Genomic DNA, 57,250 nt, shown 5'->3' with positions numbered 1-57,250 from the left:
GCAGGTAGTCGGCGCCGCTGATCAGCGTCAGCACGTCACTGCCGTCCATGCGGGCGAGCTGCTGCGACGGGTCGGCCGCGAACTTGTAGCCTCGGGCCCGGCACTCCTGCGAGTGGCGCATCATCGCCGCCGGGTCGTTCGCACTGATCAGCACCAGGTCGAGGCCGCCGGCCCGCTCGTGCACCGGGGACAGCTCGATGTTGCGAGCCTCGGACATGGCGCCGGCGTAGAACGAGGCGATCTGGTTGAGGTCGTCGTCGGTCGTGCAGACGAAGCGCGCGGTGTGCGCGACCTCGCTGACGTGCACCGAGTCGCAGTCGACGCCGTGCCGCTCGAGCCACGAGCGGTAGTCGGCGAAGTCGGCGCCGACCGCGCCCACCAGGATCGGCCGCAGCCCGAGCTTGCCCATCCCGAACGCGATGTTGGGAGCCACGCCGCCACGCCGGACCACCAGGTCGTCGACGAGGAACGACAGCGAGACCTTGTGCAGCTGGTCGGCGATGAGCTGGTCGGTGAACCGCCCGGGGAAGTGCATCAGGTGGTCGGTGGCGATCGAGCCGGTGACGGCGATCTTCATGAGGGCCCTTTGGGTCTTCGGTTACGGGGGGCTTACGTACGCAGCCTACCGGGCACGTTACGCGCAGCAGGCCGCCCCGTTAACGGAGCGGCCTGCTGCCGAGCTGTTTTTGGAAAAGATCAGTGGAACGAGTCACCACAGGCGCAGGAGTTCTGCGCGTTGGGGTTGTCGATCGTGAAGCCCTGGGCGTCGATCCGGTCGGCGAAGTCGATCGTGGCGCCGGCCAGGTAGGGCGAGCTCATCCGGTCGACGACGACCTCGACACCGCCGAAGTCGCTGACCACGTCACCGTCGAGCGAGCGCTCGTCGAAGAAGAGCTGGTAACGCAGGCCGGAGCAGCCACCGGGCTGAACGGCGATGCGCAGGCGCAGGTCGTCGCGCCCTTCCTGCTCGATCAGGGCCTTGACCTTGACCGCGGCGACGTCGGTCAGAATGATGCCGGAGGGCGCGGTGGCCTCGACCGACTCGGTGTGCGCTTCAGTGGTCACTAGGTATCTCCCTGCAGGGTGCGGACATACTGCCGTACTGGCCAACGCTAGCCCGGATCCCCATGATTCCCAATCCGGGTGGCTTACTTCACCGGTTCCTCACCGGCTCCACTGCTCCGAGATGCGGCCGGCCAGCTCGCGCAGCCCCCGGGCGGGTTCGGCCATCGCGATCTCGGTGCTGCCGAAGTGCTCGGTCAGGGAATACGTCTCGGTGACCCCGGCCGCGGCGGCCTCGCGGTAGCCGGTCTCGTTGCGCCCGGCCAGCACGATGCAGGGCAACCCGCGGTCACGGGCGGCGTTCGCGATGCCGGCCACGACCTTGCCGCGCAGCGACTGGTGGTCGAAGGATCCCTCTCCGGTGATCACCAGGTCGGCCGCGTCCAGCTCCTTGTCGAGCCCGATGGCCGTGCTGACCAGTCCGATGCCCGAGACGACCCGGCCACCCAGGGCGATCAGGGCCGCACCGATCCCGCCCGCGGCTCCCCCACCCGGTGCCTGCTGGAGGTTCTCGATGTCAAAAGCCTTTTCCAGTACGCCGGCGAACTGCTCCAGAGCGGCGTCGAGACGATAGACGTCCTCGCGGCTCGCACCCTTCTGCGGCCCGAAGACGTTGCTGGCCCCGTGCAGGCCGGTCAGCGGGTTGTCGACGTCGGTCGCGGCGATCAGGCTCACCTGCCGCAACCGGGGCGCGCCACCGAGCGCGGCCGCGGCGTTCAGATAGGCGCCGCCGTACGGCAGGGCGTAGCCGGCGATGTCGACCGGTGGGGCACCGAGCGCGGCCAGCATGCCCGCCCCGGCGTCGTTGACCGCCGAACCGCCCAGCCCGACCACCACCTCGGCCGCCCCCGCCTCGACCGCCGCCGTCAGCAGCAGGCCCAGCCCGTAGGAGCTGGCCGCGTTGGGGTCGCGTTCCTCGGGGGTCAGCAGGTGCAGGCCGCAGGCATGCGCACTCTCCACGTACGCCGTGGGGCCGACCAGCAGGATCTCGCCCTCGACCGGCCGGCCGAGCGGATCGACCGTGGGCACCGGGACGCGCCGGCCCCCGCTCGCCCCGGCCAGCACCTCGATGAACCCGGGCCCGCCGTCGGACAACGGCCGCCGGATCAGCTCATCGGGCCGCGACCACCCGGCCACGACGGCCTCGGTCACCTCGGGGGCCGACAGGGTGCCGGCGAACTTGTCCGGACAGATCAATACGCGCACGCGTATGAGTGTGGCACCCCACTGTCTCGACCTCCGATCTCGTTCCCGGCCTGTGCGACGATTGCGGGCGTGACGTCGACCTGGACCGAACCCTCGAACACCGCGACCGCGCTGCTCCTGCTGGGCCGGGGCAGCGACCCCGCCTCCGAGCGGGGCGTCGACTGCCCGGGCGATCTGCCCACCCCCAGCGACCCCGATCTGGTCGCCCGCGCCACCGCCGCCAAGGCCGCGCTCGGCGACCGGGTCTTCGTGCTCGGCCATCACTACCAGCGCGACGAGGTCATCCAGTTCGCCGATGTCACCGGCGACTCGTTCAAGCTCGCCCAGCAGGCCGCGGCCCGGCCGGAGGCCGAGTTCATCGTCTTCTGCGGCGTGCACTTCATGGCCGAGAGCGCCGACATCCTGACCAAGCCCGAGCAGCAGGTCATCCTGCCCGACCTGGCGGCCGGCTGCTCGATGGCCGACATGGCCGTGCTGGGCCAGGTGCAGACCGCCTGGGAGCACTTCGAGGACCTGGGCATCGCCGGCGACATCGTCCCGGTGACCTACATGAACTCGTCGGCCGACATCAAGGGCTTCGTCGGCCGGGAGAAGGGCGTGGTCTGCACGTCGTCCAACGCCAAGCGCGCCCTGGACTGGGCGTTCGAGCACGGCAGCAAGGTGTTCTTCCTGCCCGACCAGCACCTGGGCCGCAACACCGCGGTGCTCGAGATGGGCTTCGACCTCGATGACTGTGTGCTCTACGACCCGCACAAGCCGCAGGGCGGGCTGACCGACGAGCAGCTGCGCGACGCCCGGATGATTCTGTGGCGGGGGCACTGCTCGGTGCACGGGCGTTTCACGCTCGACAGCGTCAACGACGTGCGCGAGCGGGTGCCGGGGGTCAACGTGCTGGTCCACCCCGAGTGCCGGCACGAGGTCGTCCAGGCCGCCGACTACGTGGGCTCGACGGAATACATCATCAAGGCGCTCGACGCGGCGCCGGCCGGGTCGGCCTGGGCGGTCGGCACCGAGCTCAATCTCGTACGGCGAATGGCCCTGGCCCACCCCGACAAGCAGATCATGTTCCTCGACAAGGCGGTCTGCTACTGCTCGACGATGAACCGCATCGACCTTCCGCACCTCGTGTGGACGCTCGAGGAACTCGTCGCCGGCCGGGTGCCCAACGTCATCACGGTCGACCCGGAAACCGCGGACAACGCGCGTGTCGCGCTGGACCAGATGCTCGCCCTGCCGTAACGGCGAGTAATCAACAAGTCCCGTTCAGCGGCTCCTTTTCTTTCAGCCGTCTTAACTGTGGGCTGTTGGGCGTTGTGTGACTGGCGTCCTTGTCACTCAGCGCTATGCTCACCCGGTTGCCGAAACGGGGTACCCCCACCCGTGCGGCCCCCTCGATCATCTTCGGGCGCTCCCCTCGCGCCCACCGGCTGGAGGTTACGTTGACCGACGACGTCTTGGTCGTGCACGGCGGAGCGCCGTTGCAGGGCCAGATCCGGGTCCGTGGCGCCAAGAACCTGGTTTCCAAGGCGATGGTGGCCGCCCTGCTGGGCGAGTCGCCGAGCCACCTGTACGACGTGCCGCGCATCCGCGACGTCGAGGTCGTCCGCGGCCTGCTCGGCCTGCACGGCGTCAAGGTCAGCGACGGGCTCGACGACGGCGAGATCGTCATGGACCCGACCAACGTCGAGAGCGCGAGCACCGACGAGATCAACGTGCACGCCGGCTCGAGCCGGATCCCGATCCTGCTCTGCGGCCCGCTGCTGCACCGCCTCGGGCACGCGTTCATCCCGGACCTCGGCGGCTGCCACATCGGCCCGCGCCCGATCGACTTCCACATCCAGGCGCTGCGCGAGTTCGGCGCGGTCGTCGAGAAGACGCCCGAGGGCATGCACCTGAGCGCGCCGAACGGTCTCAAGGGCGCCAAGCTCGAGCTGCCCTACCCGAGCGTCGGCGCCACCGAGCAGATCCTGCTCACCGCCGTCCGCGCCGAGGGCGTCACCGAGCTGCGCAACGCGGCCATCGAGCCCGAGATCATGGACCTCATCTGCGTCCTGCAGAAGATGGGCTCGATCATCACGGTGCACACCGACCGGGTCATCGAGATCCTGGGCGTGCCCCGCCTGCACGGCTACAAGCACAAGCCGATCCCGGACCGGATCGAGGCGGCCAGCTGGGGCGCCGCCGCGCTCGCGACCAAGGGCGAGATCGAGGTGCTCGGCGCCCGGCAGGCCGACATGATGACGTTCCTCAACGTCTTCCGGTCCATCGGCGGCGAGTTCGAGATCACCGACGACCGGGTGGCCCGTCCGGGCGTCACCCCGGTCGAGGGCGGCATCAAGTTCTGGCACCCGGGCCACGAGCTGCAGGCCGTCGCGCTCGAGACCGACGTGCACCCCGGCTTCATGACCGACTGGCAGCAGCCGCTGGTGGTCGCGCTGACCCAGGCCCGCGGTCTGTCGATCATGCACGAGACCGTCTACGAGCAGCGGCTGGGCTACACCGATGCGCTGAACCAGATGGGCGCCACCATCCAGGTCTACCGCGACTGTCTCGGCGGCACGCCGTGCCGCTTCGGCCGCCGCAACTTCAAGCACTCCGCGGTCATCGCCGGCCCGTCCAAGCTGCACGCGGCCGACCTGGTCATCCCGGACCTGCGGGCGGGCTTCGCCCACCTGATCGCGGCGCTGGCCGCCGAGGGCACCTCGCGGGTGTACGGGGTCAACCTGATCAACCGCGGCTACGAGGACTTCGAAGGCAAGCTGGCCGCCCTGGGCGCGCACGTCGAGCGGCTCTAGAAGCCTCTCTTTCATCACTATCAGCGGCGCGGTGTGAAACACACCGCGCCGCTTGGCTACTCTCTGAGCGTGCCCTCGCTTTTTCGCCGCAATAAGTCCGACGTCGCCACTCCCGAGGTCGAGGAGGTGACGCCGGTCGAGTCGCGCCCCAAGGGCTACACACCCAGCAAGAAAGAGCTCGGTCAGGTCACGCCCAAGCGGGTCACCACCGGCCGCCGCGTCGGCGCCGAGACCGCGGCCCCGGCCAACCGTCGCGAGCAGGTCAAGCAGATGCGCGAGCGGCAGCGCCAGGAGCGGGCCGAGGCCACCGCGGGCATGAAGGCCGGCGACGAGCGCTACCTGCTGGCCCGTGACCGCGGCCCCGAGCGCGCGCTGGTCCGCGACATCATCGACAGCCGCCGCACGGTGGGCACCTACTTCTTCGGCGGCGCGCTGATCGTGCTGATCGGCTCGACGGTGCAGATCCCCGCCGTACAGCTCGCCAGCAACGTGCTGTGGCTGCTCCTCGCGATCGGCGTGGTGATCGACAGTGTCCTCATCACGCGCAAGGTGAAGCGTCTGGTCAAGGAGCGCTTCCCCAAGACCACGACTCGCATCGGCTCGCTGCAGATCTACGGCGTGATGCGCGGTCTGACCTTCCGCCGGATGCGCGTCCCCAAGCCCCGCGTCGAGCTCGGCCAGGCCGTCTAGCCGGCCCTCACCGGCCCGCTCGGCTCGTCCCTGTCTTCTTCGGGGCCTTCGCTGTCTCGCCCGGGGCCCAAGTGGCTGCGCTCGCCCTCGTGGTCGAGGATGCAGAGCACCTCGGCCGGACCACCGTGGGCGCCGAACGCGTGCGGGACCATCGTGGAGAACTCGGCCGCCTCATTGGTGCCGACCAGGATCGTACGGTCGCCGAGACGCAGCTCGATGGTGCCGGACAGCACGGTGAACCAGTCTCGGCCCGGATGCACCCGCAGCACCTGCGGAACCTTGCGGGTGATGCGCATCTTGGCCACCGTCTGACCGCTGTCGCGCGACAGCAACCAGGTCGTGACGCCGCGCTCCGGGTGCTGGTGGGGGCGGATCACGACATCGTCGTCGTCCGGCGACTCGACCAGCTGATCGATGGTGCTCCCGAGCGCGCGGGCGATCGCGGCCATCTGGTCGAGGGCGATCCGCCGGTGGCCGGTCTCGATCCGGCTGAGCGTCGACGGGCTCAGCAGTGAGCGGGTGGCCAGCTCGTCCAGCGACCAGCCCCTGGCGACCCGCAACCCGCGGATCCGCTGCCGGACCACCGACTCCAAATCGCGGTCTTGCTTCATACGCAAGATGCTATGCGATTTCGGCAAGCCAAGGCTAGCGTCGAGGCATGGCTCACGACCACTTCATCGAACTGCTCGACCTGGACGCCGAGGTCCTGCACGACTATCACCACGACCTGATCACCTGGGTCGGCCGCGAGGCCGCCGACCACCCCCGGGTGGTCGACCTGGGCGCCGGCAGCGGCACCGGCTCCCTCGCCCTGGCCCGGGAGCTGCCCGGTGCCCGCGTCACCGCGGTCGACGTCTCCCCCGAGATGCTGGCTCACGTACGGTCCGGGGCCGAATCCGCCGGCCTGACCGACCGCATCGGCACCGTCGAAGCCGATCTCGACCAGCCGTGGCCCGACTTCGGCCCGGTCGACGTGATCTGGGCCGCCGCCTCGATGCACCACATGGCCGACCCGGCCCGCGCGCTTGCCTCGGCCCACGCCGCCCTGAGCCCCGGCGGCCTGCTGGTGATCGCCGAGCTCGACTCGTTCCCCCGCTTCCTGACCGGCACCGCCGACGAGGCCGTCGAGCAACTGGTCCACGAGGAGGCGGCCAAGCGCCGTCATGAGGCCGGCCTCCACATGCATGAGAACTGGGGCGACCGCATCACCCAGGCCGGTTTCACGGCCGTCACCGAGCGGCGCTTCGACATCGACCTGCAGCCGCCGTTGCCGCCGGCCGCTAACCGCTACGCCGAGGTCTCCCTGTTCCGCAGCCGGCACATGCTCGAGGACCGTCTGTCGCCGTCGGATCTGGCCGCCGTGGAGAAGGTTGTGGCTGAGCTCCCCGCCCGCACCGACCTGAGCATCCGGACCGAGCGCACTGTCTGGCTGGCCCGTCGCTGACCTGTTCCCGCTCACCTCGGCTCGTTGTCCACAGCAGATTGTGCACGCGGCGGCTTTGTCCACAGGCGAAAATCGGTTCTCGCTGGAAGTCGGTAGTCTGCTCCCGCTCTTCGAGGAACACGGGGGTACGGCCATGATTCGCAGAAAAGTAATGCTGGTCGGGGTGCTGCTGGTGGCGGCGGTCGCGGTGGCGGGCTGCGACCCGGGTGGTGATGCCAAATCGGAGCCGCCCGCCGCCGCCGACCCGCTTGCTCAGGTCCGGGCGGCAGCGGTCAAGACCGCCGGAGCGCCCTCGCATGTGACCCTGGGTGCATCCGGCGTGAAGGTGATCGGGGACGTCGACCCGGCCGGTCGGGCGCTGGCTCTGACCACCACGACGAGCGTCGACGGAGAGACCACGAAGGCATTGGTGCGGGTGGTCGGCGACGACGCGTGGATGACACTCGGCAAGACTTATCTGCCCAATCTGGACCCGACGAAATACATCCGGTTCCCGGTCTCGGAGTTCGCCTCGGCGTCCCTGGTGCATCTGGGCGACCCGTTCGACCCGGCCGGGCTCAAGGGCCTCTCCGCGGCGATGACTGCCGCGACGCGTACGGCTGAGGGCACGTACACCGGGAAGCTCGACCTCACCGAGGCGCCGGCCGGGGAGTCGCGGGGTCTGCTGCCGGCGACGGCCGAGCAGCTCGAGGGTACCGGCGGCGTGATCCAGTCCGTGCCCTATGAGGCGTCGGTGGACGGGCAGGGCTATCTGACGTCGTTGACGGTCACGTTGCCGACCTATGCGAGCACGGCCGAGTTCTCCGGCTTCGGCCAAGCCGTCAAGGTGGCCCAGCCCGCCGCGGCCGAGGTCGCCGAGGTGCCGGACAGCATGCGCCGGCTGTTGGCCGGGTAGCCGACGCCGGCCAGGCGAAGCGGGCCGGGCTGTTGGCCGGGCTGTCGACGCCGGCCAGGCGAGCAGGCGGGCTGCTCGCCGGGCCGGTCAGTCGGCACCGGCCAGGCGGAGCAAGGCGGGCTGCCGGGCGGGCCGGTCAGTCGACGCCGGCCAGGCGGAGCAGGGCGGCCACTGCGGCGGCGGCGATGACCACGACGACGAAGGGAGCGCGGCGCCAGGCCAGCAGGGCTCCGACAGCTACGCCGGCGGGTCGGGCAATGCCGGCGAAGCCGCTGCCGGCCATCAGGGTGGCGGTGCCGGCCAGCGCGGCCAGCAGGGCGGCGGCGGCCATCGGGAGCAGACGCTGCAGGGCGGGCGACAGTGTGAGGCGCTCGCGCAGCAGGACGCCGCCGAGGCGCATCGTGTAGGTGCCGATGCCCAGGACGAGGATCGCGGCGAACAGCATCAGGCCTCCTGACGATGGCCGGAGTGGGTCGGGGTGAGCAGCATCAGGCCTCCCGGCCACGGCCGGGAATGGGTCCGGGTGAGCAGCATCAGGCCTCCCGGTAACGGCCGGAGTGAGTCCGGGTGAGCAGCATCAGGCCTCCCGGCCACGGCCGAAGCGGATCAGGGTGAGCAGGCCGAGCAGTGCGCACAGGACGGGGAGGCCGGCGGGCAGTACGGGGGTGACGGCTACCGCGATGGCGGTGCCGGTGAGCGCGACGACGCGGGTCGCCTTGTCGCGCAGCGAGGGCAGGATCAGGGCGATCAGCGCGGCCGGGAACGCCGCGTCCAGCCCGAGCGCCTCGTAGTCGCCGACCGCTGAGCCCAGCAGCACGCCGAGCAGGGTGCCGGCGTTCCACGACGTGAACAGGGTGATGCCCATCAGCCAGTAGGTTCGCCGGCGCCGGACGGGGTCGTCCTCGGCCAGCGTGAACGCCACCACCTCGTCGGTCATCACGTGGCTGCCGAGCAGGCGGCGCCAGCCGGTGCCCATCGTGCTGCCGATCGCCATGCCGAACGGGATGTGGCGGGCGTTGAGCAGCAGGCCGGCGAAGACGGCGGCGAACGGGTTGCCCGCCGCGAACAGGCCGATGGCCAGGAACTGCGCTCCCCCGGCGAAGACGACCGTGGACATCATGAACGGCACCCAGGCCGGCAGCCCGTAGGCGATCGCGATGGCACCGAACGAGGCGCCGACCGCGATCATGGCCGCGGCGATGGCGGCGGCGTCGCGGAGCTGCGACCGGTCGAAGCCATGCGTTCGCTGTATCGTACGCATGGTTTGAAATACTGAACGATGCCCCTCGCGTTCGTCAAACCGAACAATCTGATCGATGGAGCGAACATGCAGCAACCGGCGCCCCCGCTCGCCACGATCGCCGCCGCCCTGCGCCGCGAGCGCGAGCGGGCCGGGATCTCGCTGGCCGAGCTGGCCCGCCGAGCCGGTCTGGCCAAGTCGACGCTGTCGCAGCTGGAAGCGGGCACCGGCAACCCGAGCATCGAGACGCTCTGGTCGCTCGGTGTGGCGCTGGGGGTGCCGTTCAGCCGGCTGGTCGAGCCGCTCGAGACCCAGGTGCGGGTGATCCGAGCCGGTGAAGGCCCCCGCCTGCGGGCCGACGAGGCCGATTTTGTGGCGACGCTGCTGGCCGCCGGCTCCTCGCACACCCGGCGCGACATCTATGTGATGGAGCTCGAGCCCGGCCAGGCCCGCGACGCCGCCGCCCACATCCCCGGCAGTGTCGAGCACATCATCGTCGGCGCCGGTCGCCTCCGCACCGGCCCCGACGGCGACACCATCGAACTCGGCCCGGGCGACTACATCACGTTCCCCGGCGACGTCCCGCACCACTACGAGGCGCTCGAGCCCGCCTGGGCCGTCCTCGTCATGGAACACCGCTGACCCGAGCGGCGGCGAAAGCCGTCACCCGTCGGTGTAGAGGCGGGCCACCACGTCCTCGATGTCGGGCTCGACGACCGACAGATCACGCACCTGAGCCGCGCTGACCAAGGCGGCGACCGCGGCCCCGGCGGTGATCGACTCCAGGGTGAAGGTGACGCGGTGGCCGTCGGCCTCGGTGGCGGCCATGGTCGTCCCGGGCAGGGTGAAGCCGGGTGGGAGCGGGGTGTCCAGGTCGGCCACCAGCCGGCGGCGCGAACCGTAGCGGGAGTGCAACTGCTCGATCGTGCCGTCGTGCACGACCCGGCCGTGGTCGATCACCACCAGGCGGTGGCAGAGCCGTTCGATGTCGGCCAGGTCGTGCGTGGTCAGCACCAGCGTCACGTCGCCGGTGCGCCCCAGCTCGCCCAGGAACGAGCGCACCGCCTGCTTGCTGACCACGTCGAGCCCGATCGTCGGCTCGTCCAGGAACAGCACCTCGGGCCCGTGCAGCAGCGCCGCCGTCAGCTCGCCACGCATCCGCTGGCCGAGCGACAACTGCCGTACCGGAATGTCGAGGAACCCGTCGAGGTCAAGCAGGTCGCGGCAGCGGCGCAACCGGGCCTCGTGCTCGCCCGCGGGCACCCGGTAGACCGCCCGGAGCAGCCGGAACGACTCGCGCAGGGGCAGGTCCCACCACAGTTGCGAGCGCTGCCCGAAGACGACACCGATCCGCAGGGCCAGCCGGGTGCGTTGCGGCACCGGCTGCAGGCCACAGACCGACACCTCGCCGCTGGTCGGTGTCAGCACACCGGTCAGCATCTTCAGCGTGGTCGACTTGCCGGCCCCGTTCGGCCCGATGTAGCCGACCATCTCGCCCCGGCCGATCGACAGGCTGATCCCGTCGACCGCTTCGACCAGGCGTTTCTCCCGGCGGAGGCGGCCTGCTTTGACCCGTACGGTGAAGGTCTTGCGCAGCTGACGCATCTCGATCATGAGCCGGTGCTCCGGTAGTGCCGCACGCCCAACCTCCAGACGACCGCCGCGACGCCCACGGCGACCAGCGCCACCAGCGGCGACAGATAGCCCGACCAGTCCGGCAGCCCGAGCGGGTCGGCCCGGCCGAGCAGGGTGAGCGCCGGTTGATAGCTGACAAATCCAAAACCCAGCGCGTACGCGAACAGGGTGCGGAACCACGAGCCGTAGACCGTGATGGGGTACGAGGTGAAGTCGCGACCGCCGTACGTGAAGCCGTGCCCGAGCTTGCCGGAATCGACCCACCAGAACGCGGTGGCGGCACTCATCACGAAGATCGCCCCGAAGAAGACGGCCCCGCTGATCGGCGCCGTGACCAGCAGCAGGGCCCGGCCCGGGGTCCAGTCGATGTCGTTGCGGCCGAGTGCGATCCCGAGCACGCTGAGCCCGACGGCCAGCCGCATCAGCTTGCGCAGCGGCAGGTCGGCCAGCATGAGCTGGGGAAGCACGGCCAGCGGGCGCACCAGCACCGCGTCCAGCCGCCCGGTCCGCACGTACGTCTCGAGCTGGTCGATGTTGCCGACGGTGAGGTCGGCCAGGACGAAGGCGAACGCGGTGATGCCAGTCATCATCAGCGCCTCGTCGAGCGTGAAGCCGCCGATCACCGAGGCCGCGCGGTAGAGCACGAAGACGGTGGCCACGTCGATCGCGGTGCCGGCCGCGTTGCTCACCAGCTCGACCGCGAACGACGTCCGGTACGCGGTGGCCGAGCGCAGCCGCCCGCCGAACAACGCCGCGTACGCCCGCAGCTCACCCACCCTGCACCACCAGCTTGCGCTCGGCGCGGCGCTGCACCCAGCCGGCCAGCGCGAGCATGATCACGGCCCAGACTGCCTGCAGCGCCACCAGCCCCGCCTGCAAAGCGGGCGGGTCACGCTCGATCAGCACGTCGAGCGGCGTCTGCAACAGACCCGGCAGCGGGGTGGCCACCCAGAGCGTGACGGCCAGCCAGTCCGGCAGCAGGCGCAGCGGGAAATAGAGGCCGGCCAGCACGCCCGAACCGAGCGTCCAGAAGGCCAGCGGGCCCCGGGCGTCGGCCAGCCAGTAGGCGGTGGCGTTGACCAGGTAGCGGCAGCCGAACGAGCCGACGACGGCCAGGAGCACAGAAGCTGCGAAAAGCGGCACGGTCTGCCAGCGCGACGGCGTGGCCATCGGGAAGAACAGGGCACCGACCAGCACCGGCGGGGCCACCCGGGTGAGCAGGGCGTGGGCGCCGCGGCCCAGGTCAGCGGCCAGATAGGCGGTCACCGGGGAGACCGGGCGTACCAGGTCGGCCACGATGTCACCGGTCCGGATCCGCTCGGACAGGTCGGCCCAGCCCCAGATGCCCACTACATTGAGTAACCCTTGGCCCACCCAGACGAAGGTCGCCAGCTGCCGGGCGTCGTATCCGCCGGCCATCGCGCCCGCTGTGCCGGCGGCCACGGCCAACAGCACGTAGCAGCGAAGAAAGCCGAAGACTATGTTGGTGAACGTCCCGGCCACGGTGGCCTGGCGATAGGTCGCGTACCGGCGGAAACCCGACCCGACCAAGGCACGGAAAGTGACGACGGAGGCGCGAAACGGACGACTGGGAGAGATCGCCGGCACGCTGGCGTCAAGCGCGTCCACGCCGTTAATCTCCTCCCCTAAACTCCCGTTACCAGCCCCAGCGGTGGAGCCGGGCGACTCTACCCGGGTCTCCCGACGACCACCGCGCATTTTCGACCAGAAGTGGAAGTTCGCCGTGACGGAGCGCCACCCATCACCGGGCCTGACTGTGGGTGCCCGATGAACGGCTGGAGCTCCCTGGGCGGCGACGGCTGGGGCGACGAGCCGGCCTGGGTCTACGAGATCACCTGGGAGTGGGAGCAGCAGCCGGGCCAGCGATACCCGGGCGATCCGGGGCGGCGCAAGGCTGTGCACACGCCGGTCTACGAGGCCTCCGACCCCGATCAACCCCCTTCCCGGTACGAGCCGTCGCGCGACTCGCGTGCCTATCCGCCGCCGGCTGAGCCTCGTCGCGAGGAGCCGTTGTGGAATCGGGCGGCCGGGTCGATGCCGGAGCAGCGGGGTGACCAGCGGCGTGGTGCGGCGCCGGTCTACGGCCGTCAGTCCGAGCCGCAGAGCCGTCAGCCCGTACAGCAGCAGAGCCGTCAGCCTGAACCGCAGAGCCGTCAGTCCGAGCCGCAGAGCCGTCAGCCTGAACCGCAGAGCCGTCAGTCCGAGTCACAGAGCGGTGGGTCCTATCGCGACGCGGTGCAGTTCCGGGAGACGCAGAAGCGTGACTCCGGGCCGCGCTCCGCGGGCAACCCGCCTTCGGTGCCGGTGAACCCGGGGCCGCAGTCCGGCCGGGGCAGTTCGGCGCCGGTTTCGCCGGGAACGCCGGTATCGCCGGGGGTTTACGGTGCACCGAGGCCGGCCACGGGGCCCAATTACGGGCGCCGGCAAGCGGCCGACGAGCAGCGGGACGACCGCCGGCCGGTGTCGCCCGCGGCCGGCGTCTACGGCAGTGCGCGGCCCGCCCCGGCCGACGCCTTCCCGGCCCGGCCCGGTGCGCGACCGGCGCCCGGGCAGCGCGACGGGCGCGACGACGTCCCGTTCGACCTCCGGCCGGCGCCACCCTCACGCGGCACCCCGGCCGAGGCCCGCCCGGCGCCTCAGCCGACCCGCGTCACGCCGGCCCGCCCGGCGACGCCCGCGCCGACCTATCCGAACGTGCCCGGTCAGCCGGCGCGCCCGGTGTCGGCCCCGGCCGCGAACCTGGCGGTTTCCGGGCAGGAGCCTTCGCCGGTCGCTCGCCCTTACAGCGTTCCGGTCCAGCCGGGCCACCCGCAGCCGTCTTCGTCGCAGCCGAGCCATGCGCAGCCGGCTTCGTCGCAGTCGGGCCAACCACAGCCGTCTTTGTCGCAGCCTGGCCATGCGCAGCCGGTGTCGTCGCAGCCCGGTCGCCCCCAGCCGGCGTTGCAGCCTGGGCATCCGCAGTGGGCGCAGTCCCAAGCCGGCCTCCAACAACCGGCACAGTCTCAGTCCGGCCTCCCGCAGCGAACGTCTTCGTCATCCGGCCAGCCGCAGTCAGCACCGTCGCAGCCCGGCCGCCAGCAACCGGCGCAGTCTCAGCCTGGCCTCCCGCAGCGAACGTCTTCGTCATCCGGCCAGCCACAGTCAGCACCGTCGCAGCCCGGCCGCCAACAGCCGGCGCAGCCTCAGTCCAGGCACCCACAGGCGGGACCGTCTCAGCCTGGCCACCCGCAGTTGGCGCAGCCTCAGTCCAGCCACCCACAGGCGGGACCGTCTCAGCCCGGCCACCCGCAGTTGGCGCAGCCTCAGTCCAGCCACCCACAGGCGGGACCGTCTCGGCCCGGCCACCCGCAGTTGGCGCAGCCTCAGTCCAGCCACCCACAGGCGGGACCGTCTCGGCCCAGCCACCCGCAGTCGGCGCAGCCTCAGTCCGGACACCCACAGGCGGGACCGCCGCAGCCCGGCCGCCAACAGCCGACGCAGTCCGAGGTCGGTCATCAGCCTGTGCCGGCTCATCACCAGCAGCCTGAACACCCGTGGGCGGCTCAGGGACACTCCGGCTACTCCCAGCAGGGGGAAGCTCAGCCGGCGTCCAGCGGGCGATCCGAGCAGGTATCGGAGCAGTCCGGTTACGTACGGCCGAAGCCGGAACAATCCGGGCACGCGCAACCGACGCCGGAGCAGTACGGCTTCGCTTCCGCGGGTCGGAGTGGGCACGCCGACACGCCGAGGGACCGGGCCGAGCACGCCTTCACGCCGGCGAACTGGACCGAGCAAGCACCCGCTCCGGCGGACCGGAGCGAGCAAGCCGGGTCAAGCCCTGGGCACGGGCGGCCGACGTCGGCTCAGCCTGCCGATGCGCTGCAGGCCGCAGGCCGGGCCGGATCGCTGGGACACATGCAGGGCTTGAGCCGTCACACGGCCTCACACGAGAATCAGGACCGGCCCGTCTCGGCGGCGCCCGGCACCAACTCCGCACCGCCCGCGACCGAATCTGATCGGCCCACAACGGGCGGCCCGGCAGAGTCGTACGGGGACTCCCAGCCGGCCCGGGGCGAGCCTGCGGGCGAGTTCTGGCCTGAGCCGGTCTCGCCCGCGGCACCGCAGGATGCCGATGTGGTCGCACCGCCCTACCCGGTTGCAGAAGGGCGTCAGAAACCTGTGGCCGGGTCGATTTCGGGTTCGCCGGAATCCGCGCCCACCAGCGCCATACCGACCAGCTCCGCGGGTGGATCGCCTGCTCCCACCGGATCGATCTGGGACGCCGCGAACCGGGGCGAAGGCGCCGGCCAGGACCCGCGGCCCGCCTCGGCGGTACCGATCTCTTCGGCTGCGCCTGCTCAGCCGTCCGAGGAGGAGCCGCACGGACTGGGCTGGCTGCTCTCCCAGAGCGGTCTCGGCGCCGTGACGCCGCTGCCGCCGCCCATCACGCACCCGATCGCCGAGCCGCCGGTCGCCCAGCCCGTCGTCATCGAGCCCATCGGCGAGCCGGTCCCGACGGCGCCCGTCAGCGGCGGGTCCGCCTTCGACCAGCCAACCAGCGGCGGGTCCGCTTTCGACCAGCCCACCAGCGGCGGGCCTGCCGTCGACCAACCGGTCAGCGCCCAGCCCGCCACTGATCACCGGTCGGCTGCTCAGCCGGCTGCCACCCGACCGGACAGCATCGAGCCTGCTGCGGCCGGGCCGGTGAGCGCCCAGCCGGTTTCTGCCCAGCCTTCCGGTGCCCAGCCTTCCGGTGCCCAGCCGGCTGGAGTCGGTCCGGTGGACGCTCAGCCGGCCACTCTCCCCGCTGCTCTCTCGCCGGTTGTTCAGCCCGTCAGCGCCCAGCCTGGCGCCGTCGCGCCGGACGACTCACAGTATTTCGCCGCGCGGCCGGTCAGCGCATGGCCTGTCGCCGGCCGGGCGGTCGATTCACCGTCGGTGACCGCGAGGCCCGTCAGCCCACCGCCGATGCCCACCGGTTTCGTCCCGGCCGGAGCCGAAGCTCTGCCGGCCATCGAGCACGCTCACGACGAGCCCGCCGCGGCCCAGACGTCTGCTGTGCCACTGGCCGAGGACGTGCGACCGGTCAGCGGCGCGCCCGTAGACCAGGACTGGTTCTTCCCGTCCGGCGCGCTCCCCATCGTCGTTCCTCGCGGACCCGGCAATCCCGAGGCGCCGACCGGCGAGCTCGACCGCACAGCGGCTGCCACCGACGCAGAGATCGATCCGCAGGCGGAGGCCCCTCACTACGCCGACCTGCCCTACGCCGACTACGACGAGCCCATCGCCGTCCAGCCGATCGTCACGCAACGAGCTCCATCCGAGCCCATCGCCGAGCGAACAGCCGACAGCGATACCGCTTCGGAGCGGCACTCCCCGACTATGCCTACGTCAGCGCAGCCCGTCTCTGCACCTGGCAATCCGACCAGTCCAGTCTCGGCACAGCCCATGTCGGCACAGCCTGTCTCCGCGCAGCCAGTTTCCGCGCAGCCTGTCTCGGCGCAGCCGGTCTCGGCGCAGCCAGTCTCCGCACAGCCCGTGCCAGCAGAGCCAGTCTCCGCACAGCCCGTGTCGGCACAGCCCACGTCAGGCCAGCCGTGGTCAGCCGGAACCAACACGGCAGGACCCCGATCGGCACAGCCCGACCACGCCGACGCCACCGGCTTCCCCGAGCCTGTCTCGGAACAGCAGGCCTCGGCGCAGCCGTCGCCCCGGTCGCCACGCGCGGCTGAGCCTGAGGTAGCGGCCCACGGCTTGGCCGGCGACGGATTCGCCTCCGGACATTGGGGAGCGGCCGAGCCTGCGGCGGAAGCAACTTCGCAGGGGAGGCCGGGCCCAGGTGAGATGCCGGTGAGCGGCGACGACGGCTACGGACCTGATGGGCGGGTTTCTTCTGACGGTGCCGATTTCGGTTACGGGGACGATGACGCGATCGAGGTCGAGCTGATCGAGTTCGAGCCGGTGATCGTGCCGGCGGGCGGTGCGTTCGACGAGGACGACATCGTGGACGCCGAACTCATCGAGGACCCCGTGGCCGAGCTCGAGGCTCCTTCGGCTCCGCACGCTCTCACCGCCGGACCGCTCGCGCCCTCCCAGGAGGGCATCAAGAAGGTCGACTGGGAGCAGGACGCGGAAATCGTCGAGGACTCTGAGCCGACGATCGAGGGGAGCACTCCCGACGCCGTGACGGCCGAAGGCCTGGAGCCGATCGCCGGGGAAAGACCCGCATACGTCGTTGCTCCCGCTGACGGGCTGGGGGCTGACGCCGTGGACGAGCCCGCCGCCGTCACTACCCCGGCCGAAGCCCGTGACACCGAAGCCGACCCCGCAAACCAGCCCCCAGCCGTCACCACTCCGGCCGAGGCCCATGAAGCCGAAGCCGACCCCGTGGACCAGCCTGCGGCCGCCGCCACCCCGGCCGAAGCCCGTGAAGCCGAAGCCAACCCCGTGGACCGGCCCGCAGCTGTCACCAGCCCGGCCGGAACGCGTGACGCTGAAGCCGACGCCGCGGATGAGCCCGCCGACATCGCTGCCACGGCCGAAGCCCGTGAAGCAGACGTCGCTGCCCCGGCTGAGAGCGATGTCGCGCCGGTTGAGGGTGACGTCGAGGACGGGACGCGGGACGGTGGCGCGGATGGTGGGCACGGCGCTGCCCGCGATGAAAGTGCGGATGCCGGTGACGGCGGGGGCGGGTCCGGTGGGAGCACCGGCTCGGTGGGGGGCGACTCACCCTCGTACGAGAAAGAAGCGCAACCGATCCGGCAGCAGCGGGAGCAGCGGGCCGACCCGCGCAACCGGCGCACCGACCCCGAGCAGATCCTGGCCGCCTATCCGGTCACCTTCGATCCGCGGACGTTGCGGGAGCAGATCGAGGACGACGAGCCGATGTGGGTGGTCATCGACCGGCTGACCGACAAGCTGGAGTACGCCGAGCGGGACGCCGACCGGGCCCGGCTGCTGAGTTTGCGGGCGGTCGCGTCGCGGCTGCTCAGGGATCTCGATCCGGCTCTGGAGGACGCGAACGCGGCGCTCGTGCACGCCGAGGCGGCCGGGGACCTGGCTCGCACCGCGACCGTCCGGGCGCGGCTGGCGCACGTGTTGCAGTGGCGGGGGGACTATGCCGCGGCCGACCGGGTCTATGCGGAGGCGGACTCGGCGGAGCTGCCCGCGCGGCTGCGGGCCGAGATCCGTGAGCTGGCCGGGCGGTCGGCGTTCGAGCAGGGGCGATACCTGGAGGCCGTGAACCACCTGGAAGGGGCCCTCGACCTGCGCAAGGGCGCCGACCCCGACCTGGTCGAGCGGATCGAGCTGGCTCTCGACACGATCACCGGGCGGGCTTCGGACGGGTGGGGGCCCTATCCGCGGAGCGCCGACGAGATTCTCGGCCGGCCGAAACCGGCTCGGCCGCTGCGGGACGAGAGCTCCGGGTTGTTCGGCTATCCCGATCTGCTGCCGGCGCGGTTCGCTCAGGCGCAGCCGTTCGCGGACGGGGTGGCCTGGGTGCGCCGGCCCGAGGCACCGGCCTGGGAGCTGATCGACGAGTCGGGTGCTCTGCTGATCGACGCGTCGTCCGGCTATCGCGCGGCCGGGCGGTTCGCCGAGGGGCTGGCCTGGGTGTCGCGTGACGACGCCGGCGGCTGGCATGCCGTCGACAAGCAGAACCGGGTGATCGTGCCGGGCGGGTTCGAGGACGCGCGTCCGTTCCACAACGGGCTGGCCCTCGTGCGGCGCGGCGGCTGGGGTGTGGTCGACGAGCACACCCGGATCGTCGTGCAACCGCACTATCACGCGTTCGCGACGATGCTGGCCTCCGGCGAGCCGGTGGACGGTTTCACCGAGGAGGGGCTCGCGGTGGTCGACGCGGGCGAGGTGTACGGGGTGGTCGACCGGACCGGGCAGCTGCTGGTGCCGCCGGTGCACGCGGCCCTGCTGATCCACCCGGCCGCGTTCCTGGTGGCCGACAAGTTCGGGTTGTGGGGCGCTCTCGACCGCAGGGGTGAGCCGCTCGTGGAGCTGAAGTACCGGGAACGGGCGGACGTGCTCGACGAGATCGACAAGTTGATCAAGGACAACCGACCCGTCCTCTGAGCGATCGCCGCCCGGGGCATAGTGTCGAGGCATGGAGTTTCGTCACCTCGGCCGTTCCGGCCTGCTGATCAGCGAGATCGCCTACGGCAACTGGATCACCCACGGCTCCCAGGTCGAGGAGGAGGCCGCCGTCGCGTGCGTACGAGCCGCCCTCGACGTGGGCATCACCACCTTCGACACCGCCGACGCCTATGCCGGTGGCCGCGCCGAGGAGGTGCTGGGCCGGGCGCTGAAGGGCGAGCGCCGCGCCGGCTTGGAGATCTTCACCAAGGTGTTCTGGCCGACGGGTCCGGGCCCGAACGACCGCAGCCTGTCCCGCAAGCACATCATGGAGTCGATCAACGGGTCGCTGAGCCGGTTGCAGACCGACTACGTGGACCTCTACCAGGCTCACCGCTACGACTACTCGACCCCGCTCGAGGAGACCATGCAGGCGTTCGCCGACGTGGTGCGCTCGGGCAAGGCCCTCTACATCGGCGTCTCGGAGTGGACCGCCTCCGAGATCCGCGCCGGGTGGGAGATGGCCCAGGACCTGAAGATCCCGTTCGTCTCCAACCAGCCGCAGTACTCGGCCCTGTGGCGGGTCATCGAGGCCGAGGTCGTCCCGGCCTCGATCGAGCTGGGGATCGGCCAGGTGGTCTTCTCACCGATCGCGCAGGGCGTGCTCACCGGCAAGTACGAGGTGGGCAAGCAGCCGCCGGCCGGGTCGCGGGCCACCGACGAGAAGTCGGGCGCCGACTTCATCTCGCGGCTCATGCGCGACGAGGTGCTGGAGGCGGTGGCGCAGCTCAAGCCGCTGGCCGACCAGGCCGGGCTGACCATGGGCCAGCTGGCCGTGGCCTGGGTGCTGCAGAACGACAACGTGTCGGCCGCCATCGTCGGCGCGTCGCGCCCCGAGCAGGTGCGCGACAACGCCGCGGCCTCGGGCAAGAAGCTCGACGCCGACCTGATGAAGGCGATCGACGCCGCCCTCGACGGGGTCGCCGAGCGCGACCCCGCCAAGACTCAGAGCCCGGCTCGCCGGCCCTGACCGGTGACGCTTCTGGTCCGGCTCAACTGCCGGACCAGAAGCGCATCAACTCCAGGCCGACCTGGATCAGGACCTCGGAGAGGCCGAGCTTGTCGGTGATCCAGAAGACCAGGTCGTAGAAGTAGTCGCCGACCCGGGTCTGCCAGAGCAGCAGGAAGAGCAGGATGAAGCCGTACGGCGCGAAAAGGTTCCACGCGCGCTGGTAGGCCGGGCTCATCCACGGTGCCAGGATGCTGCCGCCGTCCAGGCCGGGGATCGGCAGCAGGTTGAGGATCGTCGCCGTCACCTGCAGGAACGCCAGCGCGGCGAGGGCCGCCCAGAACTCCAGGTGGTCGCCCGAGCCGCCGGCCACGAACTGACCGCCGACCAGGTCGAGCGTCGGCCCCACCCCGATCAGGAACGGGAACGCCAGCACCAGCGCCAGGATCAGGTTGGTGAGCGGGCCCGCCGCACTGATCAGCGAGTCCTTGGCGCGGCTGCGGATGTAACGGTGGTCGACCCAGACGGCGCCACCGGGCAAGCCGATGCCACCCAGGATCACGACCACCACCGGCAGCACGATCGACAGCAGCGGGCTGGTGTATTTCAGCGGGTTCAATTTCAGGTAGCCACGCTCGGCCACGGTGTGGTCGCCCGAGAAGTAGCCGATCAGCGCGTGTGCGTACTCGTGCAGGCACAGCGAGACCAGCCAGCCCGCGACGATGAACAGGAAGACGTCGACCCGCACGTTGCCGAAGCCGGCCCACGTCATCCAGCCGCTGACCACGAAGACCGCGACGATGCCCACGAAGACGGGGCTGGGCACGAACGCGTGGCGCGGCGTGCTGGTGTGGACCGGCTCGTCGTACGTCACGTCACTCCGCCGGCAACAGGCTCATCGGGTATTCGACCCGGTCGTCCTCGACCAGGACGACCTTGGCCACGCCGGCCTCGGCGAGCCCTCGCCACTCCTGGCCGATCCACGACTCGGCGTCAGCCTGGCTGCTGAACGTCTCCGGTGGACCAGCCACCGGCTGACCGTCGACGTTCTCGTACCGCCAACTCCACGGCATGCGCCGCCCCCTCACGTCCTCGGTCGGTGTCTTCCACCCTACGGCGTCCCGCCGTGCGGCCCGGCCTTAAGGTACGGGGCATGTCCGATGATCGGTGGCACACGGTCCTGGTGCTCGGCGGGATCCGGTCCGGCAAGTCCGCGTTCGCCGAGTCCCTGGTGGCCGGCGCCTCTGCGGTGCGCTACGTGGCGACCGCGATCGGCGGTGAGGACGACCCGGAGTGGCTGGCGCGCATCGAGGAGCATCAGCGGCGCCGCCCGCAGTCGTGGTCGACCGAGGAGACCGGGGCCGACCCGGCCCGGCTGACCGAGCTGCTGACCGAGGCGAAACCCGACGACACGCTGATCGTCGACGACCTCGGCGGCTGGGTGGCGGCGCTGCTCGACCCGGCCCGCCAGCCCAACGACGACGTGGCCGACGTGGCGGCGCTGGCCGCCGCGGTGCGCTCGTGCACGGCCCGGGTGGTGCTGGTGAGTCCCGAGGTCGGGTTGTCGCTGGTGCCGGTCACGCCGGTCGGGCGGGCGTTCGCCGACGCGCTGGGGACGACGAATCAGGCGCTCGCCGATGCCTGTGACCGGGTGGCGCTGGTCGTCGCCGGTCGGCCGGTGTGGCTGAAAGGATCGGCTGAGTCCGACATTTCGGATTTGTCTACGCCGGAATCCGGCGCGGTGCCCAGCCCGGCGGCCGCCGCCGCGCGCGCGATGCCGAGCCCGGCCGCCGCCGCGCGTGCGGTGCCCAGCCCGGCTGAGCGGCCGGAGACTCCCGTGCTCGTCCCGGCCGCCGTCGAGGAAGCGCCCGCGCCCCGCACCCCCGGCGTGATCGACGAGCCGACGATGGTCCTGCCGCTGGTGGCGTCCTCCGTCGTCTTCGAGCCCGGCATGGACCTCCCCATGCCCGACAGCGACGCCGGCCCCGACGCCCTGGACCGCCTGGCCACCGTCGACTTCCCCGGCGCCGGTCTGGGCCGGCTGGCCGACGCCGTCGCCTTCGCCGCCGCCACCCAGGGCACGGTCACCCCGCAGCCCTGGTCGGCCCCGCGCGTCCTGCTGATCTCGGGCCGCCATCTCGGCGACGCCGCGGCCGGTGACGACCCCGAGGACGTCGAGCGCCGGGTCGCCCAGGTCGAGAACGGCGAGGGTGTGCTGAGCCGCCTGGCCGGCACGGCCGGCGCCGACATCGCCATCCTGCGCACCACCGAGTCGTACGCCATGGAGGACATGGCCGCCGCCTCCCTCGAGGACGTGGAGCGCGCCCTTCAGCAGGGCTGGCTGCTGGCCGACGCGGCCGCCGAGGCGGGCAAGGACCTGCTCGTCCTCGCCTCGATCGGGGTCGGCACCGACGCGGTCGCCGCGGCCGTCTCGGCCGCCACCACCGGCGCCGAGGCCGTCGCCGTGCTGCCCCGGGTGCTGCTGCCGGGCGGTGTCTTCGACGACGAGTCGTGGATGTCGCGGGCCGCCGCCGTCCGGGACGCGTTGCACCGGATCCGCCGCGAGCCGCGCGGCGCCAAGGACATCCTGCGCGAGCTGGGCGGGCCGGACCTGGCCGTGGCCACCGGGGTGCTGCTCGGCGCGGCCGCCCGGCGGCTGCCGGTGGTGCTCGACGGGCCGGTCGGCATCGCGGCCGGGCTGATCGCCCGCGACCTGGGTGGCCAGATCCGGCACTGGACGCTGCTGGCCGACGCGGGCGACCTCGAGATGGTGCGCCAGGGTGGTGATGTGCTCGGGCTGAACCCCGTACTCGATCTGGGCCTCGGTCTGGGTGAGGGGGCCAACGCCCTGGCCGCGCTGCCGCTGCTGCGCACGGCGATCGGGCTGGCGGCCTCGGTGGGCGTGCACCCGGCGCTGGGAGCTGGAACCGGATCCCACAAGCCGGCCGACATGGTGGCCGACGATGTGGTGGCGAACGACGACGCCGACATCGACTTCGCCGAGCCGGAGCCGGACGGGCCGGGCCCCGCGAGCACGTCACCTCAGTGAGCTTCGGCGCGGGGGTCCGGCTCTCGGTCACCACGCTGACGGTCCTGCCAGTCCGCGCGGGCCGGATCGACCGCGCCGTGGCGGCGGTGGCGATGAGCGTGGCCCCGCTGGTCGGCGTCCTGCTCGGTGCGCTGCTGGGCGGGCTGCTGTGGCTGCTGCGTGAGGCGCACGCGCCGGCCCTGGTCGCGGCGGCGGTCACGGTCGTCGCGGCGGCCCTGCTGACCCGGGGGATGCACCTCGACGGGCTGGCCGACACGATCGACGCGCTGGGCTCCTACCGCCGGGGCGACGCCGCCCTCGAGATCATGAAGAAGCCGGACATCGGGCCGTTCGGTGTGGCCGCGATCGCGCTCACGCTGCTGGTGCAGGCGTCGGCCCTGATGGTCCTGCCGTTCGCCGCCGTGGTGGTCGCCTTCGCGGCGGGGCGGACGGCGATCCCGCTGACCTGCCGCCGGGGGGTGCCCGCGGCGCGGCCCGAGGGGCTGGGTGCGCTCGTGGCGGGCACGGTGCCGGTGCCGGTGGCCCTGGCGGGCGCTGTGCTCGTCGTGGGCGCGGCGGCGGCCGCGACCCCGGACCGGCTGTGGCAGGGGCCGGTCGCCGTCGCCCTGTCGCTGCTGGCGGTGGTCGCGCTGGTGCGCCATGCCGTACGGCGGTTCGGCGGCATCACCGGTGACGTGCTGGGCGCAGCCGTCGAGGTGGTCACCACGGTCGCCCTGGTCGGCCTGTCCTTCCACTGACCGGGCCGGCCTGTCCTTGCTGAAGCCGACCAACCAGCCCACCCCGCCCGACCAGGGGGCGGGCCCAAACTACGCCGTTCGCGGCCCGGTGAACCGGTTGTCCACAGGGCGCGGGGCGTGAAGGGGGTGACAGTTTCAGCGAACGGAGGTCCGCACGAACGGCGGCTTCACCACGCGGGCCTCGGCGCGGCGGCCGCGGATGTCGATCTCGACCAGGTCGCCGTCGGTGACGGCGGCCGTCGTGTCGAGCAGGGCCAGGGCGATGCCGATCTTGCGGGTGGGTGAGAACGTGCCGCTGGTCGTCTCGCCGATGAGCTGCCCACCGGCGTACACGGGCATGTGACCCCGCGGAATGCCGCGCCCGGTCAGCTCCAGGCCGCGCAGGGTGCGGCGCGGGCCGGCGGCCTTCTCGGCCACCAGCGCGTCGCGGCCCCAGAAGGCGGGCTTGCCCCAGCCGACCGCCCAGCCCGAGCGGGCCTGCACCGGGGAGATGTCGAGGGTCAGCTCCTGGCCGTGCAGCGGGTAGCCCATCTCGGTGCGCAGCGTGTCGCGGGCGCCCAGGCCGCACGGCCGCACCCCGGCCTCGATCAGCGCGTCCCACATCTCGGTGGCCGAGGACCACGGCACGACCAGCTCGTAACCGAGCTCGCCGGTGTAGCCGGTGCGGCACACGATCCGGTCGCCGACGGCCGAGAACGACATGTAGTCGTGCTCGACGGGCAGGCCGAGCTTGGCCAGCACCTCACCCGACTGCGGGCCCTGCACGGCCAGCACGGCCCAGTCGTGGTGCTCGTCGGTGACGGTCACGCCCTCGGGGGCGGCGGCGGCCAGCCGGCGGACGACCTCGGCCGTGTTCGCCGCGTTGGGGATCAGGAAGACCTCGTCGTCGGAGATCAGGTAGGCGATCAGGTCGTCGACCACGCCGCCGCCCTCGTCGGCGCAGAGCGTGTATTGCGCCTGGCCGGGGGCGATGCGGCCCAGGTCGTTGGTCAGGCACGCGTTGACGAAGGCGGCCGCGCCGGCTCCCCGGACGCGGGCCTTGCCGAGATGCGAGACGTCGAACACGCCGGACGCCTCCCGCACTGCCGTGTGCTCCTTCAGGACGCCCCCACCGGCGTACTCCAAGGGCATCTCCCAGCCGCCGAAGGCGGCGAACTTCGCACCCAGCGCGACATGGCGCTCGTGCAGTGGCGAGTGGGAAAGAGCGGCGGCAGACATGAGAGTCAACTTACCCGTGACCTTGCGCTTGGTTAGAGTCGCGGGGAACCCCCTCCCCGGCGTCACCGCGCCGGGGCCACCGAACCAGCCGGTGCGGCCCATGAGGCGCCTGGCTCTTCACGTCCCGCGGAGTGCCCGAGTGACCCAGCCCAACCTCAGCCTGGTCGACACCGACCCGGCCGAACTGGCCGTCGACGCCATCGTCATCGGCCTGCACAGCCAGCCCGACGAGGGCGGCGCCCTGCTTCCGGCGGCCGGTGCCGAGAGCATCGCCGCCGCGTTCGAGGGCAAGCTGACCTCGACGCTGGCGCTCCTCGGCGCGAGCGGCGCCCCCGGTGAGGTGACCAAGCTGGCCACCCTCGGCACGATCTCGGCGCCGCTGGTGGTCGCGGTCGGCCTCGGTGACGAGCCGTCGGGTTCGGCGCCCAAGCTCGAGACCCTGCGCCGCGGCACCGGCGCCGCCGTGCGCGCCCTGGCCGGCAGCGGGACGGTCGCGCTCGCGCTGCCGCTGCCCGACGACGAGGACGCGCCGTCGGTGCTGCGCGCGATCCTCGAGGGCGCGCTGCTCGGGCAGTACAAGTTCGCCGGTTACAAGACCAAGCCGCAGCCCAACCGCCGCGACCCGGTGGCCGCTGTGCAGGTGCACGTGCCCGACGCCGGCGACGCCGCGGCCGCGGCCGAGGTGACCCGGGCCGAGGTGGTCGCCCGCGCGGTCCGGCTGACCCGCGACTGGGTCAACACCCCGCCCAACCTGCTGCGCCCGCCGCAGTTCGCCGACGCCGTGGTGGCCGCGGTCGAGGGCACCGGCCTCGAGGTCGAGGTGCTCGACTTCGAGCAGCTCAAGGCGGGCGGCTACGGCGGCATCGTGGCGGTCGGCCAGGGTTCCGAGGCGCCGCCCCGGCTGGTCAAGCTGAGTTACGTACCGGACGGTGTCGAGTCGCCCAAGCGGGTCGCGCTGGTCGGCAAGGGCATCACGTTCGACACCGGCGGCATCAGCATCAAGCCGGCCGCGGGCATGTGGGAGATGAAGTCGGACATGGCCGGCGCGGCCGCGGTCGGCGCGACCATGCTGGCGGTGGCCGCGCTCAAGCCGCGCGTCGCGGTGAGCGCCTACCTGGCGATGGCCGAGAACATGCCCTCCGGTACGGCGTACCGGCCGGGCGACGTCATCACGATGTTCAACGGCAAGCGGGCCGAGGTCTACAACACCGACGCCGAGGGCCGGATGGTGCTGGCCGACGCGATCGCCCGCGCCTGCGCCGACGGCACCGACTACGTCTTCGAGACCTCGACGCTGACGGGTGGCCAGGTCATCGCGCTGGGCAAGCGGATCGCGGGCCTGATGGGCTCGGACGACGCGGTCGAGCGGGTGCGCGTGGCGGGCGACGAGGTCGGCGAGCCGGCCTGGCCGATGCCGCTGCCGGACGAGGTGCGCAAGGGCATGGAATCCGACATCGCCGACATCTCCCAGACCAACTCGAACCTCGACCGGGCCGGGCACATGCTGCAGGGCGGCGTGTTCCTGCGCGAGTTCGTGGCCGAGGGCGTCGAGTGGGCGCACATCGACATCGCCGGCCCGAGCTATCACACCGGCGAGCCGACCGGCTACTGGAGCAAGGGTGGCACGGGCGTCCCGATTCGTACCTTACTGTCGGTTATCGACCAGTTGGGCTGATTATTTCCGGTTCCGGGCGCGCGGCGCCCGGAACCGTGTCAGTTTTCCTGGACGGGGCGGCGCTTCTGGCGCTCGTTGTAATCGCGCATCCGCTGGGGATAGCCGAGCAGCCGTACGTCATAGATGGGAACGCTGAGCCGATGGGCCCACTGCCGGGCGATCTCGGGTGTCTCGGTGCGCCGGCGGGTCCACTCGCCGTCGTGGGCCACCAGCAGCACGGTCGTCTCGGTCACCGACGTGCGGGGCTCGATGAAGGCCTCGACCCCACGCCGGCTGCGCACGAACTCCGCGAGATACTCAAGATCAGCGCGGTCCAGCGGCCGTCCGGCCGCGCGCTGCGGCTCCCGGCGGCGACGAAACCAGGCCACTACCCGCTCCTCACGCTCAATTGCGGCAAGAGTACGTCGAGCGCGCTCGCGCGTGGGGAACCTGACTACATCGACCGGTTGCCCAAGTGACAAGATGGCCTGGACATACTGTGACCGTTTCCATTGTGTGACCCGCATGGCAACGACGCGAACACTGGAGTCAACGTGAGCCAGCCGAACGGCGGAACCTTCGACATCGTCATCCTCGGCGCCGGCAGCGGCGGCTACGCGGCCGCCCTGCGTGCGGCCGAGCTCAACCTCTCCGTCGCTCTGATCGACAAGGCCGAGCTGGGCGGCACCTGCCTGCACCGCGGCTGCATCCCGACCAAGGCGCTGCTGCACGCGGCCGAGGTCGCCGAGCAGACCCGCGAGAGCGAGCAGTTCGGCGTCAAGGCCGAGCTGGTCGGCATCGACATGGGCGGTGTCAACGCCTACAAGGACGGCGTGGTCGCGCGCCTCTACAAGGGACTGCAGGGCCTGCTCAAGCAGGACAAGATCACGGTGGTCAACGGCGCCGGCAAGCTCGTCGCCCAGGACACCGTCGAGGTCGACGGCCAGCGCTACACCGGCCGCAACATCATCCTGGCCACCGGGTCGTATTCGCGCTCGCTGCCCGGCCTCGAGGTCGACGGCCGGCGTGTCCTGACCAGTGAGCACGCCCTCAAGCTGGACCGCGTGCCGTCCTCGGTGATCGTGCTCGGCGGCGGCGTCATCGGTGTCGAGTTCGCCAGCGTCTGGAAGTCCTTCGGCGCCGACGTCACCATCCTCGAGGCCCTGCCGCGCCTGGTCGCGGCCGAGGACGAGGACATCTCGAAGCAGGTCGAGCGGGCCTTCCGCAAGCGCAAGATCAACTTCAAGGTCGGCAAGCCGTTCGAGAAGGTAGAGCACACCGATAACGGCGTGCGCGCGACGATCGCCGGCGGCGAGACCATCGAGGCCGAGATCCTGCTGGTCGCGGTCGGCCGCGGCCCGACGACGGCCAACCTCGGTTACGAGGAGCAGGGCGTCACGCTCGACCGCGGCTTCGTGATCACCAACGAGCGCCTGCACACCGGCGTCGGCAACATCTATGCCGTGGGCGACATCGTGCCCGGCCTGCAGCTGGCCCACCGCGGCTTCCAGCAGGGCATCTTCGTGGCCGAGGAGATCGCCGGCCTGCGCCCGGCGGCGATCGACGAGGCGGGCATCCCGCGGGTCACCTACTCCGACCCCGAGGTCGCGTCGATGGGCCTGACCGAGGCCCGGGCCAAGGAGCAGTACGGCGCCGACAAGGTGTCCACCTACAACTACAACCTCGGCGGCAACGGCAAGAGCCAGATCCTCAAGACGGCCGGCTTCATCAAGCTGGTGCGCCTCAACGACGGCCCGGTCCTGGGCGTTCACATGGTGGGCGCGCGGATGAGCGAGCTGGTCGGCGAGGCTCAGTTGATCTACAACTGGGAGGCCTTCCCCGAGGAGGTCGCCCAGCTGGTCCACGCCCACCCGACGCAGAACGAGGCGCTCGGCGAGGCGTTCCTGGCCCTGGCCGGCAAGCCTCTGCACGCACACAGCTGAGTTTCCCCGAAGCGGACAAGGAGTTCTGAGACATGCCGGTATCGGTCACCATGCCGCGGCTGGGTGAGAGCGTCACCGAGGGCACCGTCACTCGCTGGCTGAAGCAGGAGGGCGAGCGGGTGGAGGCCGACGAGCCGCTGCTCGAGGTCTCGACCGACAAGGTCGACACGGAGATCCCGTCGCCGGCCGCCGGTGTGCTCCAGCGCATCGTCGTCGGCGAGGACGAGACGGCCGACGTCGGCAGCGAGCTCGCGGTCATCGCGGGCGACGGCGAGGACGCCGGCTCGGCCGAGCCCGCCCCCGCCCAGCAGCAGCAGGCCCAGGCGGAGCCGGAGCCGGAGCCCGCCGCGCCGACCACCCCGTCGACCGAGAAGCCGGTCGAGGAGGAGGCCCCGGCCCCGCAGACCGCCGCCCCCACCGGTGGCGGCCAGGGCACCGCGATCAAGATGCCGGCGCTCGGCGAGAGCGTCACCGAGGGCACCGTCACCCGCTGGCTCAAGCAGGTCGGCGAGTCCGTCGAGGTCGACGAGCCGCTGCTCGAGGTCTCCACCGACAAGGTCGACACCGAGATCCCCTCCCCGGTCGCGGGCACGCTGCTCGAGATCAAGGTGCAGGAGGACGAGACGGCCGACGTCGGCGCCGACCTGGCGATCGTCGGGGCCGAGGGCGCAGCTCCGGCTCCCGCGCCGCAGCAGGCCCCCGCCCCGAAGCAGGAGCAGGCCCCCGAGCCCCAGCCCGAGCCCGAGCCGGCCCCGGCGCCGAAGATCGAGTCGGCTCCGGCCCCGGACCTCGCGCCGGCCGGCGAGTCGTACGCCAACCCGTCGCCCGAGGCCGAGACGGCCAAGGACCCGGTCGCGGCCGAGCGGGCGGCCGAGCCGCCCGCGCCGTCGAAGCCGCGGGTCGAGACGGCCAGCCCCAACGGTGCCGGCGACGCCGGCTACGTCACCCCGCTGGTGCGCAAGCTGGCCGGCGAGAAGGGTGTCGACCTGTCGGCGCTGAGCGGCACCGGTGTCGGCGGCCGCATCCGCAAGCAGGACGTCATCGACGCCGCCGACAAGGCTGAGGCGGCCAAGGCGGCGCCCGCTCCCCAGCAGCAGCCGGCCGCACCGGCGGCTGCGCAGCCCGCGGCGGCCAAGCCGGCGCCGAGCCCGCTGCGGGGCCGCACCGAGAAGCTGACCCGCACCCGGGCCACGATCGCCCGCCGCATGGTCGAGTCGCTGCAGGTCTCGGCGCAGCTCACCACGGTCGTCGAGGTCGACGTCACCAAGATCGCCCAGTTGCGGAACAAGGCGAAGGCCGACTTCCTCGCCAAGAACGGCGTCAAGCTCAGCTACCTGCCGTTCTTCGCGCTGGCCGCCGTCGAGGCGTTGCGCCAGCACCCGGTGGTCAACTCGTCGATCGACCAGGAGGCCGGCACGGTCACCTACCACGACGCCGAGCACCTGGGCATGGCCGTCGACACGCCGAAGGGCCTGATCGTCCCGGTCATCAAGGACGCCGGTGACCTCAACCTGGCCGGCCTGGCCAAGCGGATCGCCGACGTGGCCGACCGTACCCGCAACAACAAGATCGGGCCGGACGAGATCTCGGGTGGCACGTTCACGCTGACCAACACGGGCAGCCGGGGCGCGCTCTTCGACACCCCGATCATCAACCAGCCGCAGGTCGGCATCCTCGGCACCGGCGCGGTGGTCAAGCGGGCCGTGGTCATCGACGACCCCAACCTGGGCGAGATCATCGTGCCCCGCTCGATGGTCTACCTGGCGCTCAGCTACGACCACCGGATCGTGGACGGCGCCGACGCCGCCCGCTTCCTGGTCACCATCAAGGAGCGCCTCGAGGGCGGCCACTTCGAGGGTGACCTCGGGCTCGCCTGATCTTCGATGTGACGTGAAGCGCCCGGGGCCCCGCCCCGGGCGCTTCTTCGTTTTGAACAGGTTCACTTCGGGGCATGATGGGGTCATGCGGATCCTGATCTCCGGCGCGTCCGGTTTCCTCGGCGGCAACCTCGTCGAGCGCCTGCGCGGCCACGGCCACGAGGTGACCCGGCTGGTGCGCGGGCCCGCCCGGCGCGACGACGAGGCGTCCTGGCAGCCCGCCCAGGGCCAGCTCGATCCGCACGTGGTCGCCGCGGCCGACACGGTGATCAACCTCTCCGGGGCGAACGTCGGCGGCAAGCGGTGGACCGCCGGCTACAAGAGCGAGCTCCGCTCGAGCCGGGTCGACACCACCGGCACGATCGCCCGGGCCATCCGCACGCTGCCCGAGGCCGACCGCCCCCGTACGCTCCTGCAGGCCTCCGCCGTCGGCTGGTACGGCGAGACCGGCGACACCCCGGCCACCGAGGAGGCCCCGGCCGGCACCACGTTCCTGGCCGACCTGTGCCGCGTCTGGGAGGCGGCCGCCCGCCCGGCCGAGGACGCCGGCACCCGGGTCGTCCTGCTCCGCACCGGCCTGACCCTCGACAGCCTGCTCAAGCCGCTGCTGCCGCTGTTCAAGCTGGGCGGCGGGGCCAAGCTGGGCGGCGGCAAGCAGTGGATGCCGTGGATCAGCCTGCCCGACTGGCTCGGCGCGGCCGACTTCCTGCTCGAGCGCGAGGACATCTCGGGACCGGTCAACATCGTCGGCCGCGAGCAGATCACCAACGCCCAGTTCACCAAGGCCCTGGCCGCCGCCGTGCACCGCCCGGCCCTGCTGAGCGTGCCCAGCCCGGCGCTGCACCTGGTCATGGGCGAGCTGGCCGGCGAGTCCCTGCGGAGCGCGCGGGTCGTGCCGGCAGTGCTGGAACGAGCCGGCTTCCGGTGGGCCTACCCGACGATCGAGGGCGCCATGCAGGCCGCCGTCGGCCACGAAGCGGCGCCGTCGCGCTGAGCAGCAGCGCAGGCTTGCTAACCTGCGCTCGATGTCCCTCGCCGTTAACACCTCCACGTCCTCCGCGGACCAGCCGGCACCCCCCGACGCCCCGAGGGCGACACGGCGGTGGCGCTCGCACCTGTTCGTGGCCGCCCTGGCCCTGGCTCTGGGCGGCTACATCGTCAGCCGGCTGTGGCGCGACCCGTTCCAGCACGCCATCGCCGACAACGTCGGAGACCAGGCGTTCTTCGAGTGGGTGCTGGCGTACGGGGTGCATCTGCTGCAGCACGGCGGCGACCCGTTCTTCACTGACCTACTGAACGTGCCGGACGGCGTCAACCTGGCCGCCAACACCTCGATCACGGTCTACGCGATCCTGTTCGCCCCGCTGACGATGCTGGCCGGCCCGCAGGTCACGTTCCTGACCATCCTCACGCTCAACCTGGCCGGCTCCGCCTTCGCGTGGTATCTGTTCCTCGGCCGCTTCATCACCGGCAACCGGGCGGCGGCCGCGCTGGCCGGGTTCTTCTGCGGCTTCGCGCCCGGCTTCGTCGCGCACGCCAACGGCCACCTCAACTGGACCTCGGGCTGGATCGCGCCGCTCGTACTGTGGCGGTTGATCAAGATGCGCGACACCGATCACTGGCTGCGCAACGGCCTGCTCCTGGGCGGCACGCTGGCCCTGGGCTTCTCGATCGCGGCCGAGGGACTCTTCTTCACCGCGCTGGCCGGCGGGGTCTTCGTCATCGCGTGGTCACTGGCCCGGGTCAACCGGGCCGAGGCGCGGGCGGCGCTGCCCCGGTTCGCGGCGGCGCTGGGCCTGACCGCCGTGGTGGCCGGCGCACTGCTGGCGTACCCGCTCTACATGCATTTCGCCGGGCCGCAGACCTTCAAGGGCACCGGCTTCAACCAGCGGCACTACTCCGAGGATCTGCTGTCCTTCTTCGCCTTCAGCGACCGCTCGCTGGCCGGTTGGGCCGGGATCGACAACGACCTCGCGGCCAACAAGACCGAGGAGACGAGCTTCTTCGGTCTGCCCCTGCTCGTCCTGATCGCCTGGTCCCTGGTCATGCTGTGGCGCCGCGCCGACGAACGGCAGCGGGCGACCCTGCGGGCACTCATGATCGTCGGCGGGCTGTTCTTCGTGATCTCGCTCGGCCCCCGGCTGCGGGTGGCCGGCACCGAGACCGACATCCCCCTGCTGTACGCGCTGTTGCAGCACGTGCCGCTGTTCGACTCCGCCCTGCCGGCCCGCTATGCCCTCGTACTGGTCGGGGTCTTCGGGGTGATCCTGGCCCTGGCCACGGATCGGATGCTGGGCCCGGGCGCGGGCAACCCCAAGCCGCTGTACGCCGTGGGGCTGGTGGCCGCGCTGCTGCCGATCTTCCCGCTGCCCCTGCACTACCGGCACCGGTCGCCCGAGCCGCAGTTCATCGCCGACGGCACCTGGGAGAAATATGTCCCCGACGGCGGCGTGATCAGCGCGCTGCCGTTCGCCATCAACGTGGCCGCCGACGGGCAGCGGTGGCAGGCCTACACGATGGCGCGCGCCGGGCGGGAGTTCCGCATCCCGGACGGATACTTCCTCGGCCCCGACGCCGAGGGGGTCGAGGGCAAGGGCCGCATCGGCGCGCTCCCCCGAGCCACCGACTGGCTGTTCCTGCGGGCCGCGCTCTATGGCTACCTGGCCGACCTGGACAACGCCGACCGTGCCACGGCCCGGGCCGACTTCCAGCGCTGGGGTGTCGAGGCGCTGTTCCTGCCCGACGAGATCACCGGTCCGGAGGGGCCGCTGTTCCGCTCGGCGGTCGAGATCACCGCCACCGAACTGCTCGGGCCGCCCGAACGCGTCGACGACGTGCTGGTGTGGCGCATCCGTCCCGGAGTGGATCCGGTCGACCGCTGACCGGAGGACTACCGTGGAGCGCGTGACAACTTCCACGCTCACCGTCCTGCGGCCCGGCCTGGTCGACTATCGCGAGGCCTGGGACGAGCAGCGGCGCCTGCACGACGCCGTGGCCGGCGGCACCCAGCCCGACACGGTCCTGTTGCTCGAGCACCCCAGCGTCCTGACCGCCGGCAAGCGCACCGAGCCGGCCGACCTGCCGATCGACGGCACCCCGGTGGTCGAGGTCGACCGCGGCGGCAAGATCACCTGGCACGGCCCGGGCCAGCTGGTCGGCTACCCGATCCTGCGCCTGGCCGACCCGATCGACGTGGTGGCCTACGTCCGCCGCACCGAGCAGATGCTGATCGACGTGTGCGCCGAGTTCGGTGTCACGGCGGCCCGCAGCGAGATCAAGGGCCGCAGCGGCGCGTGGGTCCTGGCCGACGAGCGCGGTCCCGACCGCAAGATCGCCGCCATCGGCATCCGGGTCGCCCGCGGCGTCACCCAGCACGGCTTCGCCATCAACTGCGACTGCGACCTGGCCAACTTCGACCGCTTCACCCCGTGCGGCATCCGCGATGCCGGCGTGACGTCGCTGTCGGCCGAGCTGGGCCGCGACGTGACCGTGGCCGAGGTGCTGCCGGTCGTCGAGAAGCACCTCACTACCCTGCTCTGATGGCTCTCTATCGGGATTCGGACGACAAGCGCGTCTTCGTGCCCAAACGCGGCGGCGGGGTGTCGCTCAACTTCGGCCACCCCATCGCCTGGGCGATCCTCGTCTGCACGACGATCATCCCGTTGGCGATCGTCATCGGCATGACCATCGCGGTGCTCTCCTAGGGCATGCGCCAGACGACGTAGTTCACGTCCGGCGTCTCGCAGCCCAGGTACGGCCCGGCCGCGCCGCACGCGTCGGGGAGCACCAGCGGCAGGGTCCCCCGGACCCGGCCGTCGGCCAGCCCGATCACGGTTGTCCGCCCGGGCTCGGGCGAGAGCCGCAGACCGCCGATCGGGGCCGCCGGGCCGAGCTCGCGCAGCACCCGTCCGGTCGCCAGGTCGACCTGCGCCCACCGGTCGCTCTCCTCGCCGACCACGCCCCCGGGCCGGACGACCCGCCAGTTGGGCCCGGTCCAGCGCACCGAGCCGTCGGCCGGGTCGAGCACGGTCAGTCCGTCGACGCCGACCGCGCAGAGCAGCCCGTCGCCGCACCGGCTCACCTGATAGGACGCGATGCCGCGGGTGAGCCATTCGCGGCGCAGCCCGTCGCGCCGGAAGCCGGCGATGAAGTCGGCGCCGAAGACGATCAGCTGATCGCCCAGCAGCTGGCCGGCCACCCGGGACAGGCCGAGGTCGCGGCGGGCGGTCACCTCGTGCCCGTCGGCCGCGCTGACCACGCTCGCGCCACCCCGGCCGTCGAGGATCGCGACGTAGGCCCCGTCGCCCGTGTAGGCCGGCGCGGGCCGCGACCAGAGCTTGCGGCCTGTGCCCAGGTCGTGCACGTGCAGCTCGTGGTTGTCCAGGCTCCAGCCCAGGACCCGTGTCCCGAGGATGTCGATGATCGGCGAGTCGCGCAGCCGCCAGCGCAACGCGCCCGTCCGCGCGTCGAGGAAGGTGGCCACCGCCGCCTCGGAGCCGTCGATGACCAGGGTGTCGCCGGCGGCCACGGTCAGCCGCTGACCCGGGGTCGCGCGGGAGGTCCACGACGGACAGCCGGGGCACAGCGGGTGCGCCTCGACGCCGCCGTCGGCCCGCACGAGATAGAGCGCCTGCTCGGTCAGCAGGCTGGTGGAGACGCCCGATGCGGGCAGGCTGAGCACCTCGGTGACGCCGCCCAGGCGCCCCGGCGCCGACGACCCGGTCATCAGCGCGAGGACCAGCACGGCCACGGCGAGAAGCGCATATCGGCCCGGCCGCCGGGCCCGGGCCAGACGCTCCGGCGCGGGTGGAGCGACGTCGAGGTCGATCAGCACGGCCCCGGACTCTACGCCGCCGCCGTCCCGGTCACGGCAGGCGCCAGACCCGGAACCGGGCGTCGAAGGTCCGGCAGGCGAGGAAACCCCCGCCCGCGGCGCACGCGCCCTGCGGCACCCTCTCGACGGTGCCCAGCACCCGGCCGTCGGAGACCCGGCGGACCAGCGTGCGCTCGCCGTCGCCCTCGACCAGCAACAGCCCGCCCACCACGCTGCCCTCGCCCAGGTCGCGATCGACGTGCCCGGTGGCCAGATCGACCCGCGCGGCCCGGCCGGCCTCGTCCAGCAGGGTCTCGCCGTCGGGGGCGAGGCCGCGCCACCGCGCGCTGGTCCAGCGCACGGTTCCGGTGCCGCGGTCCAGCACGGCCAGACCGCCGGAGGAGAAGGCACAGATCTGGTCCCCGCATCCCCGCAGCTCGAACGGCCGGTCTGTGGTCGTCCGCCACCGCGGGGTGAGGTCGCCGATCCGGAACGCGGCGACGAACGCCGCACCGAACACCACCAGAAGGTCACCGATGACCCGGGCCGGGGCGAGCGGCGGCGGGAAGTCGAGACCCCACTCGACGCCGAGCCGCCGCGGCCCGGTCACCACGCGGCCGTCCGCGGCGGCGAGAACGGTCGCCCGGTTCTGCTCGTCGAAGGTGACCACGTAGCGGTGCGCGGGGTCGCCGGCGAAGGCCGTGGCCGGAGCCGACCACCGGATCCGGCCCGTGGCCACCTCGCGGATCCGGAGACGGCCGCCCTGCTGCCAGTCGGTCACTCCCGAGCCGAGATCCCGCACCGTCGCGTATTCGGCGGTGCGCCACAACACGCGGCCGGTGCGCGCGTCGAGGAAGGTCGTTTCGCCCGCGTCGCCCGCCTCACTGACCAGCACCGTCTGCGAGGCGTCGAGCCACAGCCCCGTCCCCGAACCTCGCACCTGGGTGATCCATTCCGGGCCGCCCGGACGCAGCGGACGGGCCCAGATGTCGGACGCCCCGCCGACGGTCAGACTGTGCTGGGTGTAGATCGCCGACCCGGTGACCAGTCCGGCGGAGATGCTGCGGCCGTCACCCTCGAGCACCGGCTCCAGCTCACCGGCGTACGTCGGTGGCGTCGACGCCCCGACCAGCACGAGCACCGACGCCACCACAGCGAGCAGGTCGAACCGCGTACGCCGCCCACCGGCGCGGGTGCCGGTGGGCGCGACGTCGAGGTCGATCGTCATGCCTCTAGGGGACCACCCGGTTGAGGTCCCGGGGAAACGCAGTCACCTCGCGCACGTTGGCCGTCCCGGTCAGCCGGGCGACCAGACGCTCCAGGCCGATGGCCCAGCCGCCGTGCGGTGGCATCCCGTACCGGAAACCATCGAGATACCCCGCGTACGGCTCCAGCGGCTCACCGGCCCGGCCGAGAGCCTCCACATAGTCCTCGTAGCGGTGCAGGCGCTGCCCGCCGGTCACGATCTCGAGCCCGCGGAAGAGCAGGTCGAAACCGTTCGAGTACGCCGGGTCGGCCGGGTCCGGATGCGTGTAGAACGGCCGTTTGCGCATCGGGTAACCGGTCACGTAGACGAAGTCGGAACCGTGCTCGCGCAGCGCCCACTCCCCCAGCGCCCGCTCATGGGCCGGCGCCAGGTCGGGCTCGTCCGCCGGCGCCCCGGCGATCCGCAAAGCCTCGGCGAAGTGCACGGCCGGGATCTCGGACGGCACCCGCGGCGTGGCGAGCCGGGCGCGGGCGGTGATGGTCGCCATCATCACGGTGAGGGTGCGGGTGAGGGCCTTCATCACGTCCCGATGGTCCTCGATGAAGCCCATCTCGGCGTCCAGCGACGTGTACTGCGCCAGATGCCGCACGGTGTCGCTGGGCTCGGCCCGGAAGACCGGCCCGACCTCGAAGACCCGCTCGAAGACCCCGACCATGAGCTGTTTGTAGAACTGCGGGGACTGCGCGAGATAGGCCGGGCGCCCGAAATAGTCGAGCGCGAACACGTTCGCCCCGGACTCGGTGGCCGACGCGACGATCTTGGGCGTCTGGATCTCGACGAACCGCTGCTCGCTCAGCGCCGCCCGGAAGCCCGCGGTGGCCGCCGCCGCGACCCGCAGGGCCGACCGCCGGGCCGGGTGCCGCAACGCCAGGGCCGCGTGGTCCAACTGGGTCGGCAGGCTCGCGCCGATCGCCGGACGGTGCAGCTCGAAGGGCAACGGGCCGGTGACCGCGGACAGCACCCGGATCTTCGGCCCGGTGAGCTCGACACCGCCGGGCGCCTGCTCGTTGGGCGTGACCGTGGCGACCACCTCGACGACGCTCTCCTCGGGGAGCTCCTCGAGCTGGGCCCGGGTGTCCGGCTCGGCCACGACGACCTGGCTGAGCCCCTCGGCGTCGCGGACGATCAGGAAGGCCACCGACTTGAGCAGGCGGCGGCGATGGATCCAGCCGGCGATCGTCACGGTCTCGTCGACGTGCGCGCGGAGCTGGGTGGAGAGGATGCGTTGCATGGCAGGTGACCTCCTTGGAAAGCTGCAACGCGGCCCCAGGGAGGTGTGGGCGAGCGGGATCCTCGCGGTGCCACCACACCTTCGCGCCTTGCGGCGCCTCTTGTGTTGCTGCGGCTCAGGAGTGTCTTCACGCCCCGGCGCCCGGGCCACCTTCCCAGCGATCGGTGGCTCTCTCGGCCGGCGTTACGGGGGCTACTCGGTTCCCTCACTGCCGTAGGCCGGACGTTAACAGCAGGCGTCCACAGCGCGAAACAGAATTTAACCGGTTCATATGAGCGCCGTCACACCCCCTGTCACGTGAGCCACGTCGCCCCTGTCTAGGCATACGCCTCCGCAGGCGTAATCTCGGGGCTGTGACTATTGCTCCCGAGGGCCGCCGCATGCTGCGCATCGAAGCGCGCAACGCCGAAACTCCCATCGAGCGGAAGCCTCCGTGGATCAAGGTCAAAGCCAAGATGGGCCCGGAATACACCCAGATGCGCGGCCTGGTGCAGAAGGAAGGCCTGCACACGGTCTGCCAGGAGGCCGGGTGTCCCAACATCTACGAGTGCTGGGAAGACCGCGAGGCCACCTTCCTCATCGGCGGCGACCAGTGCACCCGGCGCTGTGACTTCTGCCAGATCGACACCGGCAAGCCGGCCGAGTTCGACGCCGACGAGCCGCGCCGCGTCGGTGAGTCCGTCGCGACGATGGGCCTGAAATACGCGACGGTCACCGGCGTCGCCCGCGACGACCTGCCCGACGGCGGCGCCTGGCTCTACGCCGAGACCGTCCGCCAGATCCACAAGTTGCAGCCCGGCTGCGGGGTCGAGCTGCTGATCCCCGACTTCAACGCCGAGCCGGCGCAGCTGGCCGAGGTCTTCGGCGCCCAGCCCGAGGTGCTGGCGCACAACGTCGAGACCGTGCCCCGCATCTTCAAGCGCATCCGCCCCGGCTTCCGCTACGAGCGCTCGCTCGACGTCATCACCCAGGCCCGCGCGGCCGACCTGGTGACCAAGAGCAACCTGATCCTGGGCATGGGCGAGGAGCGCGCCGAGATCTCCCAGGCGCTGCGCGACCTGCACAACGCCGGCTGCGAGCTGATCACCATCACGCAGTACCTCCGGCCCACCCCGCGTCACCACCCGGTCGAGCGCTGGGTCAAGCCCGAGGAGTTCGTCGAGCTCCGCGAGGAGGCCGAGCAGATCGGCTTCGCCGGCGTGATGAGCGGCCCGCTGGTCCGCTCCTCCTACCGCGCCGGTCGGCTCTACAAGCAGGCCCTCGAGGCCCGCGGCTGACACAAGCCTTTCCTGATGCCCCGGCCCTGACGGCCGGGGCATCAGTCTTTCCCGCCCCGAACCGCCCCGAACCGCCCCCGGCTGCCCAGCCTGGTCCCGCCCGCCTCAGCTCCCGCCCGCCTTAACCTCAGCAAGTCGGATATATCAGCCGATTTGATGGCGAGGGCCGATCGCGGCCGGAGAGGTCAGGTAATGCGCCGTTCCATGTTCTTGCTGGCCTCAGCCGCGACGCTGGCCACGACCTTCGCCGCCCCGGCCGCCGCCTCAGCCGCCGAGACCTGCGTGTCCGCATCGTCCGCGACCTACCGCCACACCTTCAGCGGGGCCTCCGGCAAGGCGACGATCACCGCCGTACGCCCGCTCTGCTCCGGTCAGACCCAGTCGTTCGGGCTGATCTCGTACACGGCGGGCGCGCCCACCGGGAACGCGGGCCAGTTCACGTACGCCACCGACCGCGCGACCATCAGCTCGAAGTCCCGCAGCGTCGCCCTCGACGTAGTCGTCCCGCCCTGCCATGCCCAGGTCACCGCGATCATCGGCACCGGCCTGCTCGACGAGGTCACCAGCGACGACAACCCCTACGGCGCCAAGACGCTCGGCACCAGCGGCAGCCGCTCCACCGGCGCGCCGGCCCACTACCGCGGCGGCTCGGCCGACTGCTCCCCCGCACCCGAGGTCACCTTCACCAGCGCCTGCGACGGCACCTACCAGGCCACCCTCACCAACGCTGCCGGCGCCAACGTCAGCGCCACGTTCCTGATCAACGGCCGCCTGACCCGCGTGGCGCCCGGCCGCTCCGCCACAGTCCCGGGCCCCGCCAACGGTTCGCTGACGATCAGAGACAACACCTTCACCACGTACGTCGGAAGCTGGCGCCCACCCGCAGCAGGCTGCACCACCACGCCGGCCCCGATACCGACCACCGCGTTGGCCGCCCCCGCCCAGCCCTCAGCCGCGGCGCCGCCGCCCTCGGTTCCCCCGGCGGCCGCCCCCACCACGACAACCACCACCACCGACCAGGCCGACGCCCCCGCCTACTACGTGACCCCGCCCCCCACCGCCACCACCGAGGCCCAAGCCACCCGCGCCGGCATGAACACCGGCAGCATGCTCGCCGTAGCCTTCGGCCTCCTGCTCATCGGCGGTGGCGGCTACTTCCTGTTCCGAGTGATCCGCACCCTCCGCGACCCCTCATAGCCACACCTCCCGGCCGCACCGACAGGTAATCAGGTTGCTCCGGTCCGGCCACAGGACCCACGAATCCAGAGCCGGCGGGTGGTGAGACCGGAAGACCGGTACCAGCGGGAGCCGGACGAGGATCTGCCGGCACCCCGGACAACCTCACCGACCGCGACACCGCCCGTCTGACCACGATCCTCGATACCCGCCCGAACTACGAGTCGCCGCTGGTCTGGTGCGTTCCTTTGCGGCGATCCTGACCCAGCGACATGGCCACGCCTCAACGAGTCCTCCTGACCTGATGCCACGAAGAACTTCAAATACCACTGTCGTGCACTGCGAACGGCTCCTTATGGTCACCGGATGAGGATCACGCTGCGAGCTCTGACCGACGAAGATGTCGAGGCGCACAACGCCGGCGAGGACGAGCACACCGTTCGCTGGCTGAACGGCTCCCCCAGCTCCGCCGAGACGACGGCCGCCCACTTCAACAAGCTGGCCGGCAACGCTCGCGCGGAGCGCGGCAAGCGAGGCTTCGGCGTGTGCCTCGATGACCGCCTCGCCGGATACGTCGACTGCGACCCGGATGTCATCGACGGCCTGAAACCCGGCGACGTCAACATCAGCTACGCCGTCCACCCGTGGGCCCGCGGGCGAGGAGTCGCGGTTGAAGCCGTACGTCTCACCCTCGAGCACATGCGCGAGAATCGCATCGGAACGCGCGCCGCCATCCGAGTCGACCCCGACAACCTCGCCTCCGTCCGCGTCGCCGAGAAGAGCGGTTTCATCTACGTCCACGACTTCACGTCCGGCACTGACAAGCAACCCGATGGAACCCCGGCAACGCTGCGGCTCTACGTGCATGACGTGTAGACACCCGGCCGCCTCACCCAAAGATCAATCACTCTTCACGGGACAGAGCCGCGAACGGGGCCCGGGTGGGCGTCCCTTCCGGGCCAGAGCTCCCGCCCATTGACCGGGAAAGACGTAGTTCATCCGTGACCCGCCGGCGATCACGTAACTCGGCGGGCCACTGACCTTCATAAGCCGAGCGTGACCGGGTCGGCGGGTATCCCGGACATGAGCAGGTGTGTCAGTGGTGTGGCGAGGTCGCGGGGCGAGAACAGGTCAGCTCCGCGGTAATCGGCGATCTCCGGGAGTCGCCACCAGCGAAAGCCGGCGAGGTGCTCATCCACGGCGAGTTGGTCGTCGGTGAACTCGCCCTGGGGCTCGAAATGGGTGGCGCGGACGAGGAAGTAGTCGTTGACCATGCCGTCCAAGCCGGGCGGCGCATGATCTGCGGCAAGGACCTGGTGCCAAACATGCGGCGGATCGGCGACGGTCACCAAGCCGGTTTCCTCGCGCAGCTCACGGCGCAATGCCGACAGCCCGTCCTCACCTGGTTCTATGCCGCCACCAGGAGCAGCCCAGACGGCCGGGGCTCCATCCGGAACCGCCGGGTGCGGGAAGACGAAACGGCACAACAGGATCTGATCGGCTTCGTCGAGGATGATCGCGCGGGCAGAGGTTCGAAGGTTCAGCGACATACACACTCCCGATCCTGTGCGCGTGTACCGCGATGATCGACGTCGGACGCGGGTAGCGCTCCAACAGACTTTTGACGGACGCTCGTCGGTTGGCTTCGTCGGGTCCCGAACTCCCGCCCGATGGAACCCCCGGGCGGATACCGGGACCCAGACTCACGCCTGGACGGGACCGCTCTTCGCGTTCGGAACCAGTTGCCTTTCAGTCGTCGAGAAGACCCAACCGGCGGGCCACCGCCGCGGCTTCGCCCCGGTTGGTGACCTCCAGCTTGGCGATGATGCGGGAGACGTGGACGCTCGCCGTCTTGGGTGAGATGAAGAGATCGGCGGCGATGCGGCTGTTGCTGTGCCCCTCGGCGACCAGGCGCAGAACCTCGCGCTCGCGGGCAGTCAGCAACTCGTCCCGCTCGGCGGCCGGCGCCGACGCCCGGATGCCGAGCCGCCGCGACAGGGTGTCGGCCGCCTCGACCAGCGGCGCCGCACCCAGCGCCGCGGCGACAGCGACCGCCTCGGCGATCGACTCGGCCGGATCAGACGAACGCTCGACCGCGCCGCGGGTGACGACACCGGCTTCGCCGCGAGCAGCGGCAGTGGCGTCGGAGAGCCCAGCTGAGCGGACGGCCGCATCGGAACGGCCGGCCGTATCGGAACGGACCGCCGCCTCGGAACGGACCGCCGCCTCGGAACGGACCGCCGCCTCGGAACGGACCGCCGCGTCGGAACGGGTGGCTGTGCGGGCGGCGGCCTGGGCCTCGGCCAGGCCCAGCAGGGCGCAGGCCAGTTCGTAGCGGTGGCCGTCGGCACGCCAGGCTTCGACGGCCTCGCGCCAGCGGGGCTCGCCGCCCTCGAGGAAGGCGCGGACATGCGCCGCGAAGGCCATCTCGGCCGGATAGCGCTGGGGCAGCTCGGCGGCCACGGCAGCCACGGACTCGGCCACAGCGGGGTCGGCGGCCCGGGTCGCGGCCCGGGCCGCGTGGGCCAGGATCGACCAGCAGTAGCGGGGCCGCACCGTCAACTTGGGCTCGGCCAGGGCCGCTCGGGCGGCGTCGAGGGCGACCGCCGGGTCGGGGTCGTCGAAGGCGGCCAGGATGCGCAGGTCGAGCGTGGCCAGGCGGCTCTCGTTGCTCAGGTAGGGGCGGCGCAGGAAGTCGACCGAGCGGCTGACCAGCGAATCGGCGTCCTCGCGGCCGCGGGCCAGGCGGATGCGGGCGCGCAGCCGGAGCCAGGGCAGGGCCAGCGTCTCGGGTGGGTCGAGCCGCGCGGCCTCGGCCAGGCGGGCGTCCGCCTCGTCCCAGCGGCCCAGGGCGATCAGCGCCTCGGCGTGGTTGGCCAGCAGGTAGACGCCGGTGGTGCGGCTGACGCCGATGCGGCCGGCGTCGGGCAGTCCCTCGGCCGCGGCGGCGGCCGACTCGTCGTATCGGCCCAGCTCGAACAGGGCGTCGGAGACGTTGACCAGCCCGTGGGTGAAGGCGGCCAGGTCGCCGGCCGTGCGGGCCCGGGCGACGGCGTCACGCATGACCGGCAGGGTGTCGGCCGCCAGGATCCGGCCGGTGCAGGAGGCGCCGAACGCCACCTCGGCCGTCACCAGAGCGGCGAGGTCACCCTGCTCGGTGGCGTCGGCCATCGCGACGCGGGCCACCTCGGCCGCGCGGTCGGCGTCGATGCCGGCCAGCTGATGGGCCAGGTCGGCCAGCAGGCGCACCCGGCCGGCGCCGCGCGGGGCCATGCTGAGCAGCCGGAACGCCTCGTTGCACTCGGCCTCGCCGTTGGATTTGCCGGCCGTGCGCAGCAGTTTGGCCCGGCGCACCAGCAGGCGGCCCGCGCGCAGCGGCTCGGCCTCGGCGTCGAGATCACCGAGCGCGGCCCGGGTCAGGGTGAGCGCGCGCATGTGCTCGCCGGAGTCGATCGCGGCCAGCGCCGACTCCTCGAGCAGGTCGAGGTGGTCGATGCCCAGCAGCGTCCGGGCGTCGGGCACGTCCTCCCAGAGCCGGAGCACCCGGTCGAGCAGGCTGGCCTGTTCCCCATACGCGAAGCGGCGGCCGGCCTCGTCGGCGGCGATCTTGGCGGTGATCAACGCTCGCGGGTGGTCGTGGGCCGCGTGCCAGTGGTGCGCGATCTCGGCCGCCGCACGGCCCATGGCGACCAGGTGAGGCTCGGCCTCGACGGCCCGGGCGTAACGCGCGTGCAGCCGGGCGTGCTCGCCGGGCAGCAGGTCGTCGTGGACCGCCTCGCGCACGAGGGCGTGGCGGAACTCGTAGCCCCCGTCGGCGTCGACGACCATGACGAGCTGGGCGGCCACGATCACGCGCAGCGCCGACTCGAGGGCCGCCTCGTCCAGACCGGCGACGCGGGCGAGCAGCTCGTGGCCGAACCGGGTGCCCCCGACCGCGGCCACCCGCAGCACCCGCTGGGCCGGCTCGGGCAGCTGATCGACCCGGGAGAGCAGCAGGTCGCGCAGGCTGGCCGGGATCTCGTCGAAGGCGGCCCCGGCGAACTGCTCGATGAAGAACGGGTTGCCCTGGGCGCGCTCGTTGACCGTGTCGACCACGCGCGCGCCGGGCTCGGTGCCGAGCAGGTGGGTGAGCAACTCGGCCGTGCCCTCGCGGTCGAGCCGGCCGAGCTCGAGGCGCTGCACGCCCCGGACGCGGTCGAGCTCGGCCAGGAACGGCCGCAACGGGTGGCCGCGGTGCAGCTCGTCGGTGCGGTAGGTCGTGATCAACAGCAACTGGGGCAGCCGGGCGGCCCGCACGAGGAACAGGATGAGGTCTCGGGTGGAGCGGTCGGCCCAGTGCAGATCCTCGATCACCAGGACCAGCGGCCGGCGCCCGAGCAGCGCGGCCACCGCCTCGAAGAGCAAGCCGCGGCGGGCCTCACCCTCGGGCGGCGGACCCAGCTCGGGCAGCAGCCGGGCGAGCTCCCGCTCGTGACCGTCGAGCGCGGCGGGCCCCTCGGCCCGCACCAGCTCGCGCAGCGCACCCGCGAACGGGGCGAAGGGCAGACCCTCCTCCCCCAGCTCGAGGCACTGGCCGGACAGCACCCGGACGGGCTCGCCGGCCAGACCGCGGCGGAACTCCTCGACCAGGCGGGTCTTGCCCACCCCGGCCTCGCCGCCGACCAGCACGGTCGACGGCTCGGCGTGGCGGGCCTGTTTCAGCGCGTCGCGCAGCACGGCCAGGTCGGCCTCACGGCCGACCAGAACCTCGCTGTGCGCATGCACCGTCATGAGTTGGAGCATGCCATGGGGGTGCGACAGGTTTTCCGCCGCGAAAACCCGGCCCGCCACGGCTGTCATGCGGCCACAGCGGCCCGGGCCGGTTGCTCGGCCCGCCTGCGGGGCCACCGCCCGAAGCGGCGGCGGCCGGTGGTGGCCTCCCGCGCGCGGCGCGCGTCGGCGGCGCGGCGGCTCAGCTCACCGGCGCGCTGGTGGTGCAGGTCAAGCATGGTGTGGGGGTCGTTGTACGGGAACATCTCGGTGCCTTCCGTCGGAGTTCTTCTGAGAGGAACTCTTCGCCGGAAGGCACCCGCCGGGCATGGGGAACCTGCCTCATATCGGCGTCCGGCGCCTCCTTACGAGTAGGGAGGACCACCGGTGCGTGAGTAAGGACCCGCCCCACTACACTTTCGAGTTATGGCAAAAGAGCAGGAGAAGGTGTCGTTCGGCACGCGCCTGAAGCAGATCGGTCAGGTGTTCTCGTTCACCGCGAAGCAGGACAAGTGGTTCGTTCCGCTGCTTCTCGCGGCTGTTCTGATCCCGCTCGCCCTGACCGTCGTCCTGGTGATCCTGTTCGGCTGGATCTACCTGCCGATCGGCATCATGGTCACCCTGCTGGCCGCCGTGATCGTGCTCAACCTGCGCTCCAACGCCGCGATGATGAACGCGGCCGAGGGCCAGCCCGGCGCCGCCGCCTCGCTGATCGAGAACATGCGCGGTGACTGGCGGGTCCGCCCGGCGGCCGCGTCGACGACCCAGTTCGACATGGTGCACGTGGTGGTCGGCCGGCCCGGCGTGATCCTGCTGGCCGAGGGCAACCCGCAGCGGGTGCGCGGCCTGCTCGGCCAGGAGAAGCGCCGCCTCTCCAAGGTCATCGGCAACGCGCCGCTCTACGACTACGTGATCGGCAGCGACGAGGGCCAGCTCCCGGTCAAGAAACTGCGCTCGACGATGATGCGGCTCCCTCGCAACCTCACCGGCAAGGACGTCAACTCGCTCGACAAGCGCCTGGGCGCCCTGATGGCCCGCCCGCAGATGCCCAAGGGCGCCATCCCCAAGAACATGCGCCCCAACAAGGGCATGCGCCAGCAGCGCCCGCGCTGACCAGGTCAACCCCTCCCCGCGTACGGGGATGAGGGCCTGACCGGCTCGATCGGAGACCCCTGACCGCCGTACGCGGGAAGGGGTTTTTCCTTTTTTGTCAGCGCTGGACCATGACCGAGCGGGCCGCGCGGTCGTGCAGGCCGCGGCCGTCGCCGTCGTTGATCACCGCGGGGATGACCAGCGCCAGGAGCAGGGCGCGGATGATCGCGCGAGGCAGACCGATCGCGCCGCCGTCCACGATGGAGACGCAGCGGATGCGGGCCAGCGCCATGCCCGCCGTCTGTCCGAACAGGCCGACGAAGAACGCGTGCGCCAGCACGAAGACGCCCAGCTGGGGCCAGGGATTGGCGCGCAGGTCGTCGACCAGCAGGGTGGCGATGACCGTGGCCAGGGCCCAGTCGATCAGCAGGGCACCGGCCCGCCGGCCCAGCGAGGCCAGCTTGACGCCGGAGAGGTCGAGCGCTCCCTGCGTACCGGATGGGGTCTTGCCTGCCGAAACCATGCAACCAGCCTAGCCGGGACGGTTTTCGCGGTAGCCTCGCTGTGGTCGGGCGGAGCATCGGCGACTACCCACAGACTCCGTAACATGACGGAAACAATAGGGATACGCCCGGGCAACTCCAGCCCCATAGCGTCGCGACCAGCCTTGACCACGCGGCGGAACCACGCCGCCCCGGTATCGAAATCCTGTGCCAGGAGGACGTGTTGTTCGCCAATCCCGAGGAATTGCTGCGATACCTCAAAGACGAGGACGTCAAGTTCGTCGACGTGCGGTTCTGTGACCTGCCCGGTGTGATGCAGCACTTCAACATGCCGGTCGAGTCGTTCGACGACAGCGTCGTGACCGACGGCCTCGCCTTCGACGGATCCTCGATCCGCGGGTTCCAGGCCATCCACGAGTCCGACATGATGCTGCTGCCGGACGTCACCACGGCCTTCATCGACCCGTTCCGGATCCAGAAGACGCTCGCGCTCAACTTCTTCATCCACGACCCGTTCACCCGCGAGGCCTACTCGCGTGACCCGCGGAACGTGGCCAAGAAGGCGGAGACTTACCTGGCCTCCAGCGGCATCGCCGACACCGCCTTCTTCGGCGCCGAGGCGGAGTTCTACATCTTCGACTCGATCCGCCACTCCACCAGTGCCAACGAGGCGTTCTACCACATCGACTCGATCGAGGGCGCCTGGAACTCCGGCAAGGAGGAGGAGGGTGGCAACCGCGGTTACAAGACCGCTTACAAGGGCGGCTACTTCCCCGTCGCGCCGCTCGACCACTACAGCGACCTGCGTGACGCCATGGTGCGCCGCCTGATCGACGTCGGCTTCACCGTCGAGCGCTCGCACCACGAGGTCGGCACCGCGGGCCAGGGCGAGATCAACTACAAGTTCTCGACGCTGCTGCACGCCGGCGACCAGATGCAGATGTTCAAGTACATCATCAAGAACACCGCCTGGGAGCACGGCAAGACCGCCACGTTCATGCCGAAGCCGCTGTTCGGCGACAACGGCTCGGGCATGCACACCCACCAGAGCCTGTGGCTGAACGGCGAGCCGCTGTTCTATGACGAGACCGGCTACGCGGGTCTGTCCGACACGGCCCGCTGGTACATCGGCGGCCTGCTGCACCACGCGCCCAGCCTGCTGGCCTTCACCAACCCGACGGTCAACTCGTACCGTCGCCTGGTGCCCGGCTACGAGGCCCCGGTCAACCTGGTCTACTCGCAGCGCAACCGCTCGGCCTGCACCCGCATCCCGGTCACGGGCAGCAACCCGAAGGCCAAGCGCGTCGAGTTCCGCGTGCCCGACCCGTCGTCGAACCCGTACCTGGCGTTCTCGGCCCAGATGATGGCGGGCCTCGACGGCATCAAGAACAAGATCGAGCCCCCGGCCCCGATCGACAAGGACCTGTACGACCTGCCGCCCGAGGAGTGGGGCAGCGTCAAGCAGGTGCCGGGCTCGCTCGACGCGGTGCTCAACAGCCTCGAGGCCGACCACGAGTTCCTCACGGCCGGCGGCGTCTTCACCGACGACCTGATCAGCACCTGGGTCGACTGGAAGCGCACCAACGAGATCGACCCGGTCCGCCTCCGCCCGACCCCGCACGAGTTCGAGATGTACTACAACGTCTGACCCAGTTTGAGCCCGTGACCAGCGGAAACATCTGCTGATCTGATCTAGGGCACAATGTGGGGCACAACTCACGAGACGGCGGTCATGATCGGCTCCCAGCCGACGTGGCCGCCGTTTCGCGTGCGCCCAGCGCCCCGTCGACCAATGATCGTGGCCGGTCGAGCACGTCGGGCCACTCATGTACGTACTCATTGAGCGTGATCGTGGGTGTGGAGTGCCCGAGCGACAGTTGCACCGTCTTCACGCTGGCACCCGCATGAATGAGCAGCGTGGCGTAGTAGTGCCTCAAGCCGTGAAACCCCCACCGCATCGGCAGGCCGACTTTGGTCAACGAGGGGCTAGTTGTCGCTGCGCGGCCACGCGGCTACTTCGTGCGTGACCGCAAGCCGTTGCACTACAGACCTCAGGAAGGTTCCGGCCTCGACCGCTGTCCCGGGAGATGGACATCTTCCTTGCAGAACACTCGGCCGCCGGCCGGGAGCCAATGCAGACAATCGAAGTAGCCATTGTCGAGCCGCCCGCAGACGTAAAGAAGCGACTCGTTCTAGCTGATGGTGAGCCAACGGTCGTACGACGTCGAGTGCGCTACCTTGACGGCGAGCCATACAACACAAACGACAGCTATTACCCACTCTCGCTCGCCCGAGACACTGAGATCATGCGTCCGGAAGACATCGCTCGAGGCGCTAACCAGGTTCTCGCCGAGAGGGGCTTTGAGCAGGTCCGAGCTCTCGACGAACTCTACGTCAGGATGCCGACGCCGGGCGAAACGCAACGGCTCCAACTCGGCCCGGGCACACCCGTCACCTATCACATCGTCACCGGCTATGCGGAGGAAGGCCGCTCCGTTCGAGTGGTCCTTAACCTCCTCCCAGGTGATCGTCACGTCATTGCCTTCGAGCGGCTTCGCCTCCCAAAGTCCAGCGAATGACCGTCATACTCCGGAAAGCTACACTCAAAGACTTCGAAGCCCTGGTAGGGCTCCGTGAGGAAGCGCGTCAGTGGCTGATTCATAAAGGTACGGACCAGTGGCAACCGAAGACGACTGGTCGCCTCTCATTGGATCAAGTGCGCTCAGGCATCGCACGCTCAATCGCTCAGGGCACTTGCTACGTAGCACTAGACGGTGAGGACCTGGTCGGCACCATCACGGTCGACAAATTCGCCGATCCAGAATTCTGGACAGACGACGACAACCCGAACGATGCCTTATACGCACACCGTATGATCGTAGGCCGACATTTCGCAGGCAAAGGCATCGGAGCTCAAATGCTCGACTATGCCTCTAAGCTAGCCCCGGCTGCCGGGAAGCGCTGGCTCCGACTCGACGCTTGGCGCACGAATGACGCGCTTCACCGGTACTACACCGGCGTTGGCTTCGACCACGTCAGAACTGTAAACCTCCACCATCGAGGCTCCGGCGCATTGTTCCAACGCCTAGCTGCGCAAGCGGAGTCATGTAGCCGCCGCTGACTCCTTGCCCCCCAGGCAACCAACACGGACGCGTGAGCTGGCAGCGGAAAAGGCTGACCTGCGGTTTCTAGTCCACGGTCGTCCGTGGTTGTCCGCCTTGGTCGCTGGCGATTGTCACTCAGTTAGTCACTCCACCACGTTGATCGCGGTTGCACCGGTCAACAACTCCAGTGCAAAAGACCGGTCAGCACACGCCGGCCAAAGGTACCGCGCGGCGGGCTCGACAGTAGCCCCTACATGAGGTGTTGCTGCGGGTGCTGGAGCCATGCTTTCCACGCATCCACGATTTCGTCGGCCAGCTCAAGCGCGTCGTACGCCTGCCCACTAGATCTGACTTCCCAGGTGTGGAGGGCTGGCTTCGGTTCGTCACTCGGCGTATTGCGGATAGCTGCGATTTGGCCCTCGTCGTTGACCGTGGCCCGGGCCCTAATTGTGCCGGGACGAACGACAACGCTCTGACTGCTGAAGCTGGTCTGACTGTCGCCGGTCTTTGTTTGTCGCGTCAACTTGAGGTGCTTGACGCCGTTGGCGAGATCAGCGCACAGCCGCAGTGCTGCCGTGGCTCCGACGAACCCCTCGACAGAGCCAGCCGCGGAGCTGGTTGCGGGATCGTTCTTGATCCAGTCTTTAAGATGATATGCATTCATGTAGAAGTAAACCAATATGTCCCGAGCGTCGTCTGAGTCAACGACGTGGGAACCAGAGCCCGTAACCACCTCGGCCAAGTGGCCGCGGCTACGGATCATCCGGTCGTACTGTTCCCGCCAGCCTGACAAGATATTCACAGAAGGATCCTTCCTCGAATGAGGGTCCGCATGAAGCCGTAGCCAGTGTCAACCACCATGGATGTTCGATATGCCATGGAGACGAACGGTGGCCCCCGACCCCTCGCTTGTAAGTCTTGGGCGACACGTCCGGCGTCGTCCGTACGTGGTCGCGACCTCGAACAACCGTCCATCGCTGCACCGTTGCGGCCGAGATCATCCGGGCCGGTTGCTGTCAGCGTTGCTATCACGGTTCCGCTCGGGATGATCCTTGGGGAGGTCGCAGCGCAGCTATCTCGAATCGACAGCGTGCCATACTTCTGTCAGATGTCGGATAGATGTCTTGACAGCCTTGCCAATCAGCTCCGTGTACTCCATGGTCGTGAGTGGAGCGAGACGGTAGCCGCTGCAAATGTTGAGCGGCACCCGGAGGCCACCGGGTGCCGCCTCGCCTCCGTCCAGTCCACACCAAGAAGGAGTGCGCTTTGACTGTAACTCCCGATCATGCCCACGAGGTAGATGCGAAGGACGGAGCGTCCAGCCGGCCGAGACCAGCGAGTAGAAGTCACTCAACCCTCATCGGCTACATCTCGGCAGTAGCTGCACTGCTCACCGCGCTGGCAACTTTGCTGAGCCTCATGCTTCGTTGAGCAAAGTCGGCTCGGCCCTACGGAGAGGGTTGGGCCGACTTCGTCCGTGTCAAGGAACGATCATCGTGGCTGGACCAGTGCCGGCAATACACGGGAGCAGGTTAAACGTTCCGTGGGCGTCTATGGTCGTCCGCGGTTGTAGCATCCCGTTGTCACCCGCTTAGACACCCACGATGCACGGAGGGCCTGCATGGGCAAGGCTTCAGTCGGAAGCCCGGATCCTAATGATCCACAGTTCCGAATGACCGAGGAGCAGAGGCGCGCCTTGGCACGAGCTTTCAGCGCCAGCGTCGCTCCCGCGTTCGCCAACTTGCAAAAGCAGCTCGCCCAGTCGACGGCAAGCGTAATCGCGCTATCCCGCATCCAGGAGCAGATTGCAAAAGCAATTCAACCGCAACTACAGGAACTCCAGCTAAATATCGCCCAGAATCTTCGCGTACAGGTCCAATCATATAATGCTCAGATTCTTTCTGCTTTTACCCCCGAAGTTGTAGAGGCTTTCCGCCGGATTAGCAAAGCGGCGAACACGTCAGCTGACGCTACGGATACACTCCCCACTGAACAGGGCCTACATCGACTCGATGAAATCGTCGATTCAGAAGAGATTTCCAATCATGATATCGAGTCTGTCGAGCAACTTGTCGACAGTGACGAGCAATTGCTCTACGCCGTAGATCAGGCGGCCGAATCACTTTCAATCAGTCAACCTTGGCTATCGCGGGAACGCGCGCGCCAAATAGTCGTCGTTTGGGTTTATATTCTATGGTCTGCGGGCCTAGTAGCGGCCAGCTTTGTGCCAATCGTAGGCGCTATTCCAGGAGCGATCGGGCTTGACTCCAAAACGGTGTCAAACGCGGCAGGTAAGGGATTCGATAGGTTAACTCGATCATCAGAAGACAATAAGGATGAAGAGACCCGTCAGGCGGGGCCTATTTAGGTGATCCCTTGACCCCAGGCAGCTTTCAATCTTGGATGAACTTGGTCAACGGCTTGCTGACCTGTGACTTTCAATCCACTACCATCCACGGTTGTCCGCCACGATCACTGGCGATTGTCACCTAGTTAGTCACTCACCGGCCCTAACGCTCACCCACTTGGTCACTCGGCAGCGACCCTTGGGTCATGGAGCCTTGTTCCTCTTGAGGTCTTGCCGCAGCCATACGGTCGCGCTACCCGCTGCCACAACAGTGCAGCCCCCGAACGTCAACGGCACCCACCACGCTCCATCTGGATCTACCGCCGCACTAATCGTCAACCACAAGCAGAAGAAGGCGAGAACAAACCAAGCGATGGTGGTCCATGACACGCGACGACTCTTACTGACCAAGGCGTGCTCCTCATCAACATCTCTCCGGCGATTTGTAGCAGTCTATGGCTTCCAGCGCCCGACCAAGCCGAACGACCGCACGGCCTGGCTCTGAAGGTCATCTGAGCGATCCAAATCGTGCGCCGCACGCCACGCTCGCCATCGGTCACCTACCGGTAGGTCTGGTCGAGGTGAGGGTGGGTTGCTAACAACGCAATCTTCGGTAGGCTCGGCAAGATCGCGAGGGATCTTCGACATGATCGTGTATACCGGAACGCCGCGCCGATACTGCCTCAGGATGCCAACCCAGAAGGCAAGCAGACCAACAGCTGCGAACGTGAAGAACTTACGGTCAGTGGGGTCTGGGGATATGTAAGCGCCAACGCCGACCCCGGCCACGCCCATCAGCCAAGCCGCGAGCCAAGCGCGTTCGCGGAGGCGATACGTCACTCGGCGGGACCGCGAGACTACATGCAACGCCACCATGAGGGTGAGTAACAGAAGGAGAGCGGCTGTCAGGATGGCCGCCCGATTCCTCGGTAGCAGACCAAAAAGTGCGCCTAGCGGGTACAGGATCGCCGCCGCGAGAAGATTCGCTACAACGTTGACACCGACGGCTTGCCAGAACCTCACAAGTCTCTGCCACTGAGTGTCCTCTTCGGGAGCGCCGTGGTCGACCACGTCCACACCGTAGACGTGTGGCGCTACGCCGCCGGCGGACGGCGCGAAAGACGGACACGGCCTCAGCTTGGGAATCGCGTTTATCAATGAGGGCCACCGTCGTGCTCTATCCCTGTTGATCAGCCCACCGGCCATGGTTCGGGCACGTCGCTAGTGGTTGGAGCAATCGCAGTCGGCGTTGAAGCACCTGTAGCAACGAGGCTTGTCCCAGCAGTACCAGCACGCGTCGCAGGCGGGGTCATTGGTACGCAAAGTGTGGTGCTCGACGGCATACCCGATCGTGAGATCTACTGGATCATGGCAGGTCTCGCAGGTTCCAACTTCGGCTATCTCACGTTCGGTCATAGCCCTGCATCTTGCCATCCCGTCGGCTTCGCCTGGCCAGGCCGAAAAGATGTCCTGGCCAAACCTCAACGTCCAAGCGGGTGACGGGAACCGAACCCGCACTGTCAGCTTGGGAGTGTGTTGATCGGCTGTTCCGACTCAGGTCGACCTCAACGGACCCCTCCCCGTGGCGCTTGAGGCCGACCGATGTTGACCCTGCTGGCTCGTCCATCGGGCACGGGGCGGGCACGGCGACGACACGGTGCCGGAATACCTAGCGGAATATTTGACGTACCTTTTTCAACCTGCCATCCTTCCTGGCATGGAGATCGCGGAGCCCTTGGATCGCACCGACTGCTACGGCGTGCTGAAGCCGTACCTACCGGCGTTGGACGACAGCTTCAGAGCTGCGATGCAGCGTTGGCAGGCATGGCTTGGCAAGCTCGATGGGTCTCCGGCGGACGTGTCTGCTCGTTCGCGGGCCAACACGCTCTACGACTTCATCGTGGTTGAGGTCACGAAGCGCTTCGCCCCTGACCCTCACGTTCGGGTCCGGAAGGAGCGGGGGTTCCTGGTCGTCCGTTTCCACGACTTGGTAGCCATGCGCTTCAAGAAGTTCCGGTCGAACACGCTCAAGACCAGCAGCGTTGCCACGGCCCAGTCTCTCGCGTTCTCCAATCAGACCTTGGAGATCTCGGAGGTGACGATTCAGCCCATGACGCACGTTGTGGCCGGCTACTTGCTGGACGATCTTGACCTCAACATCGCAAAAGTCGCCGTGACCTGCACTATGTTCGGTGATCATCTGTGGGCTCCGATCCAGATCTCCGGCACAGTTGCTCCGGTCGCCGCCGTGCCACAAGTGAGTACCGAAGCAGCCCCCGCCCCGCGGGTTCGCAGCAAGCGTGTTAAGAAGATCATCGATGATGGTCAACAAGCCGCAGGAGGAAGCGAAGAGTGACTGAGAACCCGCGCATGCTCGTACTGGCGCGGGAGGCACAGGGCATGACGCAGGAGGAACTTTCGAAGGTCACCGGTTTGGCTCAGTCCACATTGAGCAAGGCCGAGAATGGCCTACGCCCCTTGCCGACTGCCGACCTGCCGACCGTTGCCGATGCCCTCCAAGTCACCCCTCAGCTGCTGTGCTGGGATGACGACGTTTACGGCTTCGGCAGTGCCAGCTTTTTTCACCGCAAGCAGCAGAGCCTGTCTCAGCGCACACTCCGTAAAATTCAGGCGCGCATCAACTTGCTCCGAATGCGCATCCATAGGCTCCTAAGCGATATCGATGTTGAGACGATTCTTACCATCCCAAGAATCGACATCGATGACGTTGGTGGCGCTTACGAGGTGGCGCGCAAAGTCCGGGCAGCCTGGCGTATGCCAATGGGTCCTGTCACTAACCTGGTAAACCTAATTGAATCGGCGGGCGGTGTGGTTGCTCGCCGAGACTTTGAAACACACCGGATCAATGCCATTAGTATTTGGCACCCTGGTAGCGGACCGCTATTTGTGCTCCATTCTCAGCTGAGCCCGGAGCGGCAAAGATTCGTTCTTGCGCATGAGCTTGGTCATATGATCATGCATGAGGGTGAGCCGCCACGTGATACCGCCGAAGCCGAGGCGGACCAGTTCGCAGAAGAACTTTTAATGCCAGCGGCGGAGATTGTGGCTGACCTAGCGGATATCGACGTCCGGAAGGCAGCCGCCCTGAAGCCATACTGGCGAGTTCCAATGCAGTCGTTAATTCTACGCGCTGAGCATCTTGGGGTAATCTCACAGAGTCGGTGTCGCAGCTTACATGCTTACATGAATAAAGCCGGATACCTGACTGTCGAGCCAAATCCGATTGACAGGGAAGAGCCGCAAGTAATTGCAGAACTCGTCCGCGTTCACTTGAACGAGCACACATACTCAGTGCCCGAGTTGGCCGATGTAGTTGGCCTCCCTAACAACCGCTTTCCCGCTGAATTCCCGATGCCTGAAGCGCAACGTTTGCGTCTCGTTAGGTAAGTCGGGGGAACTTGGTCCGTCAAGGTTCCCTTGACGGTCGACTGTGGAAACGTTCGGGGCTTGGCGCCATCGCGTCATCCTCGACCCGCCTTCCCGGGGGCGGACCCGGCCGGCCCCCGTCGCGTCGCTGCGACCGTGACCCTAGGCAACCAGGCTGGCGGGGGCCGGCGGGGTGTGCTCGGCTTTGCCCGGGCTGAGGGTGACGGGCTGAGCGCGTCCGTCCCAGAACCAGAGCCCCCCGCCGGAGGCGCAGTAGCCCCATGCCGTCTACGGCCCCGCGACGCGCGCCCTACCGGTCTGCTAGCGGCAGCTCGTCCGCGTCGCCCTGGCCGTGCCGGTCGGCCGCCTCAGCCAACCCCCACCCCACCGGACTTTCGTCAGTCCTTCGGCAGGCCCAACCCTCTCCGCGTTTTCCACGAGTGTCGACGGGGAGCGCCTAATTAGCGTGCCGCCGCAGCTTTGGGCTTGCCGCTGCGGCGATGCGCTGCCCCCAGCGACGGAGTGAGCGGCCGCTTCGGGCCGCCTTGAAGACGTACAGAAACTATGAACAAAAGCAGCGAGTACTTCGCTGCGGGAGGGCAGCCCGCTGGTGAGAACTTTCTCTACATCTTCAAGGCGGCCTGCGGGCCGCGCGCAGGCCACCTGCGCCGGCCGTCCGCGCCTTGCCGCTTCGCTCCCGGCGCAGCCCGGCAGTGACTACCGCGAGTCCGGCAGAATACGGCGAAGCCTCGGCCGCCACCACACGGGGCGAAGCCGAGGCCATGTCTGATTGTCCGCCGGGCAGACTATCGCAGCTACGTTAACTCCGTCAGTATCGAAGGGTGCAGACTCCTTTCTGGATCACGCTCGCTGTAGCGGCGATCGGAGTGATCGGTACCCTGGCTGGCGTTATCGTCACCCAACATCAGTCGAACGCCCGGGAGCGTTGGTCTTTCGAGCGAGGACGAGAACAAGAACGCGAACGATGGTTGCGCGACGATGCCGCCCGAACTTTCGAACGTCGCCGAGGGGTCTACGAAGATTTTTACGGGGCCCTGATGATTTATGGGAATCTGGTCGAACAGCGCAGCAGAGGCATGATTTCTAAGGTGTCGAACGAGCCCTTTAGCGATGTATACCGAATCTCGTACATCGTACAGTTGTATGGAACATCGCAAGTTTTCGATGCTGCCCGGAGCGCCCTTGAGAGCGCTGGAAAGTGGAGTTTGGAGCAGGTTGGCACTGATCAGGAGAAGGCTGTAGGGCAGGAGTACTTCTCCCGCAGGGCAGAGCTGGTTGACGCAATTAAGAACGACCTGCACCTCCCTGCGCGGAAAGCCGGAAATGGCGGCGAAGCTCTGCCAGGTCCCGCCGGAACGGCGGATCTGGATTAAGCGACCGCGCCGCGTGCACCTCGAAGCGCCGAGCAGTACTCCGCCTCCGGCGGGCAGGGCCTCCTGCCCTACAACCCGGAGAAAGCCTCCGGCGGCCGGGGCTACTCGCCCCTGGACCCCATGCAGCTCTGGGATGCCCAGCCGCCCGCTGCGACCTGTCGCGCACCGGAGGCCACCAGCCCGGGCTCGGGGCAATGCCGCGTAGCTTAAGTTGATCTTGGTTGAGCTGGTAGCCCGGTTGTCGGCGTGGTGTGGTGACTTCGGTTGTGGTGATGGCTTGGATCACCGGTCATGACAGCGGATGCGGTGGATCGCCCGATGGTGCGTCCTGATCAGGTCTCGCTCGGGGTGCTGATCTCGCAGGTGCC

The 57,250-nt window shown here is 69.7% G+C and carries 50 protein-coding genes (1 of these 50 cut by a window edge); 28 read left to right on the top strand and 22 right to left on the bottom strand.

Features of this window, described 5'->3' with window-relative positions; all coding sequences use genetic code 11:
* From NAG42_RS12375 to NAG42_RS12365, 3 genes are all read right to left on the bottom strand, one after another.
* Window positions 1-577, bottom strand: partial view of a carbohydrate kinase family protein gene (locus NAG42_RS12375; protein ID WP_250030380.1) — the 5' portion only. Its footprint begins 401 nt before the window's first position; only the first 577 of its 978 coding nucleotides appear in the window; its start codon is at window positions 575-577; the stop codon falls past the left edge of the window.
* A gap of 119 nt (window positions 578-696) precedes the next feature.
* The gene (gene erpA / locus NAG42_RS12370; protein ID WP_250030379.1) at window positions 697-1,065 is read right to left on the bottom strand and encodes an iron-sulfur cluster insertion protein ErpA; all 369 of its coding nucleotides are present in this window, start codon (window positions 1,063-1,065) and stop codon (window positions 697-699) included.
* Window positions 1,066-1,164: 99 nt separating this feature from the next.
* The gene (locus tag NAG42_RS12365) at window positions 1,165-2,268 is read right to left on the bottom strand and encodes a glycerate kinase family protein (protein ID WP_250030378.1); all 1,104 of its coding nucleotides are present in this window, start codon (window positions 2,266-2,268) and stop codon (window positions 1,165-1,167) included.
* Between the two features lie 69 nt (window positions 2,269-2,337).
* On the opposite strand from NAG42_RS12365, the gene nadA reads away from it, so the two are divergent.
* The 3 genes from nadA to NAG42_RS12350 all read left to right on the top strand — a co-directional run bounded on the left by nadA (window position 2,338) and on the right by NAG42_RS12350 (window position 5,753).
* Window positions 2,338-3,507 (top strand): quinolinate synthase NadA, encoded by a 1,170-nt coding sequence (nadA, locus tag NAG42_RS12360; RefSeq protein ID WP_250030377.1) that lies wholly within the window; start codon window positions 2,338-2,340, stop codon window positions 3,505-3,507.
* 200 nt (window positions 3,508-3,707) lie between these two features.
* Entirely contained in the window at window positions 3,708-5,063 is a 1,356-nt protein-coding gene (gene murA, locus NAG42_RS12355; RefSeq protein ID WP_308201144.1) for a UDP-N-acetylglucosamine 1-carboxyvinyltransferase, read from the top strand.
* Window positions 5,064-5,132: 69 nt separating this feature from the next.
* Window positions 5,133-5,753: a DUF3043 domain-containing protein gene (locus tag NAG42_RS12350; RefSeq protein WP_250030376.1), complete on the top strand. Its 621-nt coding sequence runs from the start codon at window positions 5,133-5,135 to the stop codon at window positions 5,751-5,753.
* Here the strand turns inward: NAG42_RS12350 and NAG42_RS12345 are convergent.
* Complete coding sequence (locus NAG42_RS12345; RefSeq protein ID WP_250030375.1) at window positions 5,750-6,364, bottom strand: helix-turn-helix domain-containing protein; 615 nt, start codon at window positions 6,362-6,364, stop codon at window positions 5,750-5,752. The two genes, NAG42_RS12350 and NAG42_RS12345, sit on opposite strands and share 4 nt — an antisense overlap.
* Before the next feature lie 47 nt (window positions 6,365-6,411).
* Here NAG42_RS12345 and NAG42_RS12340 point away from each other — a divergent pair, with 47 nt between their 5' ends.
* Together NAG42_RS12340 and NAG42_RS12335 are read left to right on the top strand one after the other, a co-directional pair.
* On the top strand, window positions 6,412-7,197 hold the full coding sequence (locus tag NAG42_RS12340) for a class I SAM-dependent methyltransferase (RefSeq protein WP_250030374.1): 786 nt from the start codon (window positions 6,412-6,414) through the stop codon (window positions 7,195-7,197).
* A 133-nt stretch (window positions 7,198-7,330) separates the two neighbouring features.
* Window positions 7,331-8,092, top strand: coding sequence for a hypothetical protein (locus tag NAG42_RS12335; protein WP_250030373.1), 762 nt, complete (start codon window positions 7,331-7,333; stop codon window positions 8,090-8,092).
* A gap of 136 nt (window positions 8,093-8,228) precedes the next feature.
* Here NAG42_RS12335 and NAG42_RS12330 read toward each other — a convergent pair whose 3' ends face one another.
* Both NAG42_RS12330 and NAG42_RS12325 read right to left on the bottom strand, forming a co-directional pair.
* Entirely contained in the window at window positions 8,229-8,537 is a 309-nt protein-coding gene (locus NAG42_RS12330) for an AzlD domain-containing protein (RefSeq protein WP_250030372.1), read from the bottom strand.
* A 132-nt stretch (window positions 8,538-8,669) separates the two neighbouring features.
* Complete coding sequence (locus tag NAG42_RS12325; RefSeq protein ID WP_250030371.1) at window positions 8,670-9,353, bottom strand: AzlC family ABC transporter permease; 684 nt, start codon at window positions 9,351-9,353, stop codon at window positions 8,670-8,672.
* Window positions 9,354-9,419: 66 nt separating this feature from the next.
* Here NAG42_RS12325 and NAG42_RS12320 point away from each other — a divergent pair, with 66 nt between their 5' ends.
* The gene (locus NAG42_RS12320; protein WP_250030370.1) at window positions 9,420-9,974 is read left to right on the top strand and encodes a helix-turn-helix domain-containing protein; all 555 of its coding nucleotides are present in this window, start codon (window positions 9,420-9,422) and stop codon (window positions 9,972-9,974) included.
* 21 nt (window positions 9,975-9,995) lie between these two features.
* On the opposite strand, the gene NAG42_RS12315 is transcribed toward NAG42_RS12320, so the two are convergent.
* From NAG42_RS12315 to NAG42_RS12305, 3 genes are read right to left on the bottom strand one after another with little or no spacing between them, the layout of a single operon-like run.
* Complete coding sequence (locus NAG42_RS12315; RefSeq protein WP_250030369.1) at window positions 9,996-10,946, bottom strand: ABC transporter ATP-binding protein; 951 nt, start codon at window positions 10,944-10,946, stop codon at window positions 9,996-9,998.
* Window positions 10,943-11,743 (bottom strand): ABC transporter permease, encoded by an 801-nt coding sequence (locus tag NAG42_RS12310; RefSeq protein ID WP_250030368.1) that lies wholly within the window; start codon window positions 11,741-11,743, stop codon window positions 10,943-10,945. Before NAG42_RS12310 ends, NAG42_RS12315 begins: the two co-directional genes overlap by 4 nt.
* On the bottom strand, window positions 11,736-12,518 hold the full coding sequence (locus tag NAG42_RS12305; protein ID WP_250030367.1) for an ABC transporter permease: 783 nt from the start codon (window positions 12,516-12,518) through the stop codon (window positions 11,736-11,738). Before NAG42_RS12305 ends, NAG42_RS12310 begins: the two co-directional genes overlap by 8 nt.
* 4,299 nt (window positions 12,519-16,817) lie before the next feature.
* Between NAG42_RS12305 and NAG42_RS12300 the strand changes: the two genes are divergently transcribed.
* Both NAG42_RS12300 and NAG42_RS12295 read left to right on the top strand, forming a co-directional pair.
* Window positions 16,818-19,055, top strand: a complete 2,238-nt coding sequence (locus NAG42_RS12300) for a WG repeat-containing protein (protein ID WP_250030366.1) — start codon at window positions 16,818-16,820, stop codon at window positions 19,053-19,055.
* A gap of 31 nt (window positions 19,056-19,086) precedes the next feature.
* On the top strand, window positions 19,087-20,085 hold the full coding sequence (locus NAG42_RS12295) for an aldo/keto reductase family protein (protein WP_250030365.1): 999 nt from the start codon (window positions 19,087-19,089) through the stop codon (window positions 20,083-20,085).
* A 22-nt stretch (window positions 20,086-20,107) separates the two neighbouring features.
* Here the strand turns inward: NAG42_RS12295 and NAG42_RS12290 are convergent, their stop codons facing one another.
* A complete protein-coding gene (locus NAG42_RS12290; protein WP_250030364.1) occupies window positions 20,108-20,938 on the bottom strand; it encodes a site-2 protease family protein in 831 nt (276 codons plus the stop codon).
* Window position 20,939: 1 nt separating this feature from the next.
* On the bottom strand, window positions 20,940-21,137 hold the full coding sequence (locus NAG42_RS12285) for a hypothetical protein (protein WP_250030363.1): 198 nt from the start codon (window positions 21,135-21,137) through the stop codon (window positions 20,940-20,942).
* An 80-nt stretch (window positions 21,138-21,217) separates the two neighbouring features.
* Between NAG42_RS12285 and NAG42_RS12280 the strand changes: the two genes are divergently transcribed.
* Window positions 21,218-23,113, top strand: a complete 1,896-nt coding sequence (locus tag NAG42_RS12280; RefSeq protein WP_250030362.1) for a bifunctional adenosylcobinamide kinase/adenosylcobinamide-phosphate guanylyltransferase — start codon at window positions 21,218-21,220, stop codon at window positions 23,111-23,113.
* Window positions 23,110-23,850: an adenosylcobinamide-GDP ribazoletransferase gene (locus tag NAG42_RS12275; RefSeq protein WP_250030361.1), complete on the top strand. Its 741-nt coding sequence runs from the start codon at window positions 23,110-23,112 to the stop codon at window positions 23,848-23,850. Before NAG42_RS12280 ends, NAG42_RS12275 begins: the two co-directional genes overlap by 4 nt.
* Window positions 23,851-23,985: 135 nt before the next feature.
* On the opposite strand, the gene gcvT is transcribed toward NAG42_RS12275, so the two are convergent.
* Window positions 23,986-25,068, bottom strand: a complete 1,083-nt coding sequence (gene gcvT, locus NAG42_RS12270) for a glycine cleavage system aminomethyltransferase GcvT (protein ID WP_250030360.1) — start codon at window positions 25,066-25,068, stop codon at window positions 23,986-23,988.
* 139 nt (window positions 25,069-25,207) lie between these two features.
* On the opposite strand from gcvT, the gene NAG42_RS12265 reads away from it, so the two are divergent.
* A complete protein-coding gene (locus tag NAG42_RS12265; RefSeq protein WP_250030359.1) occupies window positions 25,208-26,743 on the top strand; it encodes a leucyl aminopeptidase in 1,536 nt (511 codons plus the stop codon).
* 38 nt (window positions 26,744-26,781) lie between these two features.
* Here NAG42_RS12265 and NAG42_RS12260 read toward each other — a convergent pair whose 3' ends face one another.
* Complete coding sequence (locus NAG42_RS12260; RefSeq protein WP_250030358.1) at window positions 26,782-27,111, bottom strand: hypothetical protein; 330 nt, start codon at window positions 27,109-27,111, stop codon at window positions 26,782-26,784.
* Between the two features lie 165 nt (window positions 27,112-27,276).
* Here NAG42_RS12260 and lpdA point away from each other — a divergent pair, with 165 nt between their 5' ends.
* From lpdA to NAG42_RS12230, 6 genes are all read left to right on the top strand, one after another.
* Window positions 27,277-28,665 carry a dihydrolipoyl dehydrogenase gene (gene lpdA / locus NAG42_RS12255; protein WP_250030357.1) on the top strand — a complete coding sequence of 463 codons (1,389 nt, stop codon included), beginning with the start codon at window positions 27,277-27,279 and terminating at the stop codon, window positions 28,663-28,665.
* Window positions 28,666-28,697: 32 nt separating this feature from the next.
* Complete coding sequence (sucB, locus tag NAG42_RS12250) at window positions 28,698-30,542, top strand: 2-oxoglutarate dehydrogenase, E2 component, dihydrolipoamide succinyltransferase (RefSeq protein WP_250030356.1); 1,845 nt, start codon at window positions 28,698-28,700, stop codon at window positions 30,540-30,542.
* An 85-nt stretch (window positions 30,543-30,627) separates the two neighbouring features.
* On the top strand, window positions 30,628-31,536 hold the full coding sequence (locus NAG42_RS12245) for a TIGR01777 family oxidoreductase (RefSeq protein ID WP_250030355.1): 909 nt from the start codon (window positions 30,628-30,630) through the stop codon (window positions 31,534-31,536).
* A gap of 31 nt (window positions 31,537-31,567) precedes the next feature.
* Entirely contained in the window at window positions 31,568-33,424 is a 1,857-nt protein-coding gene (locus tag NAG42_RS12240; protein ID WP_250030354.1) for a DUF6311 domain-containing protein, read from the top strand.
* Between the two features lie 22 nt (window positions 33,425-33,446).
* Window positions 33,447-34,082: a lipoyl(octanoyl) transferase LipB gene (lipB, locus tag NAG42_RS12235; RefSeq protein WP_250030353.1), complete on the top strand. Its 636-nt coding sequence runs from the start codon at window positions 33,447-33,449 to the stop codon at window positions 34,080-34,082.
* Window positions 34,082-34,246, top strand: coding sequence for a peptide ABC transporter substrate-binding protein (locus NAG42_RS12230; protein WP_250030352.1), 165 nt, complete (start codon window positions 34,082-34,084; stop codon window positions 34,244-34,246). Before lipB ends, NAG42_RS12230 begins: the two co-directional genes overlap by 1 nt.
* Here the strand turns inward: NAG42_RS12230 and NAG42_RS12225 are convergent.
* Genes NAG42_RS12225 through aspS form a run of 3 tightly spaced genes read right to left on the bottom strand, consistent with a single transcriptional unit; the run spans window position 34,243 to window position 37,853 of the window.
* Window positions 34,243-35,376 carry a PQQ-binding-like beta-propeller repeat protein gene (locus tag NAG42_RS12225; RefSeq protein ID WP_250030351.1) on the bottom strand — a complete coding sequence of 378 codons (1,134 nt, stop codon included), beginning with the start codon at window positions 35,374-35,376 and terminating at the stop codon, window positions 34,243-34,245. The two genes, NAG42_RS12230 and NAG42_RS12225, sit on opposite strands and share 4 nt — an antisense overlap.
* A 31-nt stretch (window positions 35,377-35,407) precedes the next feature.
* The gene (locus NAG42_RS12220; protein ID WP_250030350.1) at window positions 35,408-36,583 is read right to left on the bottom strand and encodes an outer membrane protein assembly factor BamB family protein; all 1,176 of its coding nucleotides are present in this window, start codon (window positions 36,581-36,583) and stop codon (window positions 35,408-35,410) included.
* Between the two features lie 4 nt (window positions 36,584-36,587).
* Window positions 36,588-37,853: an aspartate--tRNA(Asn) ligase gene (gene aspS / locus NAG42_RS12215; protein WP_250030349.1), complete on the bottom strand. Its 1,266-nt coding sequence runs from the start codon at window positions 37,851-37,853 to the stop codon at window positions 36,588-36,590.
* A 380-nt stretch (window positions 37,854-38,233) separates the two neighbouring features.
* On the opposite strand from aspS, the gene lipA reads away from it, so the two are divergent.
* The 3 genes from lipA (at window position 38,234) to NAG42_RS12200 (ending at window position 41,182) form a co-directional block, all read left to right on the top strand.
* Window positions 38,234-39,130: a lipoyl synthase gene (gene lipA / locus NAG42_RS12210; RefSeq protein ID WP_221376308.1), complete on the top strand. Its 897-nt coding sequence runs from the start codon at window positions 38,234-38,236 to the stop codon at window positions 39,128-39,130.
* Window positions 39,131-39,322: 192 nt separating this feature from the next.
* On the top strand, window positions 39,323-40,327 hold the full coding sequence (locus NAG42_RS12205; protein ID WP_250030348.1) for a hypothetical protein: 1,005 nt from the start codon (window positions 39,323-39,325) through the stop codon (window positions 40,325-40,327).
* Window positions 40,328-40,672: 345 nt separating this feature from the next.
* Window positions 40,673-41,182 (top strand): GNAT family N-acetyltransferase, encoded by a 510-nt coding sequence (locus NAG42_RS12200; RefSeq protein ID WP_250030347.1) that lies wholly within the window; start codon window positions 40,673-40,675, stop codon window positions 41,180-41,182.
* A 167-nt stretch (window positions 41,183-41,349) separates the two neighbouring features.
* On the opposite strand, the gene NAG42_RS12195 is transcribed toward NAG42_RS12200, so the two are convergent.
* The 3 genes from NAG42_RS12195 to NAG42_RS12185 form a co-directional block, all read right to left on the bottom strand.
* The gene (locus NAG42_RS12195; protein ID WP_250030346.1) at window positions 41,350-41,856 is read right to left on the bottom strand and encodes an NUDIX domain-containing protein; all 507 of its coding nucleotides are present in this window, start codon (window positions 41,854-41,856) and stop codon (window positions 41,350-41,352) included.
* Window positions 41,857-42,055: 199 nt separating this feature from the next.
* A complete protein-coding gene (locus NAG42_RS12190) occupies window positions 42,056-45,076 on the bottom strand; it encodes a helix-turn-helix transcriptional regulator (RefSeq protein ID WP_250030345.1) in 3,021 nt (1,006 codons plus the stop codon).
* 65 nt (window positions 45,077-45,141) lie between these two features.
* Window positions 45,142-45,321, bottom strand: a complete 180-nt coding sequence (locus NAG42_RS12185; RefSeq protein WP_250030344.1) for a hypothetical protein — start codon at window positions 45,319-45,321, stop codon at window positions 45,142-45,144.
* A 160-nt stretch (window positions 45,322-45,481) separates the two neighbouring features.
* Here NAG42_RS12185 and NAG42_RS12180 point away from each other — a divergent pair, with 160 nt between their 5' ends.
* A complete protein-coding gene (locus NAG42_RS12180; protein WP_250030343.1) occupies window positions 45,482-46,168 on the top strand; it encodes a DUF4191 domain-containing protein in 687 nt (228 codons plus the stop codon).
* A gap of 97 nt (window positions 46,169-46,265) precedes the next feature.
* Here the strand turns inward: NAG42_RS12180 and NAG42_RS12175 are convergent, their stop codons facing one another.
* Window positions 46,266-46,670, bottom strand: coding sequence for an RDD family protein (locus NAG42_RS12175; RefSeq protein ID WP_250030342.1), 405 nt, complete (start codon window positions 46,668-46,670; stop codon window positions 46,266-46,268).
* A gap of 203 nt (window positions 46,671-46,873) precedes the next feature.
* Between NAG42_RS12175 and glnA the strand changes: the two genes are divergently transcribed.
* On the top strand, window positions 46,874-48,298 hold the full coding sequence (gene glnA / locus NAG42_RS12170) for a type I glutamate--ammonia ligase (RefSeq protein WP_250030341.1): 1,425 nt from the start codon (window positions 46,874-46,876) through the stop codon (window positions 48,296-48,298).
* 82 nt (window positions 48,299-48,380) lie between these two features.
* Here glnA and NAG42_RS12165 read toward each other — a convergent pair whose 3' ends face one another.
* Window positions 48,381-48,629 carry a tyrosine-type recombinase/integrase gene (locus tag NAG42_RS12165; protein ID WP_438872396.1) on the bottom strand — a complete coding sequence of 83 codons (249 nt, stop codon included), beginning with the start codon at window positions 48,627-48,629 and terminating at the stop codon, window positions 48,381-48,383.
* Window positions 48,630-48,737: 108 nt separating this feature from the next.
* On the opposite strand from NAG42_RS12165, the gene NAG42_RS12160 reads away from it, so the two are divergent.
* Together NAG42_RS12160 and NAG42_RS45310 are read left to right on the top strand one after the other, a co-directional pair.
* Window positions 48,738-49,229, top strand: coding sequence for a UTRA domain-containing protein (locus NAG42_RS12160; RefSeq protein ID WP_250030340.1), 492 nt, complete (start codon window positions 48,738-48,740; stop codon window positions 49,227-49,229).
* Complete coding sequence (locus NAG42_RS45310; RefSeq protein WP_369077097.1) at window positions 49,226-49,771, top strand: GNAT family N-acetyltransferase; 546 nt, start codon at window positions 49,226-49,228, stop codon at window positions 49,769-49,771. Before NAG42_RS12160 ends, NAG42_RS45310 begins: the two co-directional genes overlap by 4 nt.
* Before the next feature lie 233 nt (window positions 49,772-50,004).
* Here the strand turns inward: NAG42_RS45310 and NAG42_RS12155 are convergent, their stop codons facing one another.
* Entirely contained in the window at window positions 50,005-50,556 is a 552-nt protein-coding gene (locus tag NAG42_RS12155) for a hypothetical protein (RefSeq protein ID WP_250030339.1), read from the bottom strand.
* Window positions 50,557-51,426: 870 nt separating this feature from the next.
* On the opposite strand from NAG42_RS12155, the gene NAG42_RS12150 reads away from it, so the two are divergent.
* From NAG42_RS12150 to NAG42_RS12135, 4 genes are all read left to right on the top strand, one after another.
* Window positions 51,427-52,122, top strand: a complete 696-nt coding sequence (locus tag NAG42_RS12150) for a hypothetical protein (RefSeq protein ID WP_250030338.1) — start codon at window positions 51,427-51,429, stop codon at window positions 52,120-52,122.
* A 1,696-nt stretch (window positions 52,123-53,818) separates the two neighbouring features.
* Complete coding sequence (locus NAG42_RS12145; RefSeq protein WP_250030337.1) at window positions 53,819-54,457, top strand: hypothetical protein; 639 nt, start codon at window positions 53,819-53,821, stop codon at window positions 54,455-54,457.
* A complete protein-coding gene (locus NAG42_RS12140) occupies window positions 54,454-55,509 on the top strand; it encodes an ImmA/IrrE family metallo-endopeptidase (RefSeq protein ID WP_250030336.1) in 1,056 nt (351 codons plus the stop codon). Before NAG42_RS12145 ends, NAG42_RS12140 begins: the two co-directional genes overlap by 4 nt.
* A gap of 821 nt (window positions 55,510-56,330) precedes the next feature.
* The gene (locus tag NAG42_RS12135; RefSeq protein ID WP_250030335.1) at window positions 56,331-56,882 is read left to right on the top strand and encodes a hypothetical protein; all 552 of its coding nucleotides are present in this window, start codon (window positions 56,331-56,333) and stop codon (window positions 56,880-56,882) included.
* Window positions 56,883-57,250: the final 368 nt, after the last annotated feature.

This window comes from Paractinoplanes maris (assembly GCF_023544465.1).
GTDB lineage: Bacteria > Actinomycetota > Actinomycetes > Mycobacteriales > Micromonosporaceae > Actinoplanes > Actinoplanes maris.
This window is presented reverse-complemented; position numbering and strand designations above follow the sequence as displayed.

What these genes read in the sequence shown, in the direction of transcription:
- NAG42_RS12345 (WP_250030375.1), bottom strand. Translation starts at nt 6,364, where the DNA reads ATGAAGCAAGACCGCGATTTGGAGTCGGTGGTCCGGCAGCGGATCCGC.
- NAG42_RS12340 (WP_250030374.1), top strand. Translation starts at nt 6,412, where the DNA reads ATGGCTCACGACCACTTCATCGAACTGCTCGACCTGGACGCCGAGGTC.
- NAG42_RS12335 (WP_250030373.1), top strand. Translation starts at nt 7,331, where the DNA reads ATGATTCGCAGAAAAGTAATGCTGGTCGGGGTGCTGCTGGTGGCGGCG.
- NAG42_RS12330 (WP_250030372.1), bottom strand. Translation starts at nt 8,537, where the DNA reads ATGCTGTTCGCCGCGATCCTCGTCCTGGGCATCGGCACCTACACGATG.
- NAG42_RS12325 (WP_250030371.1), bottom strand. Translation starts at nt 9,353, where the DNA reads ATGCGTACGATACAGCGAACGCATGGCTTCGACCGGTCGCAGCTCCGC.
- NAG42_RS12320 (WP_250030370.1), top strand. Translation starts at nt 9,420, where the DNA reads ATGCAGCAACCGGCGCCCCCGCTCGCCACGATCGCCGCCGCCCTGCGC.
- NAG42_RS12315 (WP_250030369.1), bottom strand. Translation starts at nt 10,946, where the DNA reads ATGATCGAGATGCGTCAGCTGCGCAAGACCTTCACCGTACGGGTCAAA.
- NAG42_RS12295 (WP_250030365.1), top strand. Translation starts at nt 19,087, where the DNA reads ATGGAGTTTCGTCACCTCGGCCGTTCCGGCCTGCTGATCAGCGAGATC.
- NAG42_RS12285 (WP_250030363.1), bottom strand. Translation starts at nt 21,137, where the DNA reads ATGCCGTGGAGTTGGCGGTACGAGAACGTCGACGGTCAGCCGGTGGCT.
- NAG42_RS12280 (WP_250030362.1), top strand. Translation starts at nt 21,218, where the DNA reads ATGTCCGATGATCGGTGGCACACGGTCCTGGTGCTCGGCGGGATCCGG.
- gcvT (WP_250030360.1), bottom strand. Translation starts at nt 25,068, where the DNA reads ATGTCTGCCGCCGCTCTTTCCCACTCGCCACTGCACGAGCGCCATGTC.
- sucB (WP_250030356.1), top strand. Translation starts at nt 28,698, where the DNA reads ATGCCGGTATCGGTCACCATGCCGCGGCTGGGTGAGAGCGTCACCGAG.
- NAG42_RS12245 (WP_250030355.1), top strand. Translation starts at nt 30,628, where the DNA reads ATGCGGATCCTGATCTCCGGCGCGTCCGGTTTCCTCGGCGGCAACCTC.
- NAG42_RS12240 (WP_250030354.1), top strand. Translation starts at nt 31,568, where the DNA reads ATGTCCCTCGCCGTTAACACCTCCACGTCCTCCGCGGACCAGCCGGCA.
- NAG42_RS12230 (WP_250030352.1), top strand. Translation starts at nt 34,082, where the DNA reads ATGGCTCTCTATCGGGATTCGGACGACAAGCGCGTCTTCGTGCCCAAA.
- NAG42_RS12220 (WP_250030350.1), bottom strand. Translation starts at nt 36,583, where the DNA reads ATGACGATCGACCTCGACGTCGCGCCCACCGGCACCCGCGCCGGTGGG.
- aspS (WP_250030349.1), bottom strand. Translation starts at nt 37,853, where the DNA reads ATGCAACGCATCCTCTCCACCCAGCTCCGCGCGCACGTCGACGAGACC.
- lipA (WP_221376308.1), top strand. Translation starts at nt 38,234, where the DNA reads ATGCTGCGCATCGAAGCGCGCAACGCCGAAACTCCCATCGAGCGGAAG.
- NAG42_RS12205 (WP_250030348.1), top strand. Translation starts at nt 39,323, where the DNA reads ATGCGCCGTTCCATGTTCTTGCTGGCCTCAGCCGCGACGCTGGCCACG.
- NAG42_RS12200 (WP_250030347.1), top strand. Translation starts at nt 40,673, where the DNA reads ATGAGGATCACGCTGCGAGCTCTGACCGACGAAGATGTCGAGGCGCAC.
- NAG42_RS12195 (WP_250030346.1), bottom strand. Translation starts at nt 41,856, where the DNA reads ATGTCGCTGAACCTTCGAACCTCTGCCCGCGCGATCATCCTCGACGAA.
- NAG42_RS12190 (WP_250030345.1), bottom strand. Translation starts at nt 45,076, where the DNA reads ATGACGGTGCATGCGCACAGCGAGGTTCTGGTCGGCCGTGAGGCCGAC.
- NAG42_RS12185 (WP_250030344.1), bottom strand. Translation starts at nt 45,321, where the DNA reads ATGTTCCCGTACAACGACCCCCACACCATGCTTGACCTGCACCACCAG.
- NAG42_RS12180 (WP_250030343.1), top strand. Translation starts at nt 45,482, where the DNA reads ATGGCAAAAGAGCAGGAGAAGGTGTCGTTCGGCACGCGCCTGAAGCAG.
- NAG42_RS12175 (WP_250030342.1), bottom strand. Translation starts at nt 46,670, where the DNA reads ATGGTTTCGGCAGGCAAGACCCCATCCGGTACGCAGGGAGCGCTCGAC.
- NAG42_RS12160 (WP_250030340.1), top strand. Translation starts at nt 48,738, where the DNA reads ATGGACATCTTCCTTGCAGAACACTCGGCCGCCGGCCGGGAGCCAATG.
- NAG42_RS45310 (WP_369077097.1), top strand. Translation starts at nt 49,226, where the DNA reads ATGACCGTCATACTCCGGAAAGCTACACTCAAAGACTTCGAAGCCCTG.
- NAG42_RS12150 (WP_250030338.1), top strand. Translation starts at nt 51,427, where the DNA reads ATGACCGAGGAGCAGAGGCGCGCCTTGGCACGAGCTTTCAGCGCCAGC.
- NAG42_RS12145 (WP_250030337.1), top strand. Translation starts at nt 53,819, where the DNA reads ATGGAGATCGCGGAGCCCTTGGATCGCACCGACTGCTACGGCGTGCTG.